Origin of the sequence: Paraburkholderia sp. BR10954 (genome assembly GCF_040965775.1) — a bacterium.
Lineage (GTDB): Bacteria > Pseudomonadota > Gammaproteobacteria > Burkholderiales > Burkholderiaceae > Paraburkholderia > Paraburkholderia youngii.
Genome location: NZ_JBFRCK010000039.1, coordinates 1 through 57671, shown reverse-complemented (window position 1 = coordinate 57671; position 57671 = coordinate 1). Strand labels below are relative to the sequence as shown.

Annotated in this window: 51 protein-coding genes and 2 pseudogenes; 39 read left to right on the top strand and 14 right to left on the bottom strand. The window is 60.9% G+C overall.

Features of this window, described 5'->3' with window-relative positions; translation table 11 throughout:
• Window positions 1–366: 366 nt before the first annotated feature.
• Window positions 367–1455, bottom strand: coding sequence for a porin (locus tag AB4Y34_RS34990; protein ID WP_176384059.1), 1089 nt, complete (start codon window positions 1453–1455; stop codon window positions 367–369).
• Between the two features lie 1061 nt (window positions 1456–2516).
• Between AB4Y34_RS34990 and AB4Y34_RS34985 the strand changes: the two genes are divergently transcribed.
• The 5 genes from AB4Y34_RS34985 to AB4Y34_RS34965 all read left to right on the top strand — a co-directional run bounded on the left by AB4Y34_RS34985 (window position 2517) and on the right by AB4Y34_RS34965 (window position 6380).
• Window positions 2517–3020, top strand: coding sequence for a hypothetical protein (locus tag AB4Y34_RS34985; protein WP_368718629.1), 504 nt, complete (start codon window positions 2517–2519; stop codon window positions 3018–3020).
• Between the two features lie 23 nt (window positions 3021–3043).
• The gene (locus AB4Y34_RS34980) at window positions 3044–3565 is read left to right on the top strand and encodes a DoxX family membrane protein (RefSeq protein ID WP_176384053.1); all 522 of its coding nucleotides are present in this window, start codon (window positions 3044–3046) and stop codon (window positions 3563–3565) included.
• 167 nt (window positions 3566–3732) lie between these two features.
• The gene (locus AB4Y34_RS34975) at window positions 3733–4713 is read left to right on the top strand and encodes a TRAP transporter substrate-binding protein (protein WP_368718628.1); all 981 of its coding nucleotides are present in this window, start codon (window positions 3733–3735) and stop codon (window positions 4711–4713) included.
• Window positions 4714–4808: 95 nt separating this feature from the next.
• Complete coding sequence (locus tag AB4Y34_RS34970) at window positions 4809–6164, top strand: MFS transporter (protein WP_176384048.1); 1356 nt, start codon at window positions 4809–4811, stop codon at window positions 6162–6164.
• A gap of 15 nt (window positions 6165–6179) precedes the next feature.
• On the top strand, window positions 6180–6380 hold the full coding sequence (locus AB4Y34_RS34965) for a hypothetical protein (RefSeq protein WP_176384045.1): 201 nt from the start codon (window positions 6180–6182) through the stop codon (window positions 6378–6380).
• A 154-nt stretch (window positions 6381–6534) separates the two neighbouring features.
• Here AB4Y34_RS34965 and AB4Y34_RS34960 read toward each other — a convergent pair whose 3' ends face one another.
• Window positions 6535–7443, bottom strand: a complete 909-nt coding sequence (locus AB4Y34_RS34960) for a tripartite tricarboxylate transporter substrate binding protein (RefSeq protein WP_255209021.1) — start codon at window positions 7441–7443, stop codon at window positions 6535–6537.
• A 740-nt stretch (window positions 7444–8183) separates the two neighbouring features.
• Here AB4Y34_RS34960 and AB4Y34_RS34955 point away from each other — a divergent pair.
• From AB4Y34_RS34955 to AB4Y34_RS34925, 7 genes are all read left to right on the top strand, one after another.
• The gene (locus AB4Y34_RS34955) at window positions 8184–9302 is read left to right on the top strand and encodes a porin (protein WP_368718627.1); all 1119 of its coding nucleotides are present in this window, start codon (window positions 8184–8186) and stop codon (window positions 9300–9302) included.
• 285 nt (window positions 9303–9587) lie between these two features.
• On the top strand, window positions 9588–10127 hold the full coding sequence (locus tag AB4Y34_RS34950; protein WP_176384036.1) for a MarR family winged helix-turn-helix transcriptional regulator: 540 nt from the start codon (window positions 9588–9590) through the stop codon (window positions 10125–10127).
• A 342-nt stretch (window positions 10128–10469) separates the two neighbouring features.
• Entirely contained in the window at window positions 10470–12035 is a 1566-nt protein-coding gene (locus AB4Y34_RS34945; RefSeq protein WP_176368724.1) for a methyl-accepting chemotaxis protein, read from the top strand.
• Between the two features lie 104 nt (window positions 12036–12139).
• A complete protein-coding gene (locus AB4Y34_RS34940; protein WP_368718626.1) occupies window positions 12140–12613 on the top strand; it encodes a hypothetical protein in 474 nt (157 codons plus the stop codon).
• Window positions 12610–12783 (top strand): hypothetical protein, encoded by a 174-nt coding sequence (locus AB4Y34_RS34935; RefSeq protein WP_368718625.1) that lies wholly within the window; start codon window positions 12610–12612, stop codon window positions 12781–12783. The genes AB4Y34_RS34940 and AB4Y34_RS34935 overlap by 4 nt, the downstream gene beginning before the upstream one ends.
• Window positions 12784–13117: 334 nt before the next feature.
• A complete protein-coding gene (locus AB4Y34_RS34930) occupies window positions 13118–14146 on the top strand; it encodes a helix-turn-helix domain-containing protein (RefSeq protein WP_176384026.1) in 1029 nt (342 codons plus the stop codon).
• Window positions 14147–14150: 4 nt separating this feature from the next.
• Window positions 14151–15392 carry a Zn-dependent hydrolase gene (locus AB4Y34_RS34925; protein ID WP_368718624.1) on the top strand — a complete coding sequence of 414 codons (1242 nt, stop codon included), beginning with the start codon at window positions 14151–14153 and terminating at the stop codon, window positions 15390–15392.
• A gap of 8 nt (window positions 15393–15400) precedes the next feature.
• Here AB4Y34_RS34925 and AB4Y34_RS34920 read toward each other — a convergent pair whose 3' ends face one another.
• Both AB4Y34_RS34920 and AB4Y34_RS34915 read right to left on the bottom strand, forming a co-directional pair.
• The gene (locus AB4Y34_RS34920; RefSeq protein WP_368718623.1) at window positions 15401–15706 is read right to left on the bottom strand and encodes a panthothenate synthetase; all 306 of its coding nucleotides are present in this window, start codon (window positions 15704–15706) and stop codon (window positions 15401–15403) included.
• A gap of 134 nt (window positions 15707–15840) precedes the next feature.
• On the bottom strand, window positions 15841–16464 hold the full coding sequence (locus AB4Y34_RS34915) for a methylated-DNA--[protein]-cysteine S-methyltransferase (protein ID WP_368718622.1): 624 nt from the start codon (window positions 16462–16464) through the stop codon (window positions 15841–15843).
• A gap of 299 nt (window positions 16465–16763) precedes the next feature.
• Here AB4Y34_RS34915 and AB4Y34_RS34910 point away from each other — a divergent pair, with 299 nt between their 5' ends.
• The 7 genes from AB4Y34_RS34910 (at window position 16764) to ilvD (ending at window position 24272) form a co-directional block, all read left to right on the top strand.
• On the top strand, window positions 16764–18143 hold the full coding sequence (locus AB4Y34_RS34910) for a leucine-rich repeat-containing protein kinase family protein (RefSeq protein ID WP_368718621.1): 1380 nt from the start codon (window positions 16764–16766) through the stop codon (window positions 18141–18143).
• On the top strand, window positions 18140–19120 hold the full coding sequence (locus tag AB4Y34_RS34905; protein ID WP_176384019.1) for a substrate-binding domain-containing protein: 981 nt from the start codon (window positions 18140–18142) through the stop codon (window positions 19118–19120). Before AB4Y34_RS34910 ends, AB4Y34_RS34905 begins: the two co-directional genes overlap by 4 nt.
• Window positions 19121–19201: 81 nt before the next feature.
• Complete coding sequence (locus AB4Y34_RS34900; RefSeq protein ID WP_368718620.1) at window positions 19202–19525, top strand: hypothetical protein; 324 nt, start codon at window positions 19202–19204, stop codon at window positions 19523–19525.
• A gap of 79 nt (window positions 19526–19604) precedes the next feature.
• Window positions 19605–20252 (top strand): LysE family translocator, encoded by a 648-nt coding sequence (locus AB4Y34_RS34895; protein ID WP_368718619.1) that lies wholly within the window; start codon window positions 19605–19607, stop codon window positions 20250–20252.
• Window positions 20253–20275: 23 nt separating this feature from the next.
• Window positions 20276–20707, top strand: a complete 432-nt coding sequence (locus AB4Y34_RS34890) for an NUDIX domain-containing protein (protein WP_368718618.1) — start codon at window positions 20276–20278, stop codon at window positions 20705–20707.
• Window positions 20708–20993: 286 nt separating this feature from the next.
• Window positions 20994–22139 carry a branched-chain amino acid ABC transporter substrate-binding protein gene (locus AB4Y34_RS34885; RefSeq protein ID WP_176106719.1) on the top strand — a complete coding sequence of 382 codons (1146 nt, stop codon included), beginning with the start codon at window positions 20994–20996 and terminating at the stop codon, window positions 22137–22139.
• A gap of 270 nt (window positions 22140–22409) precedes the next feature.
• Complete coding sequence (gene ilvD, locus AB4Y34_RS34880) at window positions 22410–24272, top strand: dihydroxy-acid dehydratase (RefSeq protein ID WP_368718617.1); 1863 nt, start codon at window positions 22410–22412, stop codon at window positions 24270–24272.
• 120 nt (window positions 24273–24392) lie between these two features.
• Here the strand turns inward: ilvD and AB4Y34_RS34875 are convergent.
• Window positions 24393–25602: pseudogene (locus AB4Y34_RS34875) on the bottom strand (GGDEF domain-containing protein).
• A 338-nt stretch (window positions 25603–25940) separates the two neighbouring features.
• Between AB4Y34_RS34875 and AB4Y34_RS34870 the strand changes: the two are divergent.
• Window positions 25941–26396, top strand: a complete 456-nt coding sequence (locus AB4Y34_RS34870) for a CHRD domain-containing protein (protein WP_176106716.1) — start codon at window positions 25941–25943, stop codon at window positions 26394–26396.
• A gap of 49 nt (window positions 26397–26445) precedes the next feature.
• Here the strand turns inward: AB4Y34_RS34870 and AB4Y34_RS34865 are convergent, their stop codons facing one another.
• From AB4Y34_RS34865 to AB4Y34_RS34845, 5 genes and pseudogenes are all read right to left on the bottom strand, one after another.
• Window positions 26446–27138 carry a cytochrome b/b6 domain-containing protein gene (locus tag AB4Y34_RS34865; protein WP_368718616.1) on the bottom strand — a complete coding sequence of 231 codons (693 nt, stop codon included), beginning with the start codon at window positions 27136–27138 and terminating at the stop codon, window positions 26446–26448.
• 88 nt (window positions 27139–27226) lie between these two features.
• Window positions 27227–27470: pseudogene (locus AB4Y34_RS34860) on the bottom strand (GGDEF domain-containing protein); the annotation flags it as partial.
• A gap of 210 nt (window positions 27471–27680) precedes the next feature.
• Window positions 27681–28922, bottom strand: coding sequence for an FkbM family methyltransferase (locus AB4Y34_RS34855; protein WP_368718615.1), 1242 nt, complete (start codon window positions 28920–28922; stop codon window positions 27681–27683).
• A gap of 254 nt (window positions 28923–29176) precedes the next feature.
• Entirely contained in the window at window positions 29177–29635 is a 459-nt protein-coding gene (locus AB4Y34_RS34850; RefSeq protein ID WP_176110466.1) for an MEKHLA domain-containing protein, read from the bottom strand.
• Window positions 29636–30165: 530 nt separating this feature from the next.
• Window positions 30166–30489, bottom strand: coding sequence for a nucleotidyltransferase domain-containing protein (locus AB4Y34_RS34845; protein ID WP_368718614.1), 324 nt, complete (start codon window positions 30487–30489; stop codon window positions 30166–30168).
• A 247-nt stretch (window positions 30490–30736) separates the two neighbouring features.
• Here AB4Y34_RS34845 and AB4Y34_RS34840 point away from each other — a divergent pair, with 247 nt between their 5' ends.
• Window positions 30737–31327, top strand: coding sequence for a GNAT family N-acetyltransferase (locus AB4Y34_RS34840; protein ID WP_368718613.1), 591 nt, complete (start codon window positions 30737–30739; stop codon window positions 31325–31327).
• Between the two features lie 167 nt (window positions 31328–31494).
• On the opposite strand, the gene AB4Y34_RS34835 is transcribed toward AB4Y34_RS34840, so the two are convergent.
• The 4 genes from AB4Y34_RS34835 to AB4Y34_RS34820 form a co-directional block, all read right to left on the bottom strand.
• Window positions 31495–32004 carry a GNAT family N-acetyltransferase gene (locus AB4Y34_RS34835; RefSeq protein WP_176121358.1) on the bottom strand — a complete coding sequence of 170 codons (510 nt, stop codon included), beginning with the start codon at window positions 32002–32004 and terminating at the stop codon, window positions 31495–31497.
• Between the two features lie 100 nt (window positions 32005–32104).
• On the bottom strand, window positions 32105–32494 hold the full coding sequence (locus AB4Y34_RS34830) for a VOC family protein (RefSeq protein ID WP_176383998.1): 390 nt from the start codon (window positions 32492–32494) through the stop codon (window positions 32105–32107).
• 104 nt (window positions 32495–32598) lie between these two features.
• The gene (locus AB4Y34_RS34825) at window positions 32599–33132 is read right to left on the bottom strand and encodes a GNAT family N-acetyltransferase (RefSeq protein ID WP_176383996.1); all 534 of its coding nucleotides are present in this window, start codon (window positions 33130–33132) and stop codon (window positions 32599–32601) included.
• A gap of 119 nt (window positions 33133–33251) precedes the next feature.
• Window positions 33252–33728 carry a GNAT family N-acetyltransferase gene (locus AB4Y34_RS34820; RefSeq protein WP_368718612.1) on the bottom strand — a complete coding sequence of 159 codons (477 nt, stop codon included), beginning with the start codon at window positions 33726–33728 and terminating at the stop codon, window positions 33252–33254.
• A 1296-nt stretch (window positions 33729–35024) separates the two neighbouring features.
• Between AB4Y34_RS34820 and AB4Y34_RS34815 the strand changes: the two genes are divergently transcribed.
• The 18 genes from AB4Y34_RS34815 (at window position 35025) to AB4Y34_RS34730 (ending at window position 57071) form a co-directional block, all read left to right on the top strand.
• The gene (locus AB4Y34_RS34815) at window positions 35025–35597 is read left to right on the top strand and encodes a helix-turn-helix domain-containing protein (protein WP_176383993.1); all 573 of its coding nucleotides are present in this window, start codon (window positions 35025–35027) and stop codon (window positions 35595–35597) included.
• 344 nt (window positions 35598–35941) lie between these two features.
• Window positions 35942–38698, top strand: a complete 2757-nt coding sequence (locus tag AB4Y34_RS34810) for a TonB-dependent receptor (protein ID WP_368718611.1) — start codon at window positions 35942–35944, stop codon at window positions 38696–38698.
• A 162-nt stretch (window positions 38699–38860) separates the two neighbouring features.
• Window positions 38861–39580, top strand: coding sequence for an energy transducer TonB (locus AB4Y34_RS34805; RefSeq protein WP_368718610.1), 720 nt, complete (start codon window positions 38861–38863; stop codon window positions 39578–39580).
• A gap of 108 nt (window positions 39581–39688) precedes the next feature.
• Window positions 39689–40597: a MotA/TolQ/ExbB proton channel family protein gene (locus AB4Y34_RS34800; RefSeq protein WP_176383986.1), complete on the top strand. Its 909-nt coding sequence runs from the start codon at window positions 39689–39691 to the stop codon at window positions 40595–40597.
• Window positions 40598–40628: 31 nt separating this feature from the next.
• Window positions 40629–41054, top strand: coding sequence for a biopolymer transporter ExbD (locus AB4Y34_RS34795; protein ID WP_176126190.1), 426 nt, complete (start codon window positions 40629–40631; stop codon window positions 41052–41054).
• A 9-nt stretch (window positions 41055–41063) separates the two neighbouring features.
• Window positions 41064–41495, top strand: coding sequence for a biopolymer transporter ExbD (locus tag AB4Y34_RS34790; protein WP_176369457.1), 432 nt, complete (start codon window positions 41064–41066; stop codon window positions 41493–41495).
• 10 nt (window positions 41496–41505) lie between these two features.
• Entirely contained in the window at window positions 41506–42702 is a 1197-nt protein-coding gene (locus AB4Y34_RS34785; protein WP_368718609.1) for a tetratricopeptide repeat protein, read from the top strand.
• A 91-nt stretch (window positions 42703–42793) separates the two neighbouring features.
• Entirely contained in the window at window positions 42794–44683 is a 1890-nt protein-coding gene (locus AB4Y34_RS34780) for an extracellular solute-binding protein (protein ID WP_368718608.1), read from the top strand.
• Window positions 44684–44691: 8 nt separating this feature from the next.
• The gene (locus AB4Y34_RS34775) at window positions 44692–45747 is read left to right on the top strand and encodes a microcin C ABC transporter permease YejB (protein ID WP_368718607.1); all 1056 of its coding nucleotides are present in this window, start codon (window positions 44692–44694) and stop codon (window positions 45745–45747) included.
• Window positions 45701–46810: an ABC transporter permease gene (locus AB4Y34_RS34770; RefSeq protein WP_368718606.1), complete on the top strand. Its 1110-nt coding sequence runs from the start codon at window positions 45701–45703 to the stop codon at window positions 46808–46810. Before AB4Y34_RS34775 ends, AB4Y34_RS34770 begins: the two co-directional genes overlap by 47 nt.
• Window positions 46807–48450, top strand: a complete 1644-nt coding sequence (locus AB4Y34_RS34765; protein WP_368718605.1) for an ABC transporter ATP-binding protein — start codon at window positions 46807–46809, stop codon at window positions 48448–48450. Before AB4Y34_RS34770 ends, AB4Y34_RS34765 begins: the two co-directional genes overlap by 4 nt.
• Entirely contained in the window at window positions 48447–49883 is a 1437-nt protein-coding gene (locus AB4Y34_RS34760) for a TldD/PmbA family protein (RefSeq protein ID WP_368718604.1), read from the top strand. The genes AB4Y34_RS34765 and AB4Y34_RS34760 overlap by 4 nt, the downstream gene beginning before the upstream one ends.
• The gene (locus AB4Y34_RS34755; RefSeq protein WP_368718603.1) at window positions 49883–51244 is read left to right on the top strand and encodes a TldD/PmbA family protein; all 1362 of its coding nucleotides are present in this window, start codon (window positions 49883–49885) and stop codon (window positions 51242–51244) included. Before AB4Y34_RS34760 ends, AB4Y34_RS34755 begins: the two co-directional genes overlap by 1 nt.
• 36 nt (window positions 51245–51280) lie before the next feature.
• Window positions 51281–51412, top strand: coding sequence for a hypothetical protein (locus tag AB4Y34_RS34750; protein ID WP_368612900.1), 132 nt, complete (start codon window positions 51281–51283; stop codon window positions 51410–51412).
• A 6-nt stretch (window positions 51413–51418) separates the two neighbouring features.
• Window positions 51419–51997, top strand: a complete 579-nt coding sequence (locus AB4Y34_RS34745) for a GNAT family N-acetyltransferase (RefSeq protein WP_176383969.1) — start codon at window positions 51419–51421, stop codon at window positions 51995–51997.
• Between the two features lie 15 nt (window positions 51998–52012).
• Window positions 52013–55198 (top strand): multidrug efflux RND transporter permease subunit, encoded by a 3186-nt coding sequence (locus tag AB4Y34_RS34740; protein ID WP_368718602.1) that lies wholly within the window; start codon window positions 52013–52015, stop codon window positions 55196–55198.
• Between the two features lie 244 nt (window positions 55199–55442).
• A complete protein-coding gene (locus tag AB4Y34_RS34735) occupies window positions 55443–56549 on the top strand; it encodes an alpha/beta hydrolase (RefSeq protein WP_368718601.1) in 1107 nt (368 codons plus the stop codon).
• 264 nt (window positions 56550–56813) lie between these two features.
• Complete coding sequence (locus tag AB4Y34_RS34730) at window positions 56814–57071, top strand: DUF1016 N-terminal domain-containing protein (RefSeq protein ID WP_368718600.1); 258 nt, start codon at window positions 56814–56816, stop codon at window positions 57069–57071.
• Window positions 57072–57671: the final 600 nt, after the last annotated feature.

The window sequence follows — 57671 nt, the reverse complement described above, 5'->3', positions numbered from 1 at the left end:
TGACCCAAGTCGTAGGCGATTCGTCTCTGATCTGTCGAGCAATGAGCTGCGACAGATATCCCAATCTCGCTTTGTTCCCGAGTGCGTTTGAAAGTCCTTAGACAGAGGCACTGCGTCTGATTGAACGGATGGAGAAGTACCTGCCACTGGCGACAGAAAGATGCCTGCCTGCAGAGGATTAGTAGGCTAAGCTCGAGCGCAGGTTGATGACGGCGTTGGTCCGACGCGACCGAGAACAGATCATGCACGTGTTGATCGATGAGCGAGAGCGTATAAGCGGGACGATCATCGACGTTTCGGTAAGCAGAGGCCTATGAATAAAAAAAGCCCACTCGAAGCGGGCTTTTTTCACAGGAGTAGGAAGGCTTAGAAGCGCGTTGCCAAACCTAGGCCGATTGCCGTGACATTGGCGTGGTAGCCGGTCGGGGCACCGAGACCACCGGGCGGGTAGATCGTTTGGTGCGCGATCCCGCTGTTCCAGAGCTTCTTGAAGAAGCCGTACAGCATCGTCGCCTTCGAGAGCTGGTACGTGTAACCGACAGCAGCCGATCGAATCGCCCAATTGCCAGTTACCGGACCGTTTGTGCTGGCATAGGTAATGTTCTGGTCGCTCAGTCCGCCGTAAGAAGCGCGAATGGTGCCGAATGGGCCGGTCGGAATCGTGACACCGGCTTGCCAGCCCTTATCGGTCTGGCCCGGATCATTCAGACGCACTTGGTACGTACCGTAGAGCGCGACGAAGTTGAAGTCGTATCTCACACCCAAGACGTGTTCGTATGTATTGCGTGCAATGGTCGCTGACGGTTGCAGGCTGTGGCCGAAGCCGTAGCTCGTGAGCAACGGGCCGTTGGCGTAGGTAAGAGTCGCGAGTTGGTAGTGCGTCGCGTTCTGCAGACCTTGATTGTTGCCCCACGAATACGCTGCCGTGCCATTCAGACCCCTCCACGTCGGCGACGAATACTGGATGGTATTGTCCTGGCGAGCCGGATCTTGCAGCATGTTGAAAATCCACGGACGCGGTTCTTCGCCGCCAATCGAGCCGAGCGGCGAGGCTGCTGCCAGCAGCATCGGGTCGAAAGTGCCGCCCCATTCGTAGCCGGCCGTTTGCAAGCGACCTGCAATGATCTGGCCGAAGTCGCGGCTGTCGATGCCGACGTAGGCGCGACGCCCGAACAGACGTCCACTCTGGCCGGACGTGCCGTTGTTGATGTTGAAGCCGCTTTCGAGCACGGCGATCGCTGACAGACCGCCGCCCAGATCTTCCTTCGCGCGAATGCCCCAACGGGAACCACCGGCACCGCCGCTGTTCATGCTGATGACGTGTTGGCCTTCGGAGTTTCCGAAGTAGCCGATGAATGCATCGGCGACGCCATACAGCGTCACGCTGGTCTGTGCCTGTGCCATCACAGGCGCGATTGCTGCCGTAACGGCGCAGCTAACGAGCAGTTTACGCAATTCCAGTGTCTCCTATTTGTGGATGTTAATTTGTAGAGTGGTCGACGTTGCACAAGGGCGGGGCGATGCACAACAGTACGCATGCAAAATAATATACGATGTTGCATATAACAGGGGGAAAATTTCAGAAGTGTTGTGTTCGAGGGTATTCCCTGGATGACAGCTGATGCTCGCTATTTTCCTCTGTGGTCATTGATTGGGATTGCAAAGGAAAAAGAAACGGTGCAGAGCGATTCTTCAAAAGAAAAAGATAGAGCACCATTGGTTGAAGGCGTCTAAGGCCGGCATGGTGAAAGGCCCGCGGGTGAAGCTGTTTTCGGCGGAACAGAAGGCACTTACAGCGGGAATCTTCCGGCGCGCATTCTATCGGCAATTGCGGCGCGCCTCGATGCCGCGCGATCCATCGAACGCCTCGCTCTGGCCGTGGCCGTCCTCGAAATTCCTCCGCTGACACAGGACAGCGCCGAACGATATGCGCTTGGTGATCCGTTAGGTTCGACTACCCCGAGAGCGCGATACGCGCAGGCGCGATCGTGGCGCAATGGCATGAGGCGGCCGGCGCTCCAACTGGTCAGATGCCCCAGTAGTAACGTAGCCGCAACACCCCGGTCATCCGGCGTCGGGCGCTGCAAGGGCCAATGCCGGTGGTGGATCGTGTTCGCTCGTGGATTGAATTTTCCTGTCTACCTATCCGGGTGAGGACTCGGGCATTACGGAAGGCCGAGGATGGCAAGGCTTTTGCCACCATGCCGCGTCAACTATCCCGGCATACGGGTTCCTTGCCACTGCCCGACTCACTGCTGACGGATTCGTCAGCCCCAAAACCGACCTTGCCGCCCGCCCGGCGCCGTCGCTCCCCGCGGATTACATTGCTCGCGAACGAAATGTCGCGTACATCAAATAGCACCTATCCGCCAACAACGGAAATAGGGAAACCCCGACGTTTACACACGATGTTTCGACCTATACGATTCGTTAGGCTAAATTAAATACAAAAACGCAGGACCGAACCATCTCAAGCCGAAGCGTTTCACTCTTCACAATGCTTTCAAGGAGGCAGGATGTCGAATAACCAAGGGGTTCTCTCCTCGGGGGGTATCGCCACGCGTATCAACGTGTGGATGGACAGCATGACTGGACGCGTGGTCACGGCAATCGTGGGCTTCCTGTTCATCGCGCAGATCGCTCACGGTTTGCATTCGGATCCGCGTTGGCACTGGCATGCGGGCACCGGCAAACTGCCGCATGACATCGTTCAGGAGTTCATGGACCTGGCCTATACGGAGGGCAAGGGCGCCGAAGCGTACAAGACTTACTTTTCGGAAAAGGCTGTTGATAACGCGCCGAACACGATCGATCATCAGGATGGCGGACCCATTCCCCACGAAGTGAAGAAGATCATCGTCCAAGGCATGGACGTCGCGGTCTACCAGAAGATCGGCGCCACCCGTGGCCAACCGGCGCAAGACGTTGTCGATGTCTACGAGATCAGCGGGTCTGGCTGGATCATTCGCCATGATCGCATTACGCAACAGAAGGCGGCGCCTGTGCAGGCTGCGAACTAAACAGCAAAGGACGAAAGCACACTATGGACAACGATGATCGCAAAACGATGCCGCAACTCATCGGCAAAGTCATCCTGACGTTCTGCCGGCTGTATCTTGGCGGCTGGATGGTCGTCAGCGGTACCAGCTACTGGCGTACGGCTCTCGGCATGTCGCCGATCTTCCCGCAACCGTTCGGCACGCTGCCCGAGTCGAATGAGCTGCTGGTCACGATGGTTCACACGCACTTTTTCCATATCGTGAAGACGTGCGAAATTCTGGGTGGCCTTTCGCTCATTCTCGGTATCTTCGTCCCGGTCGGCCTGCTTATGCTTCTGCCGGTGTCGTTCGTCGTCTGGTACAACGCGATCGTGTTGAACCATCGCTTCGACAAGATGTTCACGCCGTACATGGGCGTTGGTTGCCTATATATGAACCTGATTCTGATGGTCTGGTACATCAAGTACTACCTGCCGATGATGACGTTCAAAACCACGATCGGCCGCATCGGCGACTGGAAGAAGCTGCCAAAAATTTTCAAGTCGGCCGCTGTTGATCTGATCTGATTTCGGATGTGAAGTGAGGGATTTGGCTACGTTGCTTCGGTAACGTAGCTTTTTTTGTTTAAATATTTGGCGATATTTCCTGGAACATGACGAAAAGATTTTTACGTCTTAAATCGGGTTGGTCATTGAGCCGAGTTTGTGGCGATATCAGTGGTGCGATATTTGGCATGCTGTTGATCGTGCAGCCGTTGATCGCGCATGAGCAGCCTGTTCAAACGCTCACGATCGTAGAGTATCGAGCGCATATGTCGCCGGACCAGCCGACAATGCGCGGCATGGCCAGGTTCGCAGATATCGTGAACCGGGAGTCTCACGGTCGTCTGGCGGTGAGCGTGAGCGCCGATACAGTACCGGGTTCGCCGGGTGAGCAGATCAAAACATTGCAGGCAGGTGGCCCGGGGGCCCCGGATTTGATGCTGCTGGTAACGCCGGCATTGCGTCATCTCGTGCCCGAATTCGAGATCATGGATCTGCCGTATGTTGTCCGCAGCGAACCTCAGGCGCAGGCACTGCTCGATGGTCCGTTCGGACAAACTCTGTTGTCGCGCCTCGAGGGTCACGGTTTGACGGGTCTCGCTTGGTGGGAGAACGGCTTCCGACAGATCACGACGTCGGGCCAGCCGTTCCGGCACGCGCTCGATCTGGCGAACCGGCCGGTTCGCGTGATCCCGGAACCCGCGTTCGTTGAGACGTTCAAGGTCTTGGGCGCTGACGTCGTGGGACTTCCGTATTCTGAACTATACGGAGCATTGAAGAGTGGACGCATCGTTGCGGAAGATAACTTCTATTCGCAGATCTTGGCCGGTCACCTTTATGATGTTCAATCGGCCGTTTCGGTCACGAATCACTCATACAGCGCCATTGCTGTGGTTGCCAATTCGGCGGTCTGGCAGAAGTTGACGGTGCGGGATCGAAATGTTTTACAACACGCTGCGATAGAAGCTGGGCGCTTTGAGCGCGATCTGATTCGAGAACAGGCGAAAACCGATCGTGCTGAGCTTGAGCGTCACGGAATGACGGTTCATATCGTCGCGACGGATGAAATAGCAAAGATGGACACCCTTACAGATCCCGTCAGGCAGCAATTCTTCCGCAACTACGATCCCACGATTGTCGATATGTATCGACGTCAAATAGCGAAACGCTAGACAATCCGGTGCTTGAGAAAAATATAACAATTGAGGATGCGCGAGACTCCACCCAGGAGTCTCGATCTGCATCCAGGCGTACGCGACTGATTCCAATGATCGTCGCGGTGCCGATGTTTTTGCAGAGTCTCGATACCTCGATATTGGGCACGTCTCTCCAGTCGATTGCCGCTTCCCTGAATGTCGAGATACTTCATCTCAACTTCGCTATAACCGCCTATCTGTTGAGCCTCGCACTGTTCCTCCCGGCAAGCGGGTGGCTCACCGATAGGTTCGGAACGCGGCGCGTATTCTGTTCGGCAGTCGCCATCTTCTCACTGGCATCCGCACTATGCGGCGCGGCCACCTCGATCACTGAAATCGTTCTATTCCGGGTCTTGCAAGGTCTTGGCGGCGCCATGATGGTGCCTGTAGGGCGCCTGATTTTGCTGCGAAGTATTCCGGCAACGCAGCTGGTGGCAGCGATGGTGTGGTTTACAGTTCCCGGCGCCATTGGGCGTGTGATTGGGCCGCTACTGGGTGGGCTGATCGTCACGATGGGCTCGTGGCGATGGATCTTTCTGCTCAACATTCCATTCGGTGTATTGGGCATCCTCCTGTCGTTGAAATTTGTGCCGGATTCGCGCTCGGAGAAGTCTGAGCCGTTCGACATGACGGGATTCATTCTGATGGCGATAGGGCTTTCGGGCATCGTATGTGGTCTGGAAACCGTCGGCCGCAATTTCGTCCCTATGAGCGTGACGATTGGAATCACGGCTATTGGGGTTCTGGCAATGGTCGCATACGGGCTTTATAGCCGTGGACGTCTCGATGTCATTATCCCTCTCAAGATTTTTGGATATAAAGCGTTTAGCATCACGACGATCGGCGGCATTCCGCTCAGACTCGCGGTCGGCTCGGCTCCAATCTTCGTACCGCTGCTCTTGCAGGTCGGCTTGAGATTGACGCCCATTCAATCCGGCTTGATGAGCGCCTGGCTCTCTGTCGGCGCATTCGGTGTCCGTCCAATCATGGATCGTGCAATAAGGAAATTCGGATTCAGGCCGATCATGATGCTGGGCGCCGCGATGACGGGCGCGACATTCGCTTGCTATGGCTTGTTCAGACCGACGACGTCGGTTGGGCTTATGTGCTTCGTGCTGTTCGTAGCGGGTATCGTCAATTCTCTGGGGATGATAACTATGAATACGGTTGGCTATTCCGGCATTCCTAAGACCTTGATGAGTAAGGCCACGGCACTTTCGACAATGATGCAGCAGACGTCGATCAGTTTTGGTGTCGCAGTCTGCGCATCATGCCTGACGATCACCGCGCAGGTTCATGGGCACAGCGCGGATCATCTGGTAATCGACGATTTCCCGATGACATTCTTCGTTGTCGGGGCCTTTACCCTGTTGTCGGTCGTGGCATTCGCCGGTCTTCCCTGGGAGGAAGGCCAGGAACTGCGCTAGATTACGAGAAACGATATGAGCTATTCCTTTAAATCACACGCAAATACGTATCCGGGATCAAGTGATTACGGTCGAGACCTGGCGGATCACTTCGGTGCTTTCGATGCAGAATTTTACGACCGGCGCGTGGCCGATCCAGCAGCCGAACTTCAGGTGACGCCGCGAGATGAAGCGCGCGAAAATTCACGAGGGCGGCAGGTTAGCGCTCGCGAGTGATCAACGCGATTGGACGGCTCGGAAGTGTGACGGGTACTGAGGAGAATCCCCGTAGCCTCCAGTTGCGACAGGAGATGGATGAGCGACAAAAGAAAAAAGCTCGATGCCTTTTCAGAACATCGAGCCCCAGTTGCTATACACGCAATGAACAACGTTACTTCGCGGGCTGGCTCAGCTTGTCGTGGTCAGTGGCGATAACCTTCGCATAGTCAGCGGATGCGAGATAAGCGGCCTGGTGACCGTTGACGTTCAGCGCCTTCTGGACGTTCGGGTCCTGCACTGCCATCTTCACCGCATCGGCGATCTTATCGCGGACCGGCGCCGGAAGATCCTTCGGTGCCAACACACCCGTATGCGACGCGAAATCGAAGCCTGGGAACATTTCGCCGAGTGCGGGAACATTCTGAATCTCGGGAATACGGCGCGAACCCAGGACCGCGAGCACACGCATCTTGCCGGCCTTGATCTGCGGCGCCGCCATTTCGTACGGAATCTCTATCATTTGCACCTTGCCGCTCAAGAGCGCCGGGATCTGTTCAGCGTCGCTCCTGTAGGCGGTATGAATCATTTTGACGCCCGCACGCTTCTGGAACGCCACCATCGCCAGATATTCACGCGACGTGGTGCCTGTCGATCCAAACATGTAGCAGTTCGGATTGTCCTTTAGACGGCTGATGAGATCGGCGTAGTCCTTGATGTCGGTGCCGCTCAAACCGGCGCCGTTGCCCGCGACCAGGACCAGGCCCGCGTGACCGGTGACCTGTGCCACCGGAGTCAAATCCTGGCGTGCGCCGTCCACTTGATCCGTATCGCCGACGAGAAGCGTCAGTCCGTCAGCGGGCGCTGCTTTTGCTGCCGACACCGCAGCTGCGTCCGCCTGATTTTCGACGACAACATCGGTGCCCAGCGCCTTGCTCAATGCGGGTGCCAGTGCGCGTGCAACCAGGTCCGAATTCTGGTTCGGCCCGGCAGCGATCAGCTTGACCGGCGCCGACTTCGCCGGTGCTTTGGCGATAGAGGCTTTGACGGGTGCCGTCTGTGCCGCGAAGCCACGACTCGACATCGTGATGCCGGCGACTGCGGCGAAAGCGAGTGCCGCACCGACGAAGATTTTTCGATTCGCGTTCAAGTCAGTCTCCTTTATGTTGGGTTACAGATGCGATGCGCGCAATTTTGTATTCAAAAAAGACTACCATTGTACTAGGGCAAACGCGTACGATGCGTCACGAGTGCGAGCGCCGACGCCCCGCGAATTCCCTTGTGCCCCCGGACAATTTGCGACGCGCGACCGGAAAGTCAGGCCCCAGGGTTTTTACCGGAGGAGGGTCGTTGACATTGTAGGCTCTCGTAAATACTATTTTGACTGATGATAACGAATTCAAAGATAGTGCGCACGATGACGTCGGGGTGTGGTGCGAATCCGGTTGTGGCAGGTCGCGCATCCCGCGGCCGATCTGAGCAATCGATTCGCATGCAAGAACGCAACATCCTTATCGCCAACGTGCCGAGCTCCGCCATTCGTCACGCCGAGACCGGCTCCCCTCTCTATTAGGCCGCTGCCTCCGTACAGCTGGCGCCGGCCACGGCTCGCACGATTCATGAGTTGCTTCGGGTGTTCAACTGGGACCCGGACGCCCGCACTGGATGCTGCACAACTTCGGGAGGACAACCGACCAGCGAAACAATTCACCCGCAGTCAGTCTCAAAGATCACATATAACAATCAGGAGAATGTATGAATCACCAGGGGGTCGGGAGGAAACGCCGATGGGCCACGGTACCGTTGGCATGCGCATCAGTTTGCATGAGCATGACGGCCGCGCATGCGCAAAGTAGCGTGATGCTTGGTGGATTCCTTGACGAAGGGATCGCTACCTATCGTGATTCAGGTGGGTCACGTTTGTTTCAAATGCAGGATTCCGCCATTTTTCCGACCAAGTTCTTCTTCCGCGGGAGCGAGGACATGGGGGGCGGCCTGCGCGCCAACTTCAGCCTCGACTCGATGATCAGCCTAAGCACAGGGGGTCTTGATCCGCAGTCGCGCGGCGCGATGTTCGAGAACTCGTCGTGGGTCGGACTGAGTCAAGCAGGGATTGGCAGCTTCCGCCTCGGGCGGCAGAACGACTTCGCCTTCGACTATTACCTGCTCGGCGGTATCGACCCGGCCACGGGCATCGCTGGCGGTATGCTGAACTTTCGCACCGGTAGCTTCGGTGCCGACCTGCTCGGGGTTTCGGGTCCAGCCCAGATCGCCGGTGCCGTCTCAGGCGGGCCGTTCGCACCTATCACAACGAACGGCCAGATCACTGGGTTAGCGGCCATCAACTGGGATCGTGTCGGCGGCAAACGAATGTCGAATGCCGTCAAGGTCGTCTCCGAGGAATATGCCGGGCTGTCTGTTGGCTTGATGTATAGCTTCGGCGGCGCGGCGGGGGACTTCAACAACGGGGCTGGAAAGAGCGCCGCGATCAACTTCAGGAATGGGGAAACGCGTGCTGCCGTTGTTTACACCGAGCAGAACTACGCGCCGGTCAACAACGGGCATAGTGGCATCGCCAACCTGCTCGCCGGCGCAAGGACGAAGTACGCCCATTTCACGGTCTCGGGGATGTACAGCCAGGCGCGCAACACCCATACGGGTGCCAGGATTTATGCGCTTGCAGGTGGCGTCGGGTATGACTTCTCACCAGCATGGAACCTCGGCGGCGCTTACACCTACGAAAATGGTAACGAGCTGCTGAAGAACGTGACGATCAACCAGGCCGCATTGCAGTTGACATACACGTTGTCGAGACGCACCTCGCTCTATGCCGCTGGTGTATTTCAACGCACCAATGGCGCATATGCTGCAGAAATCGGGAACATCGTGGCAAACGGCAATATCCAGTCAGTTTTTCAGCTTGGCATGATGCATCGATTCTGATGCTTGATTGAGAGCGGCGGCGATGAGTATGTTTTCGTCATCATCGCTGCCGTGCTCTTCACGGATATGCAATAGCAAAAAGTCCCCCGATCAAGCGCAGAAAGTGCCACGAGGGCTTTTTCGTCTACTATGATAGTATACAAGTTAGAATTATAAATAATTCAGTGCGCCGGACACGCAGTAGCGGCGCGGGACCGACCGATCAACCATAGTACGAGGTAGTGTTCGGACGTATAGGCGCAAACCCGACGTCTGGTTCCGATTACATTTGAAGGAGCGGCAGATATGAAGAGCGAGGAGGACCTACCCCTAAGCCATGCGGTTGAAGCCTCAGCTTTGAATTGGCTAACCGGTTTTGTTGCCGTCGACAAGGCGGTCTCGGAGTCTGCTGATCGACATCTGAAGTCATCGCTTGGAATTTCATCTGCGCAGGCTAAGGTCATCATTTGCCTCGCTGGACGGCAATTCATGACGCAGGTTCAACTCGCCCGCCGGCTGAATTACGATATGGGGTCGCTATCCCGACTCATTCCGCGTCTCATCGACGCTGGAATTGTAATGAGGTCCCGGCATCCAGACGACTGTCGCTGCTGGTGCGTTCAGCTTACGGGAAGCGGAGTGGCCATGGTCGCGAAGATCACCGCGTTTCTCGGGGCAACTGACCAGAAATTGATTAGCCTCTTAACCGAGGACGAAGCAGATATTTTCATGGTGTTGCTCAAGCGCTTACTCGTGAATTCCGCAACTCATGGGGCAGCCGATGTCTCGGCAGTTGCCTCGACGGTCAGCCCGAGGTCCTTCGGCGCCATTGGCGCACCGGCGTGACCGACAACGCTCTCTCCTTCGCACTACAACGTGGCCAGCGCATATCTAATCCTGCGCGTCCGTGCCTTCGCCGTTATCGACGATCGGCTTCTCGCGCGTGCGCCCGATGATCGTCTCGGTCGATGCCGCTATCCGGAGGCCGCATCCACGGACAGGAAAAGCCGAGCACACCGGCCATCGTTGGCGCCCGTGCTGCGTTAACTTCGCCTTAGCGGTCGAAAGATTTCGCGAGTCCGGCGCTATCACATCAGACCGGATTTCACAATCATGCTTGCCCCCTATCCATACTCAGGGGATTTATGCCGAAATCCAAGGTTATACAATCAATGTAGGCAAAAAAACATGCTAATGCTTCTTCGCAATCTCAAAGTACGCAACCGGCTGTTTGTTAGCTTCGCAATCGTTATCCTGCTGTTATGCGGTGCCGCGGGATTTGCGCTTTTCCAGGCGCATCGGATCGAATCGCATCTAGTGGACATCAAACAGAATTGGATGGAGTCGATCAAAACGATTGCTGATCTTCGTCTGGCCCTCAGTACGGATCGTCGCGCCACGCTGGGTCTGGTGTTGTCTGATTCCAAACAAGCCAAAGATACCAATGCGGCGATTCGGACCCAAGCCCTGGATCAGCTGAGACAGGGTGTCAATCACTATGAGAAAAACGCGCTGCCGGGCGAGGATCGTCAGTATTTCGAGAACGATAAGAAGGCAATTGCTGCGTATGCGGTGATCAACAAAGAACTCTACACACTTGCAATGACTGACAATCCAGATCTTGCTACCGCGCGGGTGCTCGCCAACACCAAGATCTTTGATGTCTTCAAGGCCACCGAGAACACGCTCAGCGCCCATATGGACTTCATCCAAAAGAATGCGGATGAAGCTGCGGAAAACGCCATTCACGACTACGACATGGCCCTGATGCTGACATTCACCGTGATCTGTATCGCTATCATTGCGACGGTATATGTCTGCAACACGGTTGCCACATCAATCGTCTTCCCGTTAAATGACGCCGTAAGAATTGCCGAAGCAGTTGCGTCGGGGGATTTGACGTCACAGGTCAGGGTGCATTCCGATACTGAACTCGGCCAATTGATGCGTGCGCTTCGCAGCATGAATGAAAGTCTCGTGGATATCGTGAAGCAAGTCCGGTCCGGTAGCGAGGCCGTATTGACCGGCGCATCCGAAATCGCGGCAGGTAACGAGAATCTGAGTCAGCGCACCGAGGAACAGGCGGCGTCTCTCGAACAGACGGTAGCTTCGATCCAGCAGTTGACGGCGACCGTGGAGAACAACGCGGCGAATGCCAGACAGGGCCTCAAACTCGCGCAGACTACATCCGATTTGGCAAACGGCGGTGGAGAGGTCATGAAAGTGGTCGTGACCACCATGTCAGGCATTGCCGATCAATCCAGGAAAGTCGCCGACATCATTGCGACTATCGAGGGTATCGCCTTTCAGACCAATATCCTGGCCCTTAACGCGGCGGTTGAAGCTGCACGTGCTGGCAACGAAGGTCGTGGCTTCGCCGTCGTTGCCCAGGAGGTCCGCACGCTGGCTCAACGCTCGGCATCGGCCGCCAAGGAAATCAAGGAATTGGTCAGCAATTCCGTCACCCGCGTTGATCAGGGATCTCAGCTGGTGAACGATGCCGGGTCAAAAATTAACGAGGTGGTGAGTGAGTTCGCCCACGTATCGACCCTGATGGAGGAGATCACCCATGCATCCGATGACGGCCACCGGGGCATCATGGAGATAAACAAGGCAATCGGCGAAATCGATACCGTGACCCAGCACAACGCAGCCCTGGTCGAAGAGGCCGCTGCCGCTGCCCGTGGCGTTCATGCGGAAGCTGAACGCCTACAGTCACTGGTTACCAACTTCAAGATCGCACGCGCTATTTGATTCACGGTCTTTGGACACCCCCGGTTGACTCCTCACGATGCCTTTCAGGGAGTGAGTAAAAGGCCGATGGCAAAATTTCTAATCCGCGAAAGGATACAAAAGCGATGAAAATAGCAAATGAATCACCTTGGAAGTTCGTCGTCATGTGGATGAGGCTATATTTCGCATTCCACTATCTCTCTTCCGGGCTGAACTTCGTGGTTTTCAGATACATTCCGGATTTCAGCCACGCGGGAAAAGTGGGCACTTATATAGGCGCTATGGCAGATATCGGCTTCTACCAAATGGTCAAATATCTGGAAGTTGTGCTTGGCTCCATGCTGCTGCTAAACATCGGGGTGCCGCTGGCATTGATCATAATGGCCGGCGTCAGCGTCACCATTGTCTTCCTCAACCTTTTCGTTTCGCCAGATCCGCGCGAACTGTTCACCGGCTTCCAGGAGTTGCTCTTGAACGGAGGACTCTTGCTAGCGTACGGAGGGTACTATGCAAATTTTTGTCGCGTCAAAGCAGAGCCTTTTTGGTTTTGGGACGGAATGCGGAAGCGGGGAGATTTCGACGCAAGGAGCCAATCGTGAATAAAGATTTTCTGGTGGTCTTTTCCATCATTGCCGTTGCAGTTTTGATAGTAATTTCGACGTCCACCATTTTCTTTGCGCGGCACTTGCGTTTTTATGATTATGGGCCTCCATTGGGGGCAGGGCTATTCACGTTGGCGGCAATGCTTCGAGCAGCGATCAAACGATAGCTGCTGGATGCGCGTGCGTTCATTTGAAACGGTTTACGTTTCGAAGCGGTTATAAAAAATAACATGGCCTCTGTCTGGAGGCCATTTTTTATGTTGTTCGGCCCGACCGCGAGTGCCTGCGACATGGACGAAGGCGAGTTTGAGCGGCGGCATGAGAGGCCTTGCGCAAAGAAAAAAGACTTTGTAGGCTGGTGCTGATGCCTGTCAGGCATGAGCGGAGCGGGGGCACATGAGCTTCGACGGCCACGGCATCGACGCACTAGCAACAGGCTCATGACGTTTTCGCCAACCGCGGCGATCATGCCGCGCACACTACAAAACCGGCGGAGAGACCTTGACGACCGATCAGGCAGCCAACCGCACCGCGACCGCGGCCGCAGCGATGCCAGCGGCTTTCGACTACACCCACTTCGACACTTACACCACGGCGCCGCGCGCGCAATTGCCTATGTGGCGCGAGCGCGTCGGCCATTTTCTCGACGTGCCGATCTCGCGCCGGCAACTCGCCGACGGCTTTCGCGGCAGCATCGACACCTATCGCGCCGGCGGCATGGCCTTCACGGATTGCCGCACCGATCCGGTCGCGCAAGCGCGCTCGGTCGCGCGCATTTCGACCGATAACGTGCGCCAGCTCGTGTTTCACGTGGCCGTCGAAGGGACCTTCGAGACGACCACCGGCCTCTATCCGAAGCGCGTCGCGCTGCAAACGCGGCCGAGCATCCTCGCGCTCGACATGAATCAGCCGATGCAGATGACGCGGGGGCCGTGCCGCCTGGTCGCGCTGTTCGTACCGCGCCATCTGATCGATCCGGTGCTGCCGGAAGCGGAGTCGATACATGGCCGCATGATCGAATATGAAACGCCGCTTGCGCGGCTGATTCCCGCGCATCTGGCCGATCTATGCCGCAGGTTGCCCACGATGGACGCGCCCGCGGCGCAGGAAGCGTTCCACACCTGCGCGTTGCTGATGGCGGCGGCGTTCGGCAAGGAGACGGGCTTGACCGGCGGTGCGCGCGCGGTGGCACGCACCGCGATGTTCGCGGCGGCGCGCCGCTATATCGACGCGAATCTCGGCCAACCTGATCTGACCGTGGACAGCGTGCTGGCCATGTCGCAGCTGTCGCGGCCCACGCTGTATCGATTGTTCGAGCCGGAGGGCGGGCTCCACGCGTATATTCGCAACCGGCGCCTGCGCGAGGCGGCCGACGAACTGTATCGCCACCCGCGCAGGCCGGTGATCGACGTCGCGTACGGCTGGGGCTTCAATAGCGCGTCGGATTTCAATCGCGCTTTCAGACGCGCGTACGATATGTCGCCGGGCGATTTTCGCGCGGCCGCATCCGCAATCAATTCAGGGAGATGACAACGTGGTAAAGATCGATCCGGACCGGCTGATGGCCGACCTCAAACGGCTGCGCGGCTTTGGCGCGGCCGGTCCCGGCGTGGTCCGGCTCGCGCTGTCGCCGATCGATCTTGCGGCACGCGAATGGCTGGTCGGCAGGATGACGGAGGCGGGGCTCGACGCGCGCATCGACGGCGTGGGCACCGTGTTCGGACGCGCGCGCAACAGCGGTCCCGCGCTCGTGATCGGTTCACACACGGACACGCAGCCGACCGGCGGCTGGCTCGATGGCGCAATGGGCGTGATCTACGGGCTCGAAATCGCCCGCGCGCTCGCGGAGAACGACGCGACGCGGCACCTCGCCGTCGACGTCGCGTCGTGGATCGACGAGGAGGGCACGTTCTCGGGCCTGCTCGGTAGCCGCAGCTTCGTCGGCGAGGCGGTCGACGAATCGATTCGCGGCGCGACCAACCGGCAGGGCGAACGTCTCACCGATGTACTGGCGGCGGCGGGCCTCGCGGGCCGGCCGCGTGCGCGTTTCGAGGCAGGGCGCCAGGTCGCGTATCTGGAGCCGCATATCGAGCAGGGCGGGCGGCTCGAAGCGATCGGCAAGTCGATCGGCGTGGTCACGACGATCGTCGGGCTGCGCGAATCGCGGCTGCGCTTCACGGGTCAGCGCAACCATGCGGGCACGACGCCGATGGCGATCCGCCGCGACGCGGGCGCGGCGCTCGTCGCATTCATCGCGCGGATGAACGACGCGTTCACGCAACTGGCCGACGCGGATACCGTCTGGACCGTGGGCCGCATCGATCTCGATCCGGGCTCGATGAGCGTCGTACCCGGCGCTGCCGACATGTACCTGCAATTCCGCGCCGCGAACCCCGCACGGCTTCAGGCAATGGAGCACGCGCTCGCGGATCTGGTGCGCGACTTCAATGCGCACAACGCCGTAAGCGTCGACTTGCAGACGATCGACGAGCCGATCGAGCCCGTCAGCATGGACGCCACGCTCGCGGAGCACATCGCGCGAGCCGCCGAAGCGATCGCGCCGGGCCAGTGGCTGCGCATGCCGAGCGGTGCCGCACACGACGCGCAGGTGATCGCGCGTTGCATGCCGGCCTGCATGATGTTCATGCCGAGCATCGGCGGCGTGAGTCACGACTTCATCGAGGACACGGCCGAGGAGCATATCGTGCTCGGCTGCCAGGTCGCCGCGACGGCCGCGGCTTCGATACTGCTGCAGCTATCGGCGGGGCATTCCTGAGGGCCGCGCTACTTCCACTTGTCGCCTAGCGTGTCGAGGCCGGCTTTCATCAGATCATCGGGCAGCATCGCGATGCGCAGTTCGCACTCGGCGTCGAGCTTCAGGAACCACGGTTCGGCGAGTGCGGGGATCGCCGATGCATCGGCGACATCCACGACCGCCACCGCGCCGCGTTTGCCCTGCTGCTCGGTGAAGTAGATGGCTTCCGGCTTCATGTCCTCGAGGATCTTTTGCATCAGCTCGCCGATTCGGCCTTCGCGCACGAGTGTGCCGAACGGTTCGTTCGGTATTTGTATGGTGAGAAGCATGCGCATGTCATCCTCCTGTTCGATACCTCAACGGGCATCTCAAGGATAGGTGTTGCATGCGCGGCCGAGGGCGTTGATCGCGGACGAAGCATCGGCGATTACGGCCGACGGGTGGCGCGTTGTGCTGTGTCTGCGCGGCTTCAGCTACCGAACAGCGATCCCTGCATCCCCCGGCTCGGCGGGTGATGCGCCGGTTTCGCGGGTGCAGCGTCCCTGACCGGCCGCGCTGCCTTTCCTTCCGGCGCGGGCCGTTGCGCGTCATCGGCCGCTGCTTCGAGCGACGTCTGCCCCGCCTCCAAGGAAAGCAGCAGCATCTTGTTGGCGAGGCCGCCGGCGAACCCCGTCAGCTCGCCCGACGCGCCAATCACGCGATGACACGGCGCGACGATCGAAATCGGATTCCGGCCATTTGCCGCGCCCACCGCGCGCACTGCATTGAGCTTGCCGATCTGCTGCGCGATCTCCGAGTAGCTGCGCGTCTGGCCGAACGGGATGGTCAGCAGCGCGCGCCAGACCTGCTTCTGGAACTCGGTGCCCTGAAAATCGAGCGGCAGATCGAAGGTCTGGCGCGTGCCCGCGAAGTACTCGCGCAATTGCCGCTCGGTTTCGACGAGCACCGCCAGCTCGTTCGCTTCGCTCATTTCGCCGAGTCGCACGCGGTTCGGCTTGTCGTGTTCCCATAGAATCGCGGCAAGGCATTCGCCTTTCGCCACGAGCTTCAACTGACCGAGCGGCGAATCGATCAACTTGTATGCGTACGTCACTTTCTCAGGCTCCTGACAGGGTGCAGGCGCAAGGCCCGCGAGACGGACGTGCTCGGACGACCGGACGCGGAAAGCCGTATGAAGGCTGCGCCGATACTTGGGAGTGTCCCGCTCGCGTCGCCTGAACGCCCTCCGGATATTGCTGTCTTATTTGCATTCGACACGGCCGCGACTATCGTGAGCGTCGCGGCGATCACGTCACTGTACCGCAGAGAAGCCCAGATGGCCTTTGACTCAGTAAAATCGATAGCTTCGGTACGACGCGCTGCGCGCGCTACCCGATCTTCTTTCCCACGACTGTGACCACGACTTTAGAACAACTGCGGGCCGGGCAACTGGCGGGTACGCGCGAACTCAAACTCGCGTGCGGTGTCAGCGAATTTCCGCGCGAGATTTTCGATCTCGCCGATACGCTCGAAGTGCTCGACCTGTCGAACAATGCACTGACGACGCTGCCCGACGATCTGCCGCGCCTGCGCAAACTGCGCATCCTGTTCGCGTCCAACAACCCGTTCACCGAACTGCCCGGTGTGCTCGGCGAATGCGCGCAATTGAGCATGATCGGCTTCAAGTCGAATCGCATCCGCGAGGTGCCGGCGAGCGCGCTGCCGCCGCTGTTGCGTTGGCTGATTCTGACCGACAACGACATCGAAAGCTTGCCCGCGGAACTCGGCCGCTGCACGCAACTGCAGAAGCTGATGCTCGCCGGCAACCGGCTGCGCGCGCTGCCCGAGGAACTGGCCGCATGCACGCGGCTCGAACTGCTGCGGCTCGCGGCGAATCGGTTCGACGCGTTACCGCATTGGTTGCTGCGTCTGCCGCGGCTTGCGTGGCTCGCGTATGCGGGCAATCCGTTCAACGCGGCGCTCGAACAGGCGGCGCTCATCGGCACACCGATCAGCGGCATTCGCTGGGATGCATTGCGGCTCGAACGGCCGCTGGGCGAGGGCGCATCGGGCGTCATCTATCGCGCGGCGCTGCACGCGGACCACGAACCCGCGCCGCGTGCGGTCGCCGTCAAGCTGTTCAAGGGCGCGGTGACGAGCGACGGTTTGCCCGACTGCGAAATGGCTGCTTGCATTCGCGGCGGCGAACATGCGAACCTGATTCCCGTGCTCGGCAAGGTGATCGGGCATCCGTCGGACACGCATGGCCTCGTGATGGGATTGATCGATCCGCGCTTCGCCAGTCTGGCCGGTCCGCCGAGCCTCGCATCGTGCACCCGCGATATCTATCGCGACGACGCGTGCTTCGACCTCGAGACGATGCTCGGTATCGCTAGCGGCATCGCGAAGGTCGCGAGTCATCTGCATCGGCGTGGCGTAATGCATGGCGATCTGTACGCGCACAATATCCTGCACGGCGGCGCGGGGCGCGCGCTGCTCGGCGATTTCGGCGCGGCGTCGTTTTTCGATGCCGGCGATCGCGAGCTCGCTATCGCGTTGCAGCGGCTCGAAGTGAGGGCGTACGGCTGTCTGCTCGAAGAACTGCTGGAGCGTTGCGACGCGCAAGCGGACATCGCCGGGCAACTGGCCGCGTTGAAGACGCGTTGTCTGAGCGAAGACATCGACAGCCGGCCGCTGTTCGACGAAATCGTCGCCAGCGTCGCGTCGTTCGATCGGCACATCCGCAACCAGTCCGTTCGCAACCAGCACCTCCGCGAAGGAGTCAAGCCATGACGCAGAACATGCGCCGCCGCGTGCTGCTCGCGGGCGCGCTGGCAGCAACCGGTCTCACCGGCGTCGCGCGATTCGCGGACGATGCCCATGCCCAGGTACCGCCCGGCACGAAGCCGAAGATCGCGCTCGTGCTCAAATCGATGTCGGACCCGTTCACGGTCGCGATGGTCGACGCCGCGCGCAATTACCAGCAGCACTTCTCGTCGCAATTCAGCCTGACGATTCGCGGCACGGCCAAGCAGACCGACACCGCCGCGCAGATCCGCATGGTCGACGAGATGATCAGGGCGAAGATGAACGCGATCGTGATCGCGCCGACCGACTCGAAGGCGCTGATCCCGGTGATTGCACGCGCGATCAAGGCCGGCATCATCACGATCACGATCGACAACCCGCTCGACGACGCGACGCAGGCGGCCGCCGGCATCTCGGTGCCGTTCGTCGGGCCGAACAATCGCAGCGGCGCGAAGCAGGTCGGCCAGTATCTGGCCACGCGGCTGAAGCCCGGCGATCAGGTCGGCATCATCGAAGGCATTTCGGTGAGCAGCAATGCGCAGCAACGCACGGCCGGCAGCCGCGACGCGATGGATGCGGCGAAGGTGCAGGTCGTCGCGGTCGAGTCGGGTAACTGGGAGTACGGCAAGGGCCGCGACGTGGCCGCGAAGATGCTGGCCGAGCATCCGCAGCTTCGCGCGCTGTTATGCGGCAACGACAACATGGCGATGGGCGCGGTCGACGCGATTCGCGACGCAGGCCGCGGCGGCGGTGTCTACGTCACCGGCTACGACGCGATCGATGCGATCAAGCCGCTGCTCGCCGACGGCCGCGTGCTCGCGACGATGAACCAGTTCGCCGACCGCCAGACCGTGTTCGGCATCGACTTCGCATTAAAGGCGGTGACCGAGCGACGCAAGCAGCGCGAGCTGTCGAGGGTGATCGAGACGCCGCTGCAACTGGTGACGGCCTCGAAACGTTGAGGCGGGGCGCGCGATTGCGCCGCTTGCCGCCGCGCGTCGAACACCGATAGCAGGTCGAGTGCGCGGCCCGCGCCGGATTGGATGGCCGGCATCAACCACGGCGTGCCCGCGCTCGGCATCGACGCGGCCTTACTGCAGAAGCTGCTGGGCGGCGCGGTCGCGATTGCCGTGCTGGTCGCCAATTGCTATCTGTTGCTGAGGCTTTCGCTGCGCTGGCAGACTACCGTCGTGCGGTGCGAACTCGCGTTGCTGGTCGTGCTGTTCTTCTCGACGTTCAATCTGAGCTTCGAATTCATCGAGCGCAAGATCGGCTACCTGGTGCTGCAAGGCGCGACCACCACGCTCTATATCTCGGCGATCTCGATCGCGCGTATCGAACGCCGCTTCAGGAGGTCCGCGCGATGACGCCGGTCGCGGCGTTTTTTTTCCGTGTCATCATGTCTGGTCTGTTGGAATCCAATCACAACGAACTCCCGGACCTGCCATGTCATTCCATACCTGGTTGCTTTTCGCCGCTGCCTATCTGCTCACCACCATTTCGCCGGGACCGAACGTTCTGCTGGTGATCCGCAACTCGGTTCGCTATGGAAGCCGCGGCGCGGCCGCGAGCGTTGCCGGCAATCTGCTCGCGCAAGGAGTCGTCGTCGCGCTCGTGGCGTTCGGTGTCGGCGCGGTATTGACGACGCTGCCGCCGCTCTTCGTCGCGATGAAAGTGCTCGGCGCGGGTTATCTGATGTATCTCGGCATCAGGCAACTGCGCGGCGGCGGCAACAGGCAGGCAGCGCAGGCCGCGCAGCCCACGGGCGTCGCATCGCCCGCTGATACGTTCGAGCGCAGCAAAGTATTCCGCGAAGCGTTGCTCGTGTCGGGCAGCAATCCGAAGACGATGATCTTTCTTTCGGCGTTCATGCCGCAATTCATCGACCACGAGCGCGGCCTGCCGGAGCAGTTCATCGTGATGTATCTGACGATCGCGGTCACCGTCGCGCTCGTACACACCATTTATCCGCTCGGCGTGCGAGGTATCCATAAGCGCGTCGGAGCCAGCCGGTGGATCGCGGCGATCAAACGCGGCAGCGGCCTCGTCTTCGTCGCGCTCGGCATCAAGCTGCTGACCGCTCAGCGCACCTAGTCCATCACGATGGCTGCAAGCAAATGAGCCGAATGCAAAGCGTCGTCGATGTGAACGTGCTGTTTCTGAACGGGCAGGGCGAGTGCCTTTTCATGCAGCGGGCGAATACCGGTTTCAGGGACGGCCAGTACGCGCTGATTGCCGGCCATCTCGAACCTGGCGAATCGATCGAAGAGTGTGCGATTCGCGAATCGAAAGAAGAAGCGGGCGTGACGATTGCGCCCGGCCAACTCGAATTCAAGCTCGTGATGCGGCGCGACTCGGACACGAACCGCATCAGCTTCTTTTTCGCGTGCCGTTCATGGCAAGGCGAACCGGCGAACATGGAGCCGCACAAGTGCTCGGGCTTCGTGTGGGCGAAGCCGGACCAGCCGCCGGCGCCGATCGTCGACTATGTGGCGGCCGCTCTCGCGCATATCCGCGAGGGCGTGATGCTGGCCGATTTCAAGCCTTGATTGCTCCGTACCGTTGCCGAAGAATAAGCGCGAGATTCAGCTTTATTGGCTGAGTTGACGCTTATTTCGTCTCTTTTACTGACGATTCCCTCAGCAAATCGAACGCGCAATCTCTCGCTTCAATAGAGCGACGAAACGACCGCTCATTGACGCCGCGCCAATCCCCATTGCGCGCGAATTTGTCGCTTGCGCCGGTTTTGCGTTATCGTGCTGCACCAAAAATGGCGGAGCTGGCGAATTGCCCAGCCGTCCGGTTGGCAAGGTAAGTAAAGAGGAGATGTGTCGTATGTCGTTCAAGCTTCACAAACTGCTGCCGCTCAGCGCGGCAGTCGTCGCATTCGCGGGCATTGCCGGTACGGCAAATGCGGATCAGGTCGTCAAGATCGGTCACGTCGGTCCGTTGACGGGCGGCTCCGCCCACCTCGGCAAGGACAATGAAAACGGCGCGCGCCTCGCGATCGAGGAAATCAACGCGAAGGGTCTGACGATCGACGGTCAGAAGGTGACGCTTGTGCTCGACGCGCAGGACGACGCGGGCGACCCGCGCCAGGCAACCCAGGTCGCGCAGAAACTCGTGGACGACAAGGTCGTCGCGGTGGTCGGCCACCTCAACTCGGGCGCGTCGATTCCGGCATCGAAGATCTATAGCGACGCGGGCATCGTGCAAATCTCGCCGTCGTCGACGAACCCGGCCTACACGCAGCAGGGCTTCAAGACGACTTACCGCGTCGTCGCGACCGATGCACAGCAAGGTCCGGCACTCGCCGCCTACGCCGCGAAGACCCTGAACGTGAAGACCGTGGCCGTGGTCGACGATTCGACCGCCTATGGCCAGGGCCTCGCGAACGAATTCGAAAAGACCGCGAAGTCGCTCGGCCTGAAGGTCGTCTCGCACGACGCGACCAACGACAAGGCGGTCGACTTCCGCGCGATCCTGACCAAGATCAAGGGCGAGAATCCCGACGCGATCATGTACGGCGGCATGGACGCGACCGGCGGTCCGTTCGCGAAGCAGGCGCGTCAGCTGGGCCTGCGCGCGAAGTTGCTGTCGGGCGACGGCGTGTGCACCGAAAGCCTCGCGGACCTCGCCGGTCCGGCGGCGGGCAACGTGGTGTGTTCGCAGGCCGGCATGGCCGTCGAGCGCATGAACGGCGGCGCGCAATTCGCGGCGAAGTACACGAAGCGCTTCGGTCATCCAATCGAATTCGACGCACCGTTCACGTACGACGCGGTGTATATCGTCGTCGACGCCATGAAGCGCGCGAACTCGACCGACCCGGCGAAGGTGCTGGCCAAGGTGTCGAGCACCAACTACAAGGGCGTGACCGGTGAAACGACGTTCGACGCGAAGGGCGACCTTCAGCATGGCGTGATCTCGCTGTACGACTACAAGGATGGCAAGAAGTCGCTGCTCGACGTCGTGAAGATGTAAGAGCGCAGACGCGTCAAAAGCGTTGAAAGCACGAAGGGCCGATGAAGCACCGCTTCATCGGCCCTTTGCTTTGACTGAAGTCGAGCGGCGTAGATCGGCTAAGCGGTCGCTGCATCGATTGATATTTTTTGCGACCTAATCACGCAGAAAAAATATATTGGACGTCTTACAGGCGTTCTTGCACTATTCGTTTCCAGCGCCGACTCCGCGCTGCGATCCCCACGCCCGCGCGGCGCTCAAAACCGATAACAGCAATACCTGAGGATACAGATGCCCAACTATCGCTCACGCACTTCAACTCATGGCCGCAACATGGCCGGCGCCCGCGCGCTGTGGCGCGCGACCGGCATGAAGGACGACGATTTCGGCAAGCCGATCATCGCGGTCGTGAACTCGTTCACGCAGTTCGTGCCGGGCCACGTGCATCTGCGCGACCTGGGCGCGCTGGTCGCGAAGCAGATCGAAGCGGCCGGCGGCGTGGCGAAGGAATTCAACACGATCGCCGTCGACGACGGCATCGCGATGGGTCACGGCGGCATGCTGTATTCGCTGCCGTCGCGGGAACTGATCGCGGACTCGGTCGAGTACATGGTCAACGCGCACTGCGCGGATGCGATGGTCTGCATCTCGAACTGCGACAAGATCACCCCGGGCATGCTGATGGCCGCGATGCGCCTGAACATCCCGGTCGTGTTCGTGTCGGGCGGCCCGATGGAAGCGGGCAAGGTCAAGTCGCCGACCGACGGCCAGGTGATCGCGAAGATCGACTTGATCGACGCGATGATAAAGGCGGCCGATCCGAAGATCAGCGACGCCGAAGTCGCCGAAGTCGAGCGCAGCGCGTGCCCGACTTGCGGTTCGTGCTCGGGCATGTTCACGGCGAATTCGATGAACTGCCTGACCGAGGCGATCGGCCTCGCGCTGCCGGGCAACGGTACGGTCGTCGCGACGCACGCATGGCGCAAGGGGCTGTTCGAGCAGGCGGGCAGCCTGATCGTCGAGCTGTGCCGCCGCTACTATCAGGAAGAGGATGCCTCGGTCCTGCCACGCAGCATCGCCACCAAGCGGGCCTTCGAAAACGCGATGACGCTCGACGTCGCGATGGGCGGCTCGACCAACACCGTGCTGCACCTGCTGGCCGCCGCACAGGAAGCGGGCGTCGATTTCACGATGTCGGACATCGACCGCATCTCGCGCAAGGTGCCGTGCCTGTGCAAGGCCGCGCCCATGACCGACAAATACCACATCGAGGACGTGCATCGCGCGGGCGGCATCATCGGTATTCTCGGCGAGCTCGCGCGCGCGGACCTGCTCGATCTGTCGTGCGGCAACGTGCATAGCGGCACGCTCGGCAACGCGATCGCGAAGTGGGACATCGCCGGCGGCGCGGGCGACGAAGCGCAGAAGTTCTTCCGCGCGGCGCCGGGCGGCATTCCGACCACGGTCGCGTTCAGCCAGGAAGCGACCTACGCGACGCTCGACACGGATCGCAAGAGCGGCTGTATCCGCAGCAAGGAAAACGCGTATTCGAAGGACGGCGGCCTCGCGGTGCTGTACGGCAACCTCGCGGAGAAGGGCTGTATCGTGAAGACCGCGGGTGTCGATGAATCGCAGTGGCTGTTCTCGGGCCGCGCGCGCGTGTTCGAAAGCCAGGACGACGCGGTCGATGCGATTCTCGGTGACAAGGTCGTGCCGGGCGACGTCGTGGTGATCCGCTACGAAGGTCCGAAGGGCGGTCCGGGCATGCAGGAAATGCTGTACCCGACTTCTTATCTGAAGTCGAAGGGCCTCGGCAAGAGCTGTGCGCTGTTTACCGATGGCCGCTTCTCGGGCGGCTCGTCGGGTCTCGTGATCGGCCATGCGTCGCCGGAAGCGGCGGAAGGCGGCACGATCGGTCTGGTCGAAGACGGCGACGTAATCGAGATCGACATTCCGCAGCGCAAGATGCATCTGGCGGTGTCGAATGAAGAGCTCGCACGCCGTCGTGCGGCGATGGAAGCGCGCGGCGCCGACGCATGGCAGCCGACCAATCGCGAGCGTGTGGTGTCGCAGGCATTGCAGGCGTATGCGGCGCTCGCGACCTCGGCCGATCGCGGCGCGGTGCGCGATATTTCGCAATTGAAGCGCAAGTAAAGCGCGGATCAGCGCGACGGCCCTGTTCGCGGTGACGCGGACGGGCCGAACACAGACCGGTATGCGGGCGACCGCATGCCGGTTTTTTTTGCAGTGGCAGTGCCCAGCGCGGAACCTTCCTTAAGCCGGAAAACTGGAAACGAGGCCATCGGCAGGCTGCGAAGATGCTGCAACCATCACGCGGTTTCTGCCGTTGGCTTTCGCTGCATAGAGCGCCGTGTCGGCTCTCGCCATCACCGAGGCAACGGTATCGCCATTACCGAATTCGTCGACGCCAGCGCTGAGTGTGCAGGCGACATCACCGGTCGGAGCACGCGCAACAGACGCCGCGACGAGTGCGCGCAACCGGTTCGTGAGATGGGCCGCTTCGTCTTTGCCGGTCAGTGGCATCAGCAGCGCAAACTCTTCACCGCCGATGCGGCCAAGGACGTCGGTTTGCCGTAGTTCGCGCGATATCGTCAAGGCAACATGCGCAAGGGCCTGGTCGCCGGCTGCATGCCCGTATCGGTCATTGATGCCCTTGAAGTTATCGATGTCCAGGATCGCGATGGACAGCTTCGACTTCGCCACCTTTGCCAACTCGAACAGCGCCTCCGCGCGCGCGATGAAAGCGCGCCGTCCGAGCGCGCCCGTCAGATCGTCGATGGTGGCGAGGCGTTCCATCCGCTCCGCCAGCCGGTCATGAGCCAGCATTACCATGCCGACCGACAGGCATGGCAAAGTCAGTATCGCCATGCCGAGAAATGCGACGTTTAGCGGCGTTTCCTCCAGAAAGACCGATTCATGCGCTAGCCCCGACCCATATACGACGCAGCGGGCTGCATGGACGACCGCCCCCCAACACCGCGGCAACAGCCACGAAGTGGTAGCCGTATTTCGGTCTGCCCGCCGGCCGATACCGTTGCACGATCCAGGCGATCGCAAATCGGATGTAGGCGAGAAAACCCGAGATCATCGCGCCCCGGGCACTGACGTCAGGCGACACGTAAGTCCAATAAACGAGTCCCGCCAGGATCGCGCACAGCGCGCCGTACTCCCGGATTACCGATGGCGGCCGATGAAAGAATTGCCGGAAGCCGTGAATCGCGAGGAGCGACGCGACGAGCAGCAATACGCTCGCGCCCAGTACGACGAGATCAGACCTACGGAACAGGAGGAGCGTGGCCGTGACGGACAGCAGACCACTCGCCACACACCAACGGCGTATCCCCGGAACCTGAGTGTGAAACAGCGAGCCTAGAACGGCGACGCTCATCAGGCAGGACAGAATCGCAATGCCGATTAGCGCGTTCGGGATGGACATGGCAGCGTAACGATGGGTGTGATCCATGAAGGCGCCTGGCGCAATACGAGGTCGCGCCGGTTACATCCGCTGCCTTCGCGCAAAGCGCATATCGTACCGGAAGAATTTTTCGCTTTGGATCGATTTTTCAACGATTTTCGCCCAGCGTTTTCCTTTCGGCTCGCTGTCCACACTTGTGGGACGTCGACGTAACGGGGCGGTCGTCATGCCCTGACCCGAGTTCGGCCTGATGCGAACTTCGCGTAACGGCCGGCTTGCGTCTATGCTTGACTCACTTGTTCGGCTGTCTACGACGTCGACGAGCTCTTCTGCAGTCTTCAATAATCGCCCGTTCACCAAGGGCAAACCCAACAGGAGAAAACCAGATGTCACGATCCATCACGCGGCGCGCTTTCATGGTGTTCGGTGGTTTGGCCTTAGCGGGTACGCTGACCCTGGCGCAAGCGGCGCCCGTCTCGTTCGCGGTGCCTTTGACGGGCGCTCAACAGGTTCCACCGGTGCAAACTCCGGGCAGCGGCAACGCCAAGCTCACGTACGACGCCAGCACACGGGTCGTCACCTGGAACATCACCTTCAGCGGATTGACGAGTCCGACGACGATGGCGCACTTCCACGGACCCGCGCCGGCCGGTAAAAACGCCGGCGTAAAAGTCTGGATCTCGCAGAAAGGCTCCACAGAGGTGACGAGCCCGATCACCGGTCAGGCCACGCTATCTCCGGACGAAGCCAAGATGTTCGAAGCGGGTGAGATGTACATCAACGTTCACACGAAGAACAATCCGGACGGCGAGATTCGTGGCCAGGTGACGCCGCCGAAGTGAAGGCTGAAGCAGGCACGGTAGCCGCCCCGATACCGGGTGCGCGGCTTGCTCACAGATATGCCGCAAGCAGCATCACTACGGCTACGCCGACGCCGAGCGGCAGCAGCGCCAGCAGCGCTGGCGCCTGCCGCGGCGCGTCCACGGACGAGGGCAGCAGTTTGTAGCCGGTCAGCATCGGACGAAGCAGGTTGTGTCCCTTCGCTACCGCGTAGACGGCGATCACGAGCACATGCAGCGCCACGGCCGCGAGCAGCACGTACCAGACCAGCCCATGCAGCGCCGAGATCGCGTTGGCGAGCCACGCGGGCACGAGTTCGCTCAACGGGCCTTCGTCGGCGATGTCGTTGTTGACGTAGAGCCCGCTCAGCGTCTCGGTCAGCAGCAACGCGAGCAGAAATAGAACCATCCAGCCGCCGGCTGCATTGTGGCCGACCTGCACATCCTGTTCGCGATGAAACAGCCGGCGCAAATGACGAAGCGCGGCCGCGGGCGACGCCACGAAACTGCGAAAGCGCGCGGTCTCGCTGCCAAAGCAGCCCCACAGCAGCCGGAAAATAACCAGGGCGAGCAGCGTCTCGCCGACGCGCACGTGCCAGTCGATCCAGTTCAGCTTCAGGGTGATATAAGCCGCAGCGACCAGCACGACCACCAGCCAGTGAAACAGTCGCACGGGCGCGTCCCAGACCAGCACCCAATGGGGCATTGGCTGTGTCGGCCGCGTGACGGGTTTGTGTGCATCCATGTGTTGGGCCTACGTGCGCAAGCGGCGGTTTGGCGATGTGAGCTCGGGCGGTAGCGGGCGATTAAGCATACCTCTCACCGATCTCGTCGAGGACGAGCAGATAAGCCGGTGAGAATCACGAGATTACTCACTGCGGGGCCAGCGGCGCCGAGCGGTTGAACCCGAAACAAGGCCGCCGCGCAACCCAGTCCAAGGGTGGCATAGCCGATCGCCAGCGTTCGCAATTCCTTGCTGCGCTTCGGATGAGACGAGTGTTCCCCATACATCATGGCGGAACTGGCTAATAAGGTTCCAATCACGAGAGGGTATAGGGTGGCTAGATCGATTTTCATCGCTGACTTCAGAGCGCGTCCCCGCAATGACGGGGAAAAGGTTGGAGACTACATATGGGATAACGGCAAATGCCGCGCATGTCTGCGAAATGATAACGGAATGGGTCGCGGGGAAGCCCGTAGCGGTCGTGGCATCGGTGTCCCAGTGCACGTCGTGCCAGGCAGCGCGATGGAGTAGAGCGCCATTACGTCTGTGCGCAGCGGCAACCACTAGTTGAGATGCTTGTTAACCGCCAGGAAAATCAACTGGGATTCGTTGCCTTTATGGCTCACGGTAAAGCCATTTTGCTCGAGGAACCGCAAAAATGCCAAACCGTCACCCCTATCAGATCCACCTGCCTCGCCAACGATCACGCGAACCTTCTGTGACAACAGTCGGCCGTGTGGAAACAAAATGGCATGCTCCGAGCCTTCGACATCAATCTTCAACAAATCCAGCACTTCCGACGAAAAGCCCCGCAGTAGCGTCGGAAAATCCGTTACGGGGACCTCGACTGTCTCCGCTGAGGAATGCTCGTCCATGTTCAGCTTATTTCCGCCAGTGTTGTCGGAGCTAATAAAAAGCGTGCCCACGCCAGACGCCGAAGACACCGCCATCTCCTTCAGCTCGATCGAAGATTGGAGCTGGTTGAGGCCGATGTTCTTCCGAATCAACTCGGCATTACCAGGTGCCGGCTCGACAATGATTATCTGCATGGGCTGTTTCAACAGCGCACTGACCTGAATAGAGAACGAACCGATATGGCCGCCGAGATCGAGTACGGTAGTGCCATGGAAGTCGATTCCTGACAGTTGGTCGAGATATTCGGACCTTACCTCATCGACAATACCCTCATCCATTGTGCCGGTTCGCACCGCAAACTGAAAACCGTACCTGCTTACGATGACTACGTCGCCCGGCGCCTTGTTGTTCGCCACCTGCTCCGCGAGTTGCCTCGGTGACTCGGGATTGGGAACCGTACTGAGGCGGAGACTCCTGTCGGCAATAACGATATAGGCGCCATTCGCAAACGGCACTTGCATCTGCGCGATCCTCTCTGCGTACTGTGGCGGAATCTGATTCAACATTGCCCGGTTGATTACCATCAAGCGCACCTGCGGAGAATATTCTCCGATAGGACACAGTTCCAGCCTGCCGTTCAGCAACAACGGACGAACCATCCCAAATACCTTTTTCCAGTAGTTTGGGACCGCAATGGTCAACTGATCATCCGATTTCAGCGAATTGAGATTGGGAACAAGCCACATCAGCATCTCGATTGATTGTTCGTCCCCTGCTTGCTTCGCAAGAATCTTTACAGCTGACTCATTCTTTGGTTTTCCGAGAAACGGTGGCGCTGCACTGAAGAGCTTCAAGCGAGCGCGAGTATCAATGTAACTAAAAGCACGTCTTAGCAAGTTTCGGGTGCCGCCCGACTTATAAGCCGATGCTATTTTCTGAATTAGTTCCATCTCGAAATGCCCTTTCCGATGAGTGCATTAAGATCTAAATGTGCGGCGGGGGAGTTTAGCCGCAGGCATGTTCTTTATAGGTTACGTGTTTTTTGAGCTTCCCAGCAATTTATTTTCTTGGCCGGCCCAACAAGCGCGCGTAAGACCTTTGCCTTCATTCTGTTCGGATGGGGTACAAGACCGCGCAGGAAAAACTCATTCGCGATTCGGGCGTGCCATACACGATCGTGCATTCCACACAGTTCTTCGCGCGGTCAGATGTCGCGCGTGCGTGGGATGACCACCGCCTGGCCGTGCAGTGTGCCGTCCGCGTCGAGTAGCTGCCACAGTGTGGCTTGCTCGATGATGAAGCGCTCGCCAGACTTGGTGACACGCACGCCCCTGTAGTTCGTCTCGTAGCCGAGCCGCTGCACGCGTTCGAGGAATTGCTGCCGTTCTTCACGATTCGGGGCCTCGGCGGAAAGCCGGGACGGCAACCTGGTGATTTCATTCCAGCTATATCCAAAGCGGCGCTGTGCGGCCTTGTTGCCGTAAATAAAGACCGGGTCTGGATCGGTATTGTGCGCGAGTACCGCGAATGGGGCATGTTCATAGAGCCATTCGGTCGCTTCAATAACGGACATGACGTGCGGAACCAGGCGGTGACCGACTAGCCGGGCGTAACTGTCGGAAAGGAGTTGGTAAAAAGCCGGATTACGGTGGAGTGGAATCATCGGGTTTATCTCGACGAAGAACATTGGGGACACTGGATCACGGAATCCTGATCCAGATTGTCCATGATTGGCGCATCCAAGTCGAACAACCGAGACCTGACGGGGACAACGGTGTCGAGCGGCCGATCGACACCGTTGCCGCACCAAAAATCCCGCCGAAGCGGACCTGCCGCGCGCCTCATGCAAAAGCCATGACCCGACCCACGAAACCGACGCTCGATCTCCCGGATCCTCGTGATGACCCACGCCGCTATACACGCCTTCGAAGGTTATGCGGATCACTTCCCGCACGGCGTCAAGGGAAGCGCCAGGGTTCAGCGCAGTCTCCAATATGCCGATATGCTGTTCGTTGATTTCTCTTAGACTGCGGAAACTGTGGTTTGGGCCCAGGTACCAGTTGCGGCGAATAGCAAGGTAATCCTCAAGCAAAACGAACAAAAGCCAGTGAAGACGGAAGTTGCCCTCCACGTCCCCTTTGGCTGCTCGCTCAAGCATCTTCTCTGCCCAGATTTTTCTTGCACATCGTCAGGTCATGCGTCAAAGAGGGCCTTCACACCATCAAGAACCTTGTCGCCAAAACCGTTCTGCTGAAAAAGTACTCGCCCGCCGTTGATCCGGATCCAACTGGGATCGGCTACATCATTCGATGTTTGTACGAATAGATCGAGAAACAGACCATTCCATCGCGACGCGACGCGCTGGCGCTCACCGGTGTTCCGAAAGGCAATTACGTCAATATCGCTCGTAGCCTCCCAATCGTCACGTGCAAGGGAACCATAGAGAATCGCTGTGTGGCACCCGTATGTCAGACGCAGGTCGGCGACTAGAGATTCGATCAACTCGTCGTTAGTCATTTTCCACCGGCACATGTTGGTGATGTCACGATGGTCGCGGATTTTGGCAGCGGTGCGGACGACGGACTGTGGCCGACTAGCGCCCGACGGCCGAGTGCGGCGATCACATCGGGTCAGCAGTCCATGCAAACGGTAAGAAACGACCGGAGGCCGTCGCGTGGCTTTTCCACCGCGGACATTGAATCATATGTCGCCGGCCGAATTGTTGACGAATAGTTTTTGATTATACTACTTCACCGTGCTTTCAATGGAGGACGACGTGACGAGGGTTCACATCGATGTACTACCGCGTGAAATTTTAACGGCACGCCTGAAACTTGTACCGGCATGTGAGCAATTCACGCATGAGTTGCACGAATACTCCATTGAAAATCGCGCTCACCTGCAGCCTTGGGAGCCGCTTAGAGCCGAAAGCTTCTTCGAAAAAAAATCAGTTAGCCGACGGCTGTCCATGATGGCGCACAACAACAACTCAGGAGTCGCAGTGCATCTGCTCCTATTTTCGCTTGGAACCGGCGAAATAGTCGGCGAATGCAACTTCACCAACATCGTGCGTGGCCCGTTTCAGGCATGTCATCTTGGGTTTTCGCTTGCCAAACGGTTTGAGGGACAAGGTTTGATGCACGAAGCATTGACCTCTGCGATCACCTATATCTTTGACGAAATCGGCTTGCACAGAATAATGGCGAATTTTAGACCTGAAAATGTTCGTAGCGAACAACTATTGAAGCGGCTAGGGTTTGAGCGTGAAGGCTTGGCTCGTTCCTATCTGAGGATCAATGGGGTATGGGTCGACCACGTTCTCACATCGCTAATCAACCACATTCGAGAACGTTGAACCAGTCTGGCAGCTTTCGCTCCTACCTTTCTATCTTCACGGACGCAAAGCTGGCGGCGCCGTCGGAAGAGCGGAAATAGGTTGAGCCTACCGGAAAAGGGCCCAACGGATCTTCATCGTGAGCGATCAATTTCGTCACTTCCGGGCCGCAGCCGCCGGTCGCCGGCTCAGGCGCACGGAATATCCAACAAGGTCCGAATCCGCTTTCCCATCTCGAACGCGCGAATCTCGTAGCCCAATTCTCGGTACAGATTGACCGCCTGTTCGTTAAACTCCCAAACGGCTAGTCTGATATCGGTGGCACCCTGCTTCCGCGCCCACTCTTCTGCGAGTTTAATAAGAGAGCTGCCGACCCCGCGTCCTCTGATTTGTTCTAAAACTGCGACGGAACCGATGCGACCGACGACCATCGGCTGCAATAGCGGGCTTATCGGCTTCACCACCTGAATCGTAATGAAACCGACGGCGTTGCTGCCAAACTCGGCAAGAAACGTCGCTCGATCTTCTCCTTGGAGGCTGGCGAGCCAGTGCGGTTCGTCGCGGCCGAATTCTGTGGTGGCATCTGCGTAGATGTCGGGGCGTGCCAAGTGGTGGCTCGCATTCAAAATTTGACCCAATTCGCAGATTGTCAGAACGTCTTCGATTGTCGCGCGTCGATAGCTTATCGGATAGGTCATCGTCAGCCCTGATGAGGGAAATTTTCGGGGGGCGGTCGCCTTAGTGCGACTCCACAAGCGACGTGCGGACCGCCGGTAAGAAGACCGATACGCGATAGGGTCAGGCGCTCCACGCTGCATTTTGCAAAACGAGCCGATAGCCGTCAGGATCCTCGAATGTTCGACCCGACACGTCCCAGTAAGGATTGAACGACTTTACGCAAACAAATCCATTTTCGACAAGGCGATCACACATCGCCCTCCACACTTGTCGATCCGGTATGTAAAACACCAGCAAGTCCTCACTCGTTGGGCGAGGCATCACGGGATGTTCGCTGCAATGGGTAAACTCGAAATGATAGTCCATGCTGGGATTTCCAAGCATCACCCCGTCGAATTCCTGATGATCCTGAAATCTGGCGAGCACGGCCAGACCAAGCGCTGAGCAATACATGCGTTCAGTACGGGCAAGATCGGAAACGGGCCGTGCGACTCTGAGATGCATCGTCATCGAATGGAATCGAGGAGATTGTTGAAAACGTATCAAACATCGGCTTGCAACACAAAGCCGAGCGACATCTGTGCCGAAGGATGTCGATCTGAAGGCCGAACCGCTTACACCTGGTTTGTGACTGGCAGGCGTGGAATTCGGTAAACGCAGGATGTGTACTTTGGCGTCACGCGGCTTTCCACGATGACGCCGCCTAACGATTCGGCAATGTGCCGGCTCGAGCGGTTCTCTTCTGCGACCGGATAGGTGAAGCTTGCACAGCCAATGGTTCGCGTTGCCCATTGCGCAACAGCAGTTACGGCCTCGCGGCCGAAGCCATTTCGATGACGATCTTCACGAATCCATATGCCGAGTTCCGGGCTCTCCATGCGTACGCGGTGGAGTCCGGCCAACCCAAGAAAACTCCCGTCTGCGCGGTGCCGTATCGCGAATACATAGTCTGACCCGTCGTCTATCGACGGTATCCACGACTGCCAGACCTCGTCGAAGTCTTGCCGGGATGCCGGCGTGTCCCAGGCCATGTGACGGGTGAGCGAAGGGGTGATGCATGCGAACGTGGCATCGGCGTCGCTGGCCGTGAACGGTTTAATCAGGAGCCGGGTTGATTCAATCTGGATTTCTGTTGGCCGCTGCAGCATCTCAGGCTTCCGTCGAGGTTTGTCCATATGTCGACGAATTAGAAACATGCATCGACCGGTTGGATCCGCCGCCGACTATTACCCCCTGCGGGCAACAGTCGTCGGTCAAGAGAGGCACCTTAGCCACCCACGATGACAAGCTTCGTCATTGGCACGCAAGCCAATTCCAGTCCGCGCGCGGTACGGTACGTTGAAACCGAATCGCCCGACCAGCCACAATTACGATAGAACGGTACCGCGTTCAGCGTAGCATCGAGCCGCATTGCGTCAAGGCCGTGCTCGGCGGCCAACGCCTGAAGAAAATCCAGCATCTTGCGTCCAATGCCGCGACCCATATGAGACGGCCGGACGAAGATCGCGTCGACTTGCCCGCTTGCGAGCGTAAGCATCCCTGTTCCGACAACCGATCCCCGATCGACGACGACATAGAAGTCACGTTCGACAACGCTAACCCATTTGTCGCCTGGCGAGCCATCGACCCACGCCGACAGGGCCGCTCTGGGATAGTGCTCAGCGCACGCTGCATGCACCGATGTTTTACGGATATCCCACGCGTCGAACGCGTCATCGCGATTCGCTTTTCGTATCGTCAGCACGCGACGCTCCTTGATTCGAGCGGCCAAAACGGCACGTCGGCAACGTCACCGAGAACGGAAACACGTACTCTGTCATGCATGCAATCATTCCTATTTGCGCCAACGCAATTAAGAGCGGCGTAAAAGACGCGGCCCCGTCATGATTCGCGGGGCCGTTGGAAAAGGCTGTATACAGTGTATGGACGTCGCGATCCCCACGCCTCACCACTGGCGGTCACGATGCACGTGACGACATTGAGCGCGTCGGAGTTCATTGAAGCATGTTGCCTTTCGAAGAAAATGCCGTCAATGTCGATTTCCGGATTATCAACAATCCGCGGGGCGTCGTGAATCTTTGAAAGTAGCCGGTCGGCGTCCCCTCGCTGACGGGCCATCATCCTACCGCTCAGTCTGTTCTGCCATTTCAGGTGCGTCGTCTACCTTGCCAGTTTGTGTGGCCACGCAGTAACTGCACAGCCCGAAGGTTCTTGCTGCGACGATAGATCGTAAGCGGACGCTTGACGACGTCCCTCGGAGGCCAGGCGCAGCCGGGGAGTGCTTATGGCATGAGCCCGGCATAGTCGTCGGCGTTTTTCGACGAGCGAGTAAAGATCAGCACTGGCTTGCGCCCCGGCAACGGTGTCGGCGAACAGCCATGACTTCCGGTCAACGACGACTGGGATGATTATGAGCGATGCCGTTGCATAGCTCGTTCGTTCATCTTGTTAAGGGCTTTTACGCTGGCCACTTCAGTTCCTCAACGACAAGCCATGCACGATTCCGCTCCTATTTTTTTTGGTGAAGCTCGATTCCACTAAACTTGTCCATGCCGGCGGTGTTTGCACCATGACTCTACGCCTCCGTTCGGCTCGAACGGGGGGCGCTAGCCATCTAATTATTAAAACTAGCAAGAAGGGTTGACTAGAGGAAGTAATCTAAAGCGACGTTCTGTGCATAGAGAACGCCATGACATTTTTGGTGCGAAATCCCCAATGCGATGCATTTGGGGGAATTGTGTCTAAGGTTGTTGCGCCAAGGCGGCGAATTTCCGAAGGCTGGAACTTCAGGTTTTCTCAACCAACGTTTTTATTTCGGCTGCCGCCGGGCGACGCTAGTCATTTGATAAACAAAGCAATCTTGATCAGCCGGGGGCGCAATGCCGCTTTTACCTTCAAAGCTCGAGCGACGCGCTGAAGTGAAATGAGTGCAAGCACCAATGCGGCGCATTGGCGTAGCGTGGCCTAAAAGAAAAAATAGTTTGCTCTCATCAAACAAATTTTGACGCGGATTTTTTTACTGATATCTTTAGTTACAAATATGAAACGTGATGAACGAGCAAGCACTGCCCCTCTTGTGCTGGGCAGCAAGATTAGAGCGTTGCGCAAGCGACTCCAACGTACCTTGGACGAAACTGCAACGGCGGCGGGAATATCGAAGCCGTTCCTTTCTCAGGTCGAGCGAGGACACGCGACGCCGTCCATTTCGTCATTGGCCGGCATTGCGCAAGCGCTTGGAGTAACGATGCAGTACTTCGTCGAAACGCCGACCGAAGCGAAATCCGTGCGGCGCGCAGACGAAAGGCAGTACTTCAGCTTTGCCGACTCGGCGAATCAGTTTGCTCGCCTCACCAACGCAGCGGTCGGCAGGCAGCTCGACGCGATTCTCGTCCGAATGCCTGCAGGTCAGCCGCCGTCGGAAGTGACGACACATGCTGGAGAGGAGTTTCTCTATGTGCTCAGCGGTCAGATATCGCTGAGTCTGGAGGGCAGTACGTTTGTGCTTGATCCAGGTGACAGCGCGCACTTCGAGTCGACGGTCCCGCACGGCTGGGCCAATGCGGCTAACGAAGAAACCGTGATTGTCTGGGTAGGTTCGCCGAGATTGTTTTAAGCATTGGTGGCTTCGCTGCGTTCGCGGCGAATCTCCGTTTCATACATTTGTCAGTCCTAAGTGTATGAATCTATGCTGAATACAGAGTGATCCATCGATTCCTTGCGAACGATGGTTAGGGATTCGTTTTGCCTGGATTTTTCAGCAACCTCAATATGTACATTTTGGTTTCCTATTTGATATTCGCCGAAGTGGTTTAGGAGTGGCTTTGGTTGTTCGCATAGTCGGTGGTATGCGGGGGTCATGAAGTAACGGGGCGGTCTCGGACGGGTGCCGCACGGGGGAAAGTGCCAAAGGTCTTCTCTGGCATGTCGACTTGGGTCAATGACACACGAAGGGAAAAAATGAAACTCACGGTTTTGGGATCTGCCATACGGAAAATAGTGTGGGCAGAGATTGCGCTGACAGCTGCGCTTGGGACCACGGCGTTTGCACAGGTTCAGCCGGCAGCAACCGCGGCGGCGACGAAAACTGACACGGTCTCCGCTCAGAAGGATGGACAAGACGCGAATGCGACGGCCGCCGCACCGAGCGCGGCATCGGGCGCTTCGGCGGGCACCAGCTCGGTGAAGCAGCTGCAGAAGTTCGAGGTGACGGGTTCGCTGATCCGCAGCGCAGACAAACAAGGCCGCACTGAAGTTCAAGTCATCACCGCGAAGGAAATCCAGCAAAGCGGCTACACGACCGTGGCCGACTTCCTGCGCGGCACAGCCGTCAACTCCGCAAGCAGTTGGTCCCAATCGACGGCTCAGAGCTCGGCCCCCGGTGGCGCGGGCCTTGCGCTGCGCGGCCTCAGCGAAAAGTACACGCTCGTGCTCATCGACGGGCAGCGCGTGGCCAACTACGCACAGCCCGTCAACTTCACCGACACGTTCTTCGACATCAACACGATCCCGATGAACATCGTGGAGCGCATCGAAATCGTGAAGACGGGCGCAGTGTCCGTGTACGGTTCCGACGCGATCGCGGGGGTCGTGAACATCATCACGAAGAAGAACTTCGAGGGATTGCAGATCGACGGTCAGCTTGGCAAGGCCCAGCATCCCGGTAACGCTCAGGGCACCTTCAGCGTCCTGGGCGGTCTCGGCAACCTGACTTCCGACCGCTGGAACATCACGGCGGCCGCGAGCTACTACCGCGACAGCGGCTCGACGCTCGCCGACCGCGACATGACCAAAAACCAGGACTTCACGCAGTTCCCGGGCGGTAACGCGGCGCCGCTAGGCCCGAACCAGCAGTCGTACTGGCAGCTCGCGGACGGCACCCATCAGGCGCTCAATCCGTGTCCGCCGGGCAGCAACGCGACGGCGACGGGCGGCCAGTCGTGTACGTACAACGTGGCGAACAGCACGTCGCTGATCCCGTCAACGACACGCCTGAGCGCAAAGGTGCGTGGCACGTTCAAGATTGACGACACCACCGAGGCCTATGCGGGCTTCTGGGCGAGCCGCAATGAAACCGTGCAGTTGAACGGTCCGGCGTCGCTCAGCAGCCAGACCAACGTGTTCGACCCGTCGACGGGCACGGTCTCGCCGGTCGGGCGCACCGTCTCGGCTTCGAACCCGTTCAACCCCTTCGGCGTTCCTACGCTGATCAACCTGACGTTCCCGAACAACGTATCTGTCTGGGATACGACCTCGACGTTCCTGATGGCGAACACGGGCGTCAAGGGTTCGTTCGACACGCAGAAGTTTGGCGCCTGGGATTGGTCGGCAGAGTACGCGCATTCGCAAAGTACCGTCGCAAGCACCTACTCGAACCGGCTCAATGTGGCTGGCCTCGAGAACATGCTCGCGAACGGCACCTACAACTTCTCGAACCCGAGTTCCACGCCGAACGGTCTGAACGGTGTGTTCCAGGATGACAACCAGCTGTCGATCACGAAGCTTGACCAGGTGCTCGCGAAGGCCTCGACGACCAGCCTGTTCACGCTGCCGGCCGGCGGCGTGGGGCTCGGTGTCGGCACTGAGTTCCGTCACGAGTCGACGGTCATCAACTCGCAGACCTATGCGACGCAAGGCATCACGGCGCCTGCGAACGTGCAGTCCGTGGACGGCGAGCGCAACGTAGCGGCCGCCTTCTATCAGGTCGACATTCCGATCATCCGCAACCTGACGTTCACGCAGTCGGGCCGTTACGACCACTACAGCGATTTCGGCGGTGCCTTCTCGCCGAGCTTCGCGCTGCGCTTCCAGCCGGTTCGCATGCTGACGGCGTACGCATCGTACAGCCGCGGGTTCCGCGCACCGACGCCGGTCGAGAACTCGCAATCGGTCTATCTGGCCCACCAGAACCTGGTGGACCCGAACGATCCGAGCGGTGTGCCGACCAAACACTTCACGACGGAGCAGACGACCGGCAACCCGAACCTGCAGCCTGAACACACCAAGAACTACAACATCGGCTTTACGCTGTCGCCGGACGCGACGACGGACTTCGGTGCGGCTTTCTACAAGGTGCACATCGACAGCGTCATCGGCACGCCCGATCCGAACGCGATCTTGCAGGCGAACGATCCGAATTTGGTCGTGCGTAACCCGGACGGCACCATTCGCTACATCAAGATGCCGTTCGTGAACCTGGGCTCGCTCGATACGGACGGCTTCGACCTCGATTTCCGCAAGAGCGTGGGCACCAAGTACGGCACGTTCACGCTCGCGGGAGACTGGACCTACGTCTGGCACTTCAAGCTGAAGAGCGGTGGCGAGACCCAGGACTTCGCGGGCAACAACCTGGCGCTGCTGCAGCCGTTCGGCGCGAGCAACCCGCGCTGGAAGGGCAACACGAGCCTGAGCTGGGATTACCGCCAACTGACCACCACGCTCACGTGGCAGTACACGGGCCCCTACACGAACGCGGTCGCGGCCGAGTTCGGCGATGGCGGCACGCTGTCGGTTGCCTCGTACAGTCAGTTCAACCTGGTGGCCACCTATCGCGGCTTCAAGAAGTGGACCATTTACGGTGGTATCCAGAACCTGTTCGACAGGAAGCCGCCGTTCGACGTCGAGTGGCAGTCGACTCCTGACATCACGGGTTACGACCAATCGCTGTACACGAACCTGGGTCGCTTCTTCCAGGTGGGTGCGACTTATCGCTTCTGATCGTGGCAGGCCGGCGCCCGATAGTGCGAGGCACCGTCGGGCGCCGGCCCGCGTGTTATGGCAGTGGCAAGAAATCCCTTGTGAACAGCCTCGTTCGCGGTTCGTGGCGCGACCAGCGCCGCGACTACGGAACAGGTGAATCACGCTGCGAGGATCGAAGGTATGAAAGTAGAAGCAAGCATGACTGCGACATCAGCCGTGGACGCGGGTGGGGTCGCGCGACCCGGCCGCCCGCGCGAATTCGGGCGCAAGCAGCAAAATCCGGTTCGCCGCTTCGGCGGCATCGCAGTCGTCATCGTCCTGCACATCGTGCTGATCTATGCGCTGCTCAACGGCCTCGCGACCAAGGTCGTGCAAGTCATTCAGCATCCCATCGAAACGAAGATCATCGAGCCGGTCAAGCCGCCGCCTCCGCCGCCCCTGCCCGAGGTGAAGCTGCCGCCGCCCAAGTTTGCGCCGCCACCGCCCCCCTTCGTGCCGCCGCCCGAAGTGCCGGTGCAAGCGCCGCCGCAGCCGACCATCGCGCACACGGCCGCGCCGGTGCAGTCCGCGCCCGTGACGGCACCACCCGCACCGCCTGCGCCGCCCGTCAAGGCTGCCGCGCCAGTGCGCACGGAAGTCGGTGTCGTCTGCCCGAATTCCGATCAGATCCGCAGCTCGATCGCCTATCCGAAGGAAGCGCAGGAGAACGGCGATACCGGCGAAGTGTTGATCGAATTTACCGTCGATCCGGAAGGACATCTCGGCAACGTTCGTGTGGCCAAGTCGTCGGATCACGACAGTCTGGACGAAGCGGCATACAAGGCCGTCAAGCGGTTCAACTGCATCGCGCAGGGCCAGGCCGTGCGCGTGCAGGTGCCTTTCTCGTTCAACCTCAATTGACTCGACAGATAACAAACCGCGCACGCTGCGCCCGCGGTGCAGGCTCGAAAGCCTGCACCGACGGTTTAACCCGATTTCTTAAGTTCAACGTTTGAACTGGAGCTCAACATGAATAAGCGTTCCGTCGCCACCCTGGCAACCAGCCTCCTGATCGCTGCCGCCGCGGTGAATACCCTCGTCGCACCGCAACTCGCGCATGCTCAAGCAAGCGCGGCCGCCTCCGCCGCGCCCGCCGTAACAGCACCGCAGATGAACGCGTCCGCCACCGCAGCCGACGAGCCGGCGCCGCCGCCCGCTCCGGCGGCGACGCAATCCGTCGAGAACCCCTACGGTCTCGGCGCGCTGTGGAAGAACGGCGACTTCGTCGCGCGCTTCGTGCTGCTTCTGCTCGTCATCATGTCGATGGGCAGCTGGTACATCATGGTCACGAAGTTCTTCGAGCAGTTCCGCGCCAACCGCCGCGCAAAGCATGCCGACGAGCAATTGTGGAGCGCGCCGTCGCTCACCGAAGGCGCGCAGCAGCTCGACGAGTCATCGCCGTTCCGCTTCATCGCCGAGACGGCCATCGAAGCAGGGCAACATCACGACGAGGCGCTGCTCGAAGCCGTCGATCGCAACACATGGATCGACGTCTCGGTCGACCGTGCGATCACGAACGTGTCGAACCGTATGCAAGACGGTCTCGCGTTCCTCGCGACAGTCGGCTCGACGGCCCCGTTCATCGGTCTGTTCGGCACCGTCTGGGGTATCTATCACGCGCTGACCGCGATCGGCATCGCGGGCCAGGCCTCGATCGACAAGGTGGCGGGCCCGGTCGGCGAAGCGCTGATCATGACGGCCATCGGTCTTGGCGTCGCGGTGCCGGCTGTGCTCGGCTACAACTTCCTCGTTCGCCGCAACAAGTCGGTGATGGAGCGCGTCCGTGCCTTCGGCGCTCAACTCCATGCCGTGCTGCTCGCCGGCAGCAAGCGTCCCGCCCGTCCTGTCGCGGTGCGTTCCGCCGCGACCGCCCCGTAACCGGCAGTCTGAAGCCTGAACGAGGTCCACCATGGCCATGAGCGTGGGGCAAAACGAAGATAGCGACGATGTTATCGCCGCCATCAATACGACGCCGCTCGTCGACGTGATGCTGGTGTTGCTGATCATCTTCCTGATCACGATCCCGGTCGTCACGCATACGGTGCCGGTGCAGTTGCCGAAAGAGACGATCCAGCCGCTACAGACGACACCGACGAGCATCGAGATCGCGGTCAATCGCGACGGCGACTTCTTCTGGAACGAGAAGCACGTTGATAGTGCGACGTTGCTGTCCCGGCTGAAGGACGTCTCGATGATGCAGCCGCAGCCCGAGGTCCACGTGCGCGGCGACCAGAACACGCGCTACGAGTTCATCGGCCGCGTGATCACGAGCTGTGAACGCGCCGGCATCGCGAAAGTGTCATTTATCACTGAGCCGCCTGCGCGCGGCGGCTAGGAGGCGAAGATGGGAATGAACGTTCCTTCGGGCGGCGGTGGCGGAGATCCGGAAGTGATGGTGGACATCAACACCACGCCGCTCATCGACGTGATGCTGGTGTTGTTGATCATGCTGATCATCACGATCCCGATTCAGATGCATGCGGTGAAGATGAATTTGCCGGTCGGCAATCCGCCGCCGCCGCTCACGCAGCCTGAAATCGTGCAGATCGACATCGATTTCGACGGCACGACGACCTGGAACGGCACGCTGGTGCCGGACCAGGCGGCGCTCGAGGCGAAGCTTGCGCATGTCGCGGCCGAGCCCGTGCAGGCGGAGATTCATCTGCGGCCGAACAAGCTCGCGCCTTACAAGGATGTGGCGGCCGTCATGGCGTCGGCGCAGCGCGTTGGCGCCACGAAGATTGGGCTCATCGGTAACGAGCAGTACATGCAATAAGGACGGCGTGATGAGAATAGTGAATCGACGGCTCAAACAGGCGTTGTCGGCGGCCGTCGTCGGCGTGGTCTTCGCCGCGGCAGCGCTGCCGGCCGCGGCCGACACACTGCGTCCCGATGTCGGCAAGCCACTCAGCGCGGCCCAGGAGCTCTATCGGGCGCACAAGTACAAGGACGCGCTGGCCAGGATCGCGCAAGCCGCGGCCGTGCCGAACAAGACGCCGTACGAGATCTACATGGTCGAGGAAATGCGCGGCGCGGCGCTGATGGCGGACGGCGACGAGGCGTTGGCTGCCCAGGCGTATCAGACGCTGCTCGGCACCGGGCAGTTGAAGGGCGACGACGAGCAGCGTGTGAGCGAGACGCTGGCAGGCATCTACTTCCGGCAGCACGACTATGCGCGAGCGATCGCGACCGCGCAGCGTTACGAGAAAGCGGGAGGCCGGGATCCCCAGATGAAGGAGTTGCTCGTGCAGTCGTACTACCTGTCGAACGACTGCGCGAGCGTGATCGGTGCACTGAAGCCGGCGATCGACGCGCAAGTGCGCGCCAACCACGCACCGGATGAGTCGCAATTGCAGCTATTGAGTACATGCGCGCAACGCAGCAAGGACGACGCGACCTATCGCACCGCACTTGAAGCGCTGGTCGCCTACCACCCGAGGCAGGCGTACTGGGACAACCTGTTCTCGGCGATTCGCGCGAAGCCAGGCTTCTCGCCGAAGCTCGACGTCGACGTGTACCGCTTGCGGCGTGCCAACGGTGCGTTCGGGTCGGTGGACGACTACATGGAGATGACGCAGCTTTCCCTCGTCGCGGGTACGCCGGCCGAGGCGAAACAGATCATCGATCAGGGCTTCGCCTCGGGCGTGCTCGGCAAAGATGCGCAGGCGGAGCGCGAAAAGCGCCTGCAGGCGCTCGCGGCGAAGCGCGCGCAGGCGGGCAGCAATGGGGAGAATCCCGTCGCGCCAATCGACGAGGGGTTCAACCTCGTGTTCGCTGGTCACGCGAAGGACGGGCTCGCGATGATGGAGTCGGCGATCGCGAAGGGCGGCCTCGACCATCCCGATCAGGCACAACTGCATCTAGGCATTGCCTACTACGTGGCGGGACAGAAGCCGCGTGCGATTCAGGCGTTCCGGGTGGTCAAGGGCACGGACGGCTCCGCCGACCTTGGCCGGCTGTGGACGCTGATGGCGTCGAAGTAGGACCATCGGCCGGGCTCGCGCCCGGCCTTGCGCTCCGATCCGATCAATGTCACGCCGGCTTCCGTCCGGCGTGCGCACACGCACAGTGACAATGAAACTTCTGACGTTCCCCTCGTTGCGCCGGCTCGCGCCGCTTGCGCCGATAGTCACGCCCCTGATCGCCGCGATGCTCGCGACGACCGGCGCGACCATCGCGTTGCCGGCCGACGCCAAACCGGCGATTGCGCAATTCGGCGAACCGAAATACCCGGCGGATTTCACGCATTTCGATTACGCGAATCCCGACGCGCCGACAACCGGCGAATTGACTTTTCAGAACTACAACGATAACCAGAGCTACGATTCGACGAATCCGTTCATCGTGCGCGGAATGCCCGCGCCGGATATCCGTAACCTGATGTTCGATACGCTGATGCAACGCAGCTGGGACGAACCGGCTTCCGAATATCCGCTGGTCGCGGACGATGTACTGATCGCGCCCGACCGACGCGCGGCGACGTTCCACATCAATCCGGCGGCGCGTTTCTCGAACGGCGATCCGATCACTGCACAGGACGTCAAGTACTCGTTCGACACGCTGAAAAGCGCGCAGGCGTCCCCGTTGATTTCGTCGCAGTTCGTGCAGATCAAGCGCGCGACGGTGATCGACCGTCTGACGGTGCGCTTCGACTTCGTCGACGACTCGAGAGCCAATCCGTTGATCGCCGGTGATCTGCCGGTGTTTTCGCCGAAGTGGGGCATGCAACAGGATGGCAAGCGCCTGCCGTTCGACCAACTTTCCGTCGATCCGCCGATAGCGAGCGGCGCCTATCTGATCGAGTCACGCAAGAACGACAAGCAGATCACCTATCGCCGCAACCCGAACTATTGGGCCGCGAACCTGCCCGCGCGGCGTGGGATGTTCCGCTTCGAGCGCGTGACGTTCAAGCTCTATGTGGACCAGTACACGATGCTCGAATCGTTCAAGGCCGGCAACGAGGATGTGCGCGTCGAATACAGTGCGACTCAGTGGGCGCGCAAATATGTCGGCAAGAACTTCAAGTCGGGGTTCCTGCACAAGGGCGAATTCGAAGAGGGCCCCGCGCAAATGCAGGGCTTCATCATCAACACGCGCAAGCCTCAATTCCAGGACCGGCGCGTTCGACATGCGCTCGCGCTCGCATTCGACTACGAGTGGATGAACCGGATGATGTTCTACGGGCAGTATCGCCGGCTGAACAGCTTCTGGGAGGACAGCCCGTTCGGTGCGACCGGCATGCCCAGCGAGAAGGAGGCTAAGCTGCTCGAGCCGTTCCGCGCATCGTTGCCTGCTGAGGTGTTCGGTCCGATGGTCAAGCTGCCGAACACGCTGCCGCCCGGCTCGCTACGGCAGAACCTGCGGCAGGCGCGCGATCTGCTCGCCGAGGCGGGCTGGCACTACCGCGACGGCGCATTGCGCGATCCGAGCGGCAAGCCGATGACGATCGAGATCATCGATAACCAGCCGGGCATGGACCGCCTCATCATCCCCTATACGCAGGCGCTGCAGACGCTGGGCATCCACGCTTACTTCCGCGAACTCGACAGTGCGCTTTATCAGAAGCGACTCGACAACTTCGACTACGACATGACGACGTACATCTATCCGCCCGTCACGATCCCGGGGCCGGAGCTGATACGCCGTTTCACGAGCCCTGCTGCATCAGAGGTTGGTTCGGAAAACTACATGGGCATTCGCTCCAAGGCCGTGGATACGCTCGTGCACGCAGCCATCTCTGCCGACACGCTCGATGACCTCGAGACCGCGACGCGCGCGCTCGATCGCATACTGATCAACGAGTACTACCTCGTGCCGCACTACTATCCGCCGAACGCGCGGATCGGCTACAAGTCGACCATCGGGTTCCCGGAGGTGACACCGATCACCTATCAGTACGAGGACTGGATCATTAACTACTGGTATCGCAAACCGCTGGCGCAGACAACCGCCGCAGTGCATTGAGGAGCGTCATGTTCGCCTACATTCTCAAACGTCTGCTGTTGATGGTGCCGACAATCATCGGTGTTCTCACGCTGACTTTCGTCGTGACCCAGTTCGTGCCGGGCGGGCCGGTGGAGCAGATGGTGACCCAGCTTCGTCACGGCCAGTCGCACCAGGGTGCGGACGGCGGTGGCGGCGGCAGCGGCTATCACGGCAACCAGGGCCTCGACCCGCAGCAGATCGAGCAGATCAAGAAGCAATTCGGTTTCGACAAGCCGGCGCACACGCGTTACCTGCTGATGTTGAAGAGTTACGCGACGTTCGATCTCGGCCAGTCGTACTTCCAGCACAAGAGCGTGTGGGAGGTCATCCGCAGCAAGTTGCCAGTCTCCATTTCGCTCGGGCTCTGGACCGTGATGCTGACATACGCCGTGTCAGTGCCGCTCGGCATCGCCAAAGCCGTGCGCAACGGCTCGCGCTTCGATGCGGTGACGAGCGTACTCGTCCTCGTCGGCTACGCGATTCCCGGATTCGTGCTCGGCGTGCTGTTGCTGATGCTGTTCGGCGGCGGCACGTTCTGGCAGCTCTTTCCGATGCGCGGACTCACATCCGACGACTTCGCCGATCTGTCCGCCGTGGGCAAGGTGCTCGATTACGTCTGGCACATGGTGCTGCCCGTGACGGCGTCCGTGGTCGGCAACTTCGCGATCGTGACGATACTGACGAAGAACACATTTCTCGAGGAGATCGGCCGGCAATACGTGCTGACGGCGCGCGCCAAAGGCGCGCCCGAGCGCGACGTGTTGTGGAAGCACGTGCTGCGCAACGCCGCCATTCCGCTGTTGACGGGCCTGCCCGCTGCGTTCGTCGGCGCGTTCCTGAACGGCAACCTGCTGATCGAGACGCTGTTCTCGCTCGACGGCATGGGGCAGCTGTCTTACGACTCGGTGATTCGCCGTGACTACCCCGTGGTGCTCGGCTCGCTGTTTCTCTTCACCCTGATCGGCCTTCTAACCAAACTCATTGCTGATGTCTGCTATGTCATCGTCGACCCCCGCATCCAATTCGACAGCGTGGACCGCTGAGGCGCCCGCGGCGCCGGCCGCGCCAGTCTCGCCGTGGCGACGCACGTGGCTGCGCTTCAAAAGCCAGAAGCTCGGCTACTGGAGCCTGATCGTGTTCGTCGCGCTGTTCGTCGTCAGCCTTACCGGCGAACTGCTAGCCAACGACAAGCCGCTCATCGTGCGCTACGACGGACACTACTACTTCCCGATCCTGAAGGAGTATCCGGAGACGCAGTTCGGCGGTGATTTCCCCGCGAAGACGAACTATCTCGATCCGTATATCCGCTCCCGCCTGGAGTCGAACGGGAATCTCGCGGTCTATGCGCCGAACCACAACTACTACGACACGATCGACTATTTCGCCGAGCGGCCGTTTCCGGCCCCGCCGAGCGCGGCGAACTGGCTCGGCACCGATCAGTTCGGGCGCGACGTGCTCGCGCGGTTGCTCTACGGCTTTCGGGTGTCGGTGCTGATGGCGATCGCGCTGACCTTGTCAGGCGTGTTCTTCGGCGTGTTGACGGGCGCGTTGCAGGGCTTCTACGGTGGACGGACCGACCTCATCGGCCAGCGCCTGATCGAAATCTGGTCTTCGATGCCGGACCTCTATCTGCTCATCATCTTCGCTTCGATCTTCGAGCCGACGCTTTGGCTGCTGTTCATCCTGCTGTCGATGTTCGGCTGGCTGCTGTTGTCCGACTACGTGCGCGCGGAATTCCTGCGCAACCGCGCGCTCGACTATGTGAAGGCCGCGCGCACGATGGGACTCTCGAACTGGCAGATCATCTGGCGTCACATATTGCCGAACAGCCTGACACCGGTCATCACGTTCCTGCCGTTTCGCATGAGCGCTGCGATCCTTTCATTGACGAGCCTGGACTTTCTCGGGCTCGGCGTTCCGCCACCCACGCCGAGCCTCGGCGAGTTGTTGCAGGAGGGCAAGAACAATCTCGACGCCTGGTGGATCTCGGTATCGGTGTTCACGGCGCTCGTCGCCACGCTGCTGCTCCTGACGTTCATGGGCGACGCGCTACGCAACGCGCTCGATACCCGCAACCGCGGCTCGGCGTTCGGAGGTGGCAAATGAGCGAAAACTGCAAACCGCTGCTCAGCATCGAAGATTTCTGCGTCTCGTTCGGCGACCGACAATGCGTGTTCGACGTCAACCTCGCGATCGGCCGTGGCGAGCGTGTCGCGCTCGTCGGCGAATCGGGCTCGGGCAAGAGCGTGACCGCGCTGTCGGCGCTGCGCCTCGTGCGCGATGCCACGCACACGGGCCGCATCGTCTTCGATGGAGAAGACCTGCTGACGAAGAGCGAACAGCAGATGCGCGGCGTACGCGGCGCCGATATCGCGATGGTGTTCCAGGAGCCGATGACGGCGCTCAATCCGCTTTATACGGTGGGCCAGCAGATCGCGGAGAGCCTGCGGCTGCACGAGGGGCTGCGCCCGAACGCGGCGCGCGAGCGCGGCATCGAGTTGCTGCGCCGTACGGGCATTCCCGAGCCCGAACGCCGCATCGACAGCTACCCGCACCAGCTCTCGGGGGGCCAGCGCCAGCGCGCGATGATCGCGATGGCGCTCGCGTGCCGTCCGCGCCTGCTGCTGGCCGACGAGCCGACCACGGCGCTCGACGTGACCGTCCGCCAACAAATCGTCGACCTGCTGATCGGCTTGCAGGAGCAGGAGGCGCAAGAGCGCGGCATGGCCGTGCTGTTGATCACGCATGACCTGAATCTGGTGCGGCGGTTCGCGCAGCGCGTCGCCGTCATGGAGAAGGGCGTGCTCGTCGAAACGAATACGACCGAGGCGCTGTTCGCGAATCCGCAGCATCCCTATACGAAGCGATTGCTCGACAGTGAACCGCGCCGCGCAATCGAGACCGTGCCTGACGACGCGCAGGACGTGCTGTCGATCGAGGGGCTCGCGGTCGACTATCGAACGAACGCGAAAGGCTGGCGGTCGTTGCTCGGCAGGACGGCGTTCCGTGCGCTGCACGAAGTCGACCTCACGCTGCGCCGCGGCGAGACGCTCGGCATCGTGGGGGAATCTGGCTCCGGCAAGTCGACGCTCGCATCGACCGTGCTCGGCTTGCAACGGCCAGCAACTGGCGACGTCAAGGTGGCCGGCAAGTCGCTGCGCGAATACCGCTCGTCGAGCAAGGCCTGGCGTGCACTGTGCGCGCGCATGCAGGTGGTGTTCCAGGATCCGTTTGGCTCGCTTTCGCCGCGCATGACGATCGAGCAGATCGTCGGCGAGGGATTGCGGGTTCATCGTCCGCGGCTCGATGCGGCGGAACGCCGGGCGCGTATCGTCGAGCTGCTCCAGGAGGTCGGTTTGCCCGCCGACGTGCTGCCGCGTTATCCGCACGAATTCTCGGGCGGTCAGAGACAACGGATCGCGATTGCCCGCGCGCTTGCCGTAGAGCCCGAACTGATCGTGCTCGACGAGCCGACGAGTGCGCTCGACGTATCGGTGCAGCAGCAAGTGCTCGGCCTGTTGACGCGTTTGCAGAAAAGGTATGGGCTCAGCTACCTTTTCATCACGCATGATCTCGCCGTGATCCGCGCGATGGCGCATCGCGTGGTCGTCATGAAAGCTGGCCGGATCGTGGAGACCGGCGACACGCTCGACGTGTTCGACGCACCTTCGCATCCCTATACCCAGTCGTTGCTCGCGGCGTCGATTTTGCAGAACGCCGCAGCGCTCAAGGAGAACATTGCATGATCGAAGAACTCTGGACATCGGCCGCGCGCGCATTGCGCAGCGATGCCGATTTCTGGTCGGTGCGTTTCGTGGACGAACGCAAGGACGAGCACGTCGTGCGCAACGACGTGGCCCTGCCGCTTTCCACCGCACGCGAGCGCGGCGCGATGGTGACGGCGTGGGCCGGTGCGGGCGCGGGCTATGCGGCGACCGCGGATCTTTCGGCAAGCGGCCTGCAACGCGCGCTCGGCATCGCCACCGCACGTGCGCAGGCGAGCGCGGCACACACGCTTATCGACCATCGTGAGATTGCGCGGCCGACGCAAAGCGGCAGCTATGTGTCACCGAATGCACAGGGCGCTCTGCCGTCGCGGCGCGAATGGCTTGAACGGCTCGCGCACGAATGCGCGGCTGCAAACCTGGGCGAGCGCATCGTCGAGCGCGTGGCGGGCATGCAAGTGACGCACAGCGATCAGCTTTACGTGACGAGCGATGGCGTGCGCATCGATCAACAGTTGCGCTTTCTCATGCCGAGCCTTTCGGCAGTCGCGCACGGCGATGGCGACACCCAGGAGCGAACGCTCGCGGGCCACTATGGGACGCTCGCGCAGGGCGGCATGGAAATCCTCGCGCGCTGCGGCTTTGACGGCGCGGGTGCGCGCGTGGCCGACGAGGCGCTGCAACTGCTGGCCGCGCCGAACTGTCCCAGCGGCCGCCGCGACCTGCTGCTGATGCCCGACCAGATGATGCTGCAAATTCACGAATCGATTGGCCACCCACTCGAACTCGACCGCATTCTCGGCGACGAGCGCAATTTCGCGGGCTGGAGCTTCGTGAAGCCGGAGATGTTCGGTCACTACCAGTACGGCTCGGAATTGCTGAACGTGACCTTCGATCCGGATGTGCGCGAAGAGGCTGCCGCCTATGCGTTCGACGACGACGGCAGCGCAGCCAGCCGCCAATATCTGATTCGTGCCGGCGTGCTGGAACGGCCGCTCGGCGGCGCGCTGTCACAGCAGCGGGCGGGACTGCCTGGCGTGGCGAACTCGCGCGCATCCAACTGGAACCGGCCGCCCATCGACCGCATGGCGAACCTCAACATTGAACCCGGTGAATCGTCGCTCGACGTGCTGATCGCGGGCATCGAGCATGGCATCCTTATGAAAACCAACACGTCCTGGTCCATCGACGATCATCGCAACAAGTTCCAGTTCGGCTGCGAATTCGGCCAGCTGATAGAGAACGGCAAGCTCGCGCAGGTCGTCAAGCGTCCGAACTATCGCGGCGTTTCTTCGAGCTTCTGGCGCAGCCTCGCCGCGGTTGGCGATGCATCCACGCGCGAAATCTACGGCACGCCGATGTGCGGCAAGGGCGAACCCGCGCAGGTGATCCGCGTGGGACATGCATCGCCCGCATGTGTGTTTTCGAACGTCGAAGTATTCGGAGGCGCGTGATGACCGAGATGCTTTTCCCGCGCGGCGTCGAGGCGATCGACTGGCACGCGCGCTTCATGATGCTCGCCGGCGCGATTGAGCGCCTGCGCCGACCCGGGGAGACCGTGCTCAGTTCGTTTGCGGGCGAGCAGTCGGATTTCATCCGCTTCAACGCGGGCAAGGTGCGGCAAAGCGGTCGGGTGGAGCAGGGGCGATTGACACTGCGGCTCGTGAACGGTGCGCGTCAGGCGTATTTTACGCTCGACCTGAGCGGCGACACTCACGCTGACGTGCGTGATGTGGACAAAGCGCTCGCGGCGCTGCGCGAAAGCCTGCTGGACGCGCCCGACGATCCGCATGTGCTGTTCGATAGCACGGCGTGGTCGCGCAGCACGCAGCGCAGCGGCAGGCTGCCGGAGCCGCAAGCGCTCGTCGAACTCGTCGCGCAGTGTGCGCAGGGTCTCGATTTCGTGGGCTTCTACGCGGGCGGCACGGTCTTGCGCGGCTTCGCCTCGACCTCGGGTAGCCGCGGCTGGTACGAAGTGGAGAATTTCAATTTCAGCTGGTCCCTCTATCAGCCCAACGGGCGCGCGATCAAGACGACCTACGCGGGCGACGCGTGGGACGACGTCATGTTCGCCGGCAAGGTGAGCGAGGCGGCGGCGCGCTTGCCCGTGTTGCTGCATACGCCGCGGGTGCTCACGCCGGGCGGCTATCGCGCCTGGCTCGCACCGGCGGCGCTTTCGGAGCTGGTGGAATCGATGGCCTCGAATGGCTTTTCGGCGCGTGCCCAGGCGAACTCGATGAGTCCACTCTACAAGCTCCACACCGGCGCGTGCGCGTTCGACACGCGCGTGGCGTTTGCGGAATCGCTTGAACTTGGCATCGCACCCGGTTTCAACGACGACGGCTATCTACGCGAGAGCGTGCCACTGATAGACGCGGGTCGCAGCGTTGGCCAGCTAACGAGCGCGCGTTCTGCGCGCGAGTGCGGGCTCGAACCGAACGGCGCACTGCCGGAGGAACTGCCCACCTCGCTTGCGATGGCCGGCGGCGACCTCGTCGAGGACGACGTGCTCGCACGCCTCGGTACCGGACTTTATGTCGGCAACCTGTGGTACGTGAACTTCTCGGACCGCATGAATTGTCGACTGACCGGCATGACGCGCTTCGCGACCTTCTGGGTGGAGGACGGCGAGATCGTTGCGCCCGTCGACGCGATGCGCTTCGACGACAGCCTCTATGGCCTCTTTGGCGAACGTCTCGAAGCGCTGGGCGCACGTACGGAACTGCTGCTCTTGGACTCTACGTGGGGACAACGCGCGGCCGGCGGCATGCAACTGCCAGGCGCGCTGGTGAAGTCGTTCGAGCTTGTGTTGTAGCGCGGCGCGCTGGCCAGGTGGTCACGCATTACGGAAGTGCAGCTGTATCGCAAGTCCGGTTTCGAGATCGAAGGGCGGCTGCGTGGCTATATGCTGCGCCAGGGCGTCCTTGTCGATGCGTATCTGATGGGGCGCCTGAGCGCGCCACTGCCTCACATTACGGAGTGACGCTCGATGAATCACCATGGTGAAGCCGTGGCGGCCCACGTCGCGTTCGCGAAGACGGTGCGTCTACGCGCTGCCGAACTCGATGATTGCGAGGCGATCGCCGCGCTCATGAACCTGCCTGGTGTGCGGCCCGGCATTCTTTCGCACGGTTATCGCACCGCCGCATCGCTGCGCGACTGGCTCGAGAATCTCGCAGCGAATTCGATGATAGTCCTCGCCGAATGTGACGGACGTGTGATCGGACAGGCTGGACTCATGGTGCAGCGGCGCGCGCACAGCGCTTCGCTTGGCATCGCGGTGCACGACGCGTATCACGGCTGCGGCGTGGGCTCGCTGCTACTCGGTGCGCTACTCGAAGCCGCCGACAATGCGCTCGGCCTGCGCCGCATCGAGCTCAGCGTATTCGCGGACAATGCCCCGGCGATCGCGCTGTACCAGAAGTTCGGCTTCGTGATGGAAGCGCGCGCCCGGGCCGACGCTGTACGCGACGGTGCGCTGCACGACGTCTTCCATATGGCGCGCATCGCCAGCGCGCCCGAATTCGGTCCGGCGCAAGTGCCCACGGATTCCACGGCAGCCCTCTGACCCAGGACCCCACACGTGCCCTTCTTCTTCATCGACAGACCGGTTTTCGCGTGGGTGATCGCGTTCGCCGTGATGGTGGCCGGTGCGCTTGCCATCACGCAGTTGCCAGTCTCGCAGTATCCGCGCCTTGCGCCGCCGCGCGTCGTCATCTCCGCGACTTACCCCGGCGCGACAGCCGAGCAGATCGACAGCGACGTCGCGAGCCTGATCGAGCAGAGCCTCGACGGCGCAACGGGACTCTCGTACTACGAGACGACGAGCGACGCGCTCGGCGAGCTCGAGATCGATGTCATGTTCACGCCCGGCACGAATCCCGACCTGGCCATGGTCGACGTGCAGAACCGCCTGAAGCAAGTCGAACCGCGTTTGCCGCAGCAGGTCGTGCAGCAGGGCATCAGTGTCTTCAACGCGGCGAATACGTTCCTCATGCTCGTCACGCTGGTGTCGACCGACGGCACACGCGATTCCACGACATTGAGCGACTATCTGAACCGTTATCTGCTGCGCGAACTGAAACGCACGCCAGGCGTCGGCTCGGCTGAACTGTGGGACGCCGACGAGGCGATGCGTATCTGGCTCGATCCGGTAAAGTTGCGCGAATACAGCCTGTCGCCCGCCGACATCAGCGCCGCGATCCGTGCGCAGAATTCGACCGTCACGGCGGGCTCGATCGGCGATGCGCCAGCCACGGCCGGGCAGGCGCTGACCGCGTCCGTCAACGTGCATGGGCAGTTGCGCACGCCGGCCGAGTTCGCTGCGGTCGTGCTGAAGGCGCAGCCCGGCGGGGGCGTGGTGCGGCTCGGCGACGTGGCCCGCGTGGAGGTCGGGCGCGACAGCTATACCTTCTGGTCACGGCTGAATGGCCACTCGGCCGCGACCGTCGGCATCCAGCTCGGGCCGCTCGGCAACGCGCTCGCCACGTCGGACGCGATCCGCGCGCGCATCGACGCATTGTCGAAGACGCTGCCCGCCGGCATCGAGGTGCGGATTCCCTACGACGGCGCGCACTTCGTCAAGATCGCCATCAAGGAGGTCGTCCTGACGCTCTGCGAGGCGATCGTCCTCGTCTTCTGCGTGATGTGGCTGTTCCTGCGCGAGCTGCGCTACGCGCTCGTGCCGACCGTCGTGATTCCCGTCACGCTGTTGGGCTCGTTCCTCGCCATGCACGCGTTCGGCCTCTCGATCAACGTCTTCACGTTATTCGGGCTCGTGCTTGCGATCGGCATTCTCGTCGATGACGCGATCGTCGTCGTGGAAAACGTCGAACGGATCATGCACGAGGAGGGACTGGCGCCGCGCGAAGCGACGCGCAAGGCGATGCGGCAGATCGGCGGCGCAATCGGCGGCGTGACGGCCGTGCTCATTGCCGTCTTCCTGCCGATGGCGTTTTTCAGCGGCGGTGTGGGCGGAATCTACCGGCAGTTCTCGATCGCGATGATCTCGGCGATTCTGGTCTCGGCGTTCATGGCGCTTTCGCTCGCACCTGCACTCTGCGCGAATCTCCTCAAGCCGCCGCGGGCCCATAACGCTTTGCGCGGCGGTGTCGCCGCGCGCTGGCTTGCGAAGTTCTCCTCGGGCTTCGATGGGGCGACGCGTCGTTACGGCGTGTGGGTGGCGCGATTGCTCGGGCGCTCGAAGCTGGTCTTCGCCGTGCATCTCGCGCTGATCAGTGCTGCGGCGGTGCTCTACGCGGCGATGCCCGGGGGCTTCTTGCCGACGGAAGACCAGGGGCAGCTTCAGGTGATGGTGCAACTGCCGTCCGGAGCTTCGCAGGAGCGGACTTTCGCGGTGCTGCGCCAGGTTGAATCGATCCTGCACAAGGAGCCCGCCGTCGAAAACGTGACCTCGGTGATCGGGTGGAGTTTCGCGGGCAGCGGGCAGAACGTCGGCATGGCCTTCGTGTCGCTGAAAGACTGGGAGCGACGCGACGTCGATGCGGTGACGTTGCGCGCAAGGCTGAACCGGGAATTCGCCGGGATCCTCGACGGCGAAGTGTTCGCGCAGTTGCCGCCATCGGTGCCCGGGCTCGGCCACGCCGACGGTTTTACGTTCCACCTCGAAGATCGCGGCGGCGTGCGCAAGGAGGTGCTCGACGCGGCGCGCGAGCGCCTGATCGAACTCGCGAAGCAAAGCCGCATGCTGGCCGACGTGCACTCGGAGACGCTGCCTGACGCGCCGCGCGTAACCGTCGAGGTCGACCGCATGAAGGCCTATGCGATGGACGTGTCGTTCGATGCCATCGCCGACGTGCTCGGCGCGACGTTTGGCACGTCGTACATCGCCGACTACCCGGCGGGGGGACGCATGCTGCGCGTGCTCGTCGGCGGCGATGCTGCGACCCGGATGACGGACACCGATCTGCTCGCGCTTACGGTGCGCAACCAGGCGGGCAAGATGGTGCCGTTCTCGGCTTTCGCGTCGCTGCGCTGGGCGCGCGGGCCGAGCGTCCTGACGCGTTATAACGGCTACTCGGCGCTCGACGTGACGGGCCGCGCCGCGAACGGTTACAGCTCCGGTGCCGCGATGGCCGAGATGGAGCGGCTCGCGGCCCAGTTGCCCGAAGGTATCGGGTTCGAGTGGGCCGACGTGTCACTCGCCGAGACGCAGGCGGCGCAACAAACGCCGCAGTTGCTGGCGTTGTCGCTGCTCGCCGTGTTCATGGCGCTCGCGGCGCTTTACGAAAGCTGGACGCTTCCGTTGTCGGTGCTGATCGTCGTGCCGCTCGGCATCATCGGCGCGGTTGCAGCGATGTTCTTGCGCGGATTGCCGAACGATATCTACTTCAAGATCGGCGTGGTGACCGTCATCGGCCTCGCGGGCAAGAATGCGATTCTGATCGTGCAGTTCGCGCGCGATCTGCATGCGAGCGGAGCGGGTCTCGCCGATGCGATCGTCGAGGCTTGCACGATGCGCTTCCGGCCGATCGTCATGACGTCGGCGGCATTTCTGGTCGGTGTCGTGCCGCTTGTGTTCTCGACGGGCGGTGGCGCTGAAAGCCGCCACTCGATTGGCACGGGTGTGTTCGGTGGCATGCTTGTCGCAACAATACTTGGGTTGATTTTTACGCCGGTCTCGTTCTATGCCTGCACGCGGGGCATGCGCAGGCGGCGTCGTGTAGAGGGCACGTCGGCGTGGAAACGGCGCACGCTGGAGGCCGCGCTCGATCGCGCCGTCACGGCGGAGGTGAAGCAGGGCGATTAGGGCAGTTATGCGAAATCGAGTGCAGTGTGCGACCAGACCCTTATGCCTTTCACCGAGTGACACAGGGTGGCATTCGTTCCGAATACCGCCGTCGGCTGAAGATCGCGTTGGGATTCCCTGGCGCGTCGCACACGAGCTTGCCGCCACGGAACAGGTCGCGACGGATTCGCGCGTCGCTTGCGTTAAAGGAATTCATACCCGGACAACGCAAAGGACCGACAGGCTCACCACTCTCTGCACACGCGTGCTGACTTCCGTCGCCGTCGGGCTGTTGTTGCAGGTAGCGGCGGGATGCGCGGAGCATGCGGCGTCGACCGAAGCCGCCGGCTCGGCTTCCGCGCCGCCGAAGATCGATCCGTTGGTACTCTCGCCGGTACCGGTCGTGCTGGACGGCCGGTTCGAAGTCGCGACGCCGGCCGGACGGGGCATCGTCCCGATTCACGTGACACGCGACTGGTCGGTGCCGCAGCCCGACGTGACGCGTGCGGTCGTAGTCATTCACGGCTGGCCGCGGCGAGACCTGGCCTCGGCGGACAATGCGGCAATCAAGGCAGGGGCGGCTGCGGAGCACACGACCGTCGTCACGCCGCAATTCCTCATTGCCGCGGACATCGAGGCCCACCACCTGCCCGGCGACATGCTGCACTGGGGTCGAGATGGCTGGAAGACGGGCTACGACGCGCACGGCCCCGCACCCATCAGTTCGTTCAGCGTGATCGATACGATCTTCACGCGGCTTGCAGATCGGCGACTCTTTCCCTCGCTCAAGCAGGTCGTGCTGGCCGGGCACTCGGCGGGCGGACAGTACGTGCAGCGTTATGCGGCCGTGGGCCGCGGCGACGCGCCGCTGCTCGCGCACGGCATCGCGATCCGATACGTGGTAGCCAATCCGTCGTCGTATCTGTATTTCGACGCAGCGCGGCCCGTCGCGACGACAGCCGCATCGTGTGCGCACTTCGACCGCTGGGAATATGGGCTTGAGGGCGAGCTGCCGCGCTATGTCGAGCAACCCGTCTCGGCATCGGCCATCAAGGCGCACTATCTGGCGCAGGACATCGTCTACCTGCTCGGGACTGCGGACAACGACCCGAACCACAAGCAACTGGACCGCTCGTGCGGCGCAGAGGCCGAAGGCCCAACGCGCCTCGCGCGCGGACTCAGCTACGTCGCCTGGTTGCGCGCGCAAAGCGGTGGTCATTCCGGTGGAGATTTCAGCCAGCGCGTCGTCGAAGTGCCCGGCGTCGGACATAGCAGCACGCGCATGTACGCATCGACGTGCGGCATGACGGCGCTGTTCGATCGCGCCGGCTGCGAAGCGATGGATGCGGCTTTGGCGGCAAAGGTGCGGTGATTGGTGTTTGGGGTGCCAGGCGGGTTTGCGACCGAACGCATGACCAAAGACTTGGGCGCTCCCGCGTGGGCTGAGGATTATCGTCACTGGTTTGCCGAGCTCAAACAGTCCGTCGAGCGCGCGCGGCAGCGCGCCTTGGCCAGCGCAAATCGCGAGTTGGTCACCTGTATTGGCAGACCGGCCGCGACATTCTCGAGCGGCTGGAGCAGCAAGTCTCGGCTTCCTTAAAGTCCCGCGCGAGCCGGTCTACAACCCGGACCGAACTTGTGCAAAAGCCCGTTACCCAAGATTCCGTGGGCGCATGTCGTCACGCTGCTTGACAAGCTCGACGACGGTGCCCAGCGGCTCTGGTACGCAGAAAAATCGCTCGAGCACGGCTGGCCGCGCAGCGTGCTGATGATGCAGATCGAGACGGTGCACACGCGCGTGCTGGCAGCGCCGTCACGGATTTCGCCGACCGGCTGCCGCCCCCAGCAGCCCGATCTCGCGCGCGACGCCCCTCAAGGATCCCTATATCTTTGAGCGCTCATCAAGGTTGACGGCCGCGACGCCGCGAGGCTTCGCCGGTCTCAGCATGTCCACCTCTGCGTCGAACCGGGCGAGCACGTCGTAGCCGTCGCCCCGACGTTCCGTCGCCAGAGCCACCCGCAGATCAAATGGGTACCAGTGACAGTGACTGAGCCTTTACCGGCAGTGCCGGCAAGCCCATCGCCGGGCACTGCGACGGGCGGCCATCATGGTGGCATTTTCGAGAGATTAAGGCACGCCCCTTGCGGCGCTTCATTCATGTGAACGGCCGATGCTGGCTTGAAATATCCTCTTTTGAGTGAGCCATGAAACATCTAAGTAAGACGTTTTTCGTTTCGGTTCTCGTGGTGGCACTGCCGGCAATAACATACGCACAAGTCGGCGGCAGCGCTGACGGGACGGCAACATCCCGTGCCGGCGCGGGGCGGATGAAAACCCCGAGTGGAAGAGGATACGATTCGCCGGACGTCACGGGTAGTGGCGTCGGTGCGGCGGGCACTAGCCCTTCGACGCGATCTTCCAAGCGCAAGGCCAATGGTCTGAATATGGGTACCCGTGACGGCGCGAACAGCGACGTCAACAGACCACGGAACG

Excerpts from the sequence above, each read along its gene's own strand:
- AB4Y34_RS34795 (WP_176126190.1), top strand. The coding sequence starts at position 40,629 with ATGGCCATGAGCGTGGGGCAAAACGAAGATAGCGACGATGTTATCGCC.
- AB4Y34_RS34760 (WP_368718604.1), top strand. The coding sequence starts at position 48,447 with ATGATCGAAGAACTCTGGACATCGGCCGCGCGCGCATTGCGCAGCGAT.
- AB4Y34_RS34895 (WP_368718619.1), top strand. The coding sequence starts at position 19,605 with ATGTCATTCCATACCTGGTTGCTTTTCGCCGCTGCCTATCTGCTCACC.
- AB4Y34_RS34885 (WP_176106719.1), top strand. The coding sequence starts at position 20,994 with ATGTCGTTCAAGCTTCACAAACTGCTGCCGCTCAGCGCGGCAGTCGTC.
- AB4Y34_RS34800 (WP_176383986.1), top strand. The coding sequence starts at position 39,689 with ATGAATAAGCGTTCCGTCGCCACCCTGGCAACCAGCCTCCTGATCGCT.
- AB4Y34_RS34850 (WP_176110466.1), bottom strand. The coding sequence starts at position 29,635 with ATGATTCCACTCCACCGTAATCCGGCTTTTTACCAACTCCTTTCCGAC.
- AB4Y34_RS34945 (WP_176368724.1), top strand. The coding sequence starts at position 10,470 with ATGCTAATGCTTCTTCGCAATCTCAAAGTACGCAACCGGCTGTTTGTT.
- AB4Y34_RS34810 (WP_368718611.1), top strand. The coding sequence starts at position 35,942 with ATGAAACTCACGGTTTTGGGATCTGCCATACGGAAAATAGTGTGGGCA.
- AB4Y34_RS34970 (WP_176384048.1), top strand. The coding sequence starts at position 4,809 with ATGATCGTCGCGGTGCCGATGTTTTTGCAGAGTCTCGATACCTCGATA.
- AB4Y34_RS34805 (WP_368718610.1), top strand. The coding sequence starts at position 38,861 with ATGAAAGTAGAAGCAAGCATGACTGCGACATCAGCCGTGGACGCGGGT.
- AB4Y34_RS34775 (WP_368718607.1), top strand. The coding sequence starts at position 44,692 with ATGTTCGCCTACATTCTCAAACGTCTGCTGTTGATGGTGCCGACAATC.
- AB4Y34_RS34920 (WP_368718623.1), bottom strand. The coding sequence starts at position 15,706 with ATGCGCATGCTTCTCACCATACAAATACCGAACGAACCGTTCGGCACA.
- AB4Y34_RS34845 (WP_368718614.1), bottom strand. The coding sequence starts at position 30,489 with ATGACTAACGACGAGTTGATCGAATCTCTAGTCGCCGACCTGCGTCTG.
- AB4Y34_RS34865 (WP_368718616.1), bottom strand. The coding sequence starts at position 27,138 with ATGGATGCACACAAACCCGTCACGCGGCCGACACAGCCAATGCCCCAT.
- AB4Y34_RS34835 (WP_176121358.1), bottom strand. The coding sequence starts at position 32,004 with ATGACCTATCCGATAAGCTATCGACGCGCGACAATCGAAGACGTTCTG.
- AB4Y34_RS34745 (WP_176383969.1), top strand. The coding sequence starts at position 51,419 with ATGAATCACCATGGTGAAGCCGTGGCGGCCCACGTCGCGTTCGCGAAG.
- AB4Y34_RS34900 (WP_368718620.1), top strand. The coding sequence starts at position 19,202 with ATGGCCGGCATCAACCACGGCGTGCCCGCGCTCGGCATCGACGCGGCC.
- AB4Y34_RS34980 (WP_176384053.1), top strand. The coding sequence starts at position 3,044 with ATGGACAACGATGATCGCAAAACGATGCCGCAACTCATCGGCAAAGTC.
- AB4Y34_RS34905 (WP_176384019.1), top strand. The coding sequence starts at position 18,140 with ATGACGCAGAACATGCGCCGCCGCGTGCTGCTCGCGGGCGCGCTGGCA.
- AB4Y34_RS34870 (WP_176106716.1), top strand. The coding sequence starts at position 25,941 with ATGTCACGATCCATCACGCGGCGCGCTTTCATGGTGTTCGGTGGTTTG.
- AB4Y34_RS34890 (WP_368718618.1), top strand. The coding sequence starts at position 20,276 with ATGAGCCGAATGCAAAGCGTCGTCGATGTGAACGTGCTGTTTCTGAAC.
- AB4Y34_RS34950 (WP_176384036.1), top strand. The coding sequence starts at position 9,588 with ATGAAGAGCGAGGAGGACCTACCCCTAAGCCATGCGGTTGAAGCCTCA.
- AB4Y34_RS34985 (WP_368718629.1), top strand. The coding sequence starts at position 2,517 with ATGTCGAATAACCAAGGGGTTCTCTCCTCGGGGGGTATCGCCACGCGT.
- AB4Y34_RS34780 (WP_368718608.1), top strand. The coding sequence starts at position 42,794 with ATGAAACTTCTGACGTTCCCCTCGTTGCGCCGGCTCGCGCCGCTTGCG.
- AB4Y34_RS34770 (WP_368718606.1), top strand. The coding sequence starts at position 45,701 with ATGTCATCGTCGACCCCCGCATCCAATTCGACAGCGTGGACCGCTGAG.
- AB4Y34_RS34840 (WP_368718613.1), top strand. The coding sequence starts at position 30,737 with ATGGAGGACGACGTGACGAGGGTTCACATCGATGTACTACCGCGTGAA.
- AB4Y34_RS34960 (WP_255209021.1), bottom strand. The coding sequence starts at position 7,443 with ATGTCGAGTCGTGGCTTCGCGGCACAGACGGCACCCGTCAAAGCCTCT.
- AB4Y34_RS34855 (WP_368718615.1), bottom strand. The coding sequence starts at position 28,922 with ATGGAACTAATTCAGAAAATAGCATCGGCTTATAAGTCGGGCGGCACC.
- AB4Y34_RS34825 (WP_176383996.1), bottom strand. The coding sequence starts at position 33,132 with ATGCTGCAGCGGCCAACAGAAATCCAGATTGAATCAACCCGGCTCCTG.
- AB4Y34_RS34975 (WP_368718628.1), top strand. The coding sequence starts at position 3,733 with ATGCTGTTGATCGTGCAGCCGTTGATCGCGCATGAGCAGCCTGTTCAA.
- AB4Y34_RS34940 (WP_368718626.1), top strand. The coding sequence starts at position 12,140 with ATGAAAATAGCAAATGAATCACCTTGGAAGTTCGTCGTCATGTGGATG.
- AB4Y34_RS34955 (WP_368718627.1), top strand. The coding sequence starts at position 8,184 with ATGAGCATGACGGCCGCGCATGCGCAAAGTAGCGTGATGCTTGGTGGA.
- AB4Y34_RS34755 (WP_368718603.1), top strand. The coding sequence starts at position 49,883 with ATGACCGAGATGCTTTTCCCGCGCGGCGTCGAGGCGATCGACTGGCAC.
- AB4Y34_RS34965 (WP_176384045.1), top strand. The coding sequence starts at position 6,180 with ATGAGCTATTCCTTTAAATCACACGCAAATACGTATCCGGGATCAAGT.
- AB4Y34_RS34765 (WP_368718605.1), top strand. The coding sequence starts at position 46,807 with ATGAGCGAAAACTGCAAACCGCTGCTCAGCATCGAAGATTTCTGCGTC.
- AB4Y34_RS34785 (WP_368718609.1), top strand. The coding sequence starts at position 41,506 with ATGAGAATAGTGAATCGACGGCTCAAACAGGCGTTGTCGGCGGCCGTC.
- AB4Y34_RS34815 (WP_176383993.1), top strand. The coding sequence starts at position 35,025 with ATGAAACGTGATGAACGAGCAAGCACTGCCCCTCTTGTGCTGGGCAGC.
- ilvD (WP_368718617.1), top strand. The coding sequence starts at position 22,410 with ATGCCCAACTATCGCTCACGCACTTCAACTCATGGCCGCAACATGGCC.
- AB4Y34_RS34830 (WP_176383998.1), bottom strand. The coding sequence starts at position 32,494 with ATGACGATGCATCTCAGAGTCGCACGGCCCGTTTCCGATCTTGCCCGT.
- AB4Y34_RS34790 (WP_176369457.1), top strand. The coding sequence starts at position 41,064 with ATGGGAATGAACGTTCCTTCGGGCGGCGGTGGCGGAGATCCGGAAGTG.